Genomic DNA, 55,341 nt, shown 5'->3' with positions numbered 1-55,341 from the left:
TGCTGGAAAGAGACCTCATGCTAGCTCCTCCGACATGCACGTTGCGCCACCTGTAGTTATCTGGCGCCTTGATGCATCGTGTCTGGTTCGTCCCTGTCGTGCTGCCTGGAGCAACAGATGCAAGCAGGGTGCACGATTTGCGGCGTTGTCGCCAATCCATCAACGACAATCGGTGACCTTTTCACGACAACCGGTGAACAGACCTTGCTGCTGGGGCTGGTGTGCAGAACCAGATGTGCAGTCACTGGTGTGAAGAACCATGGCGGGGCAGCGCCTCGAGACCGTCGAAGGATTGGCGTGCCGAAAGGCAGGGAGCTGTTGAAGGAAGAGGGAAGAGGGAAAAAACGAAGAAGGGGATCAGTCTGTCGACTGATCCCCTTCTGGATTCGAGGTGGCGGAGGGACAGGGATTCGAACCCTGGAAGGGCGTTAACCCTTGCCGGTTTTCAAGACCGGTGCATTCAACCGCTCTGCCATCCCTCCGGCTCACGGCGGTGTACTTTACCAGCTTTTCTCCCCACGTCAACACTTGTGTGCGATCAATGTCTTACGCGATAGAGCGACACCCCTCCCTGATGCCTTCAAGGGAGCTGTTGCAATAGGGTGACTGCGCAAAAATTGTGCAGCTAAGCAATTTTTTGTCGCCGATAGGAAACAGTGTTCGCGCCGCCCATGGCGGGCCCATGGGCCAGTCTGATCGCTTGAATGGCGTTGAAACCCCGTCGCCAGGCGGCTTGCGTCGGGAACTTGCTGGGGGCATGCTGTGTCGAATGCATGTCAACCAACAGGGAGCTCTGGATACATGGCTTATCAAGAGTCACAGGTGAATCGTCAGACCCAGACGCAGGTCGCTGCGACGAACAAGGTTCTGCGCAACACCTACGGCTTGCTGGCGATGACACTACTGTTCTCTGCCATCACCGCAGGGGCCGCCGTGGCCCTCGGTGTACAGCAGATGAACATTCTGGTGTTCTTCATCGGCGCCTACGGCCTGATGTTCCTGGTCCACAAGACCGCCAACTCGGCCCTCGGCCTGCTGGCGACCTTTGCCTTCACTGGCTTCATGGGCTTCACCCTCGGCCCGATCCTGAGCGCCTATCTGACGCTGTCCAACGGTCCCGAGCTGATCATGACCGCACTGGGCATGACCGGCCTGACCTTCTTTGGTCTGTCAGCGGTGGCGTTGATCACTCGCAAGGACTTCAGCTTCCTGGCGAACTTCATGATGGCTGGCGCCATCGTGCTGATCCTGGCCATGGTGGCGGCGTTGATCTTCAACATTCCGTCGCTGTCGCTGATGGTATCGGCTGGCTTCGTGCTGTTCTCCTCCGCGGCGATCCTGTACCAGACCAGCGAGATCGTGCACCGTGCCGGCGAGACCAACTACATCCTCGCCACCATCACTCTCTATGTGTCGATCTACAACCTGTTCATCAGCCTGCTGTCGCTGCTGGGCGTGGTAAGCCAGGACTGATCGTCGCAAGACGTTCTGGCACAACTGTCGTACACTGTCGGGCCCGCCTTGGGGGGGCCGACGTGTTTTTGATGACCCGCTTTGTTCAACTCCCGACGTTGGCGGGAGCCAAGGGAATACCATGCGTTATGCCATCCTGCTGCTGGGTGCCCCCTACAGCCATCAGGCCGCACACAGCGCGCTGCGCTTCGCCCGTGCGGTGATCGCCCGCGGTCACCACCTGGAGGCCGTCTTCTTCTATCGCGATGGCGTTCACAACGCCGCGCGCCTGGCATCGCCGCCCCAGGACGAGCCTCATCTGGTCGACGGCTGGACCACGCTGAACCAGGAGCATGGCGTGCGTCTCGAGGTGTGCATCGCCGCCGCACTGCGCCGAGGCATCGTCGACGCCGACGAGGCGGCCAGGCACGGCAAGCAAGGCCACAGCGTCCAGGCGCCGTTCGAGCTGACCGGCCTCGGCCAGCTGGTGGACCTGGGCCTCGAGTGTGACAGGCTGGTAACCTTTGGTGCCTGAACAACACCGAGCTGCTGCCGACTGCCGCCAGGCAATGGGTCCCGAGCAGGGCAACGCTGAACCGAGAAGAGTGAAAGGTCGATGATTGAGGAACCCAACGACGATTCGGGGGATCTGCTGGTGATTCTTCGTCATGGCCCCCATGGCACCAGCTACCTGAAAGAAGGTCTCGACACGGCGCTGGTGGCCGCCGCCTTCGGACGCCGGGTATCCCTGTTGTTCCTGGCCAGTGGCGTGGCGGCACTGGTGCCGGGGCAGGGCGCCGGCCCGCTGGGGCAGAAGGGCACCCAGCCGACGCTGGCCATGCTCGAGATGTACGACATCGACCGGCTGTTCGTGGATGGGGCAGGACTTGCCGAGTTGGGCGTGGCGCCCGAGACGCTGACGCCGGATGCCATTGTCATCGAGGGTGACGCCATTGCCGCCCTGATGGCGGAGCACGCATTGGTGCTGACCTTCTGAATCGGCGTCACAGACGACTCCAGACCGCGTCTCTGTCGGGGCTCGCTCCCGCCAGGTTTTACCCATCGACGTCAGCCACTGGACTCACCCACGACCACTACCAGGAATCGGGATGATACTGCACACCCTCAATCGTTCACCGCTGGAGTCGACGGTCTATCGGCAGGCGCTACGGGCGTTGGCAGAAGACGACAAGCTGTTATTGATCGAAGACGCCGTGCTTGGCGCTCTGCCGGCCCAGCAGGCGCTGTGGTCGTCTCTGCCCGGTCGTCTACTGGCGCTGGCCGAAGATCTCGAGGCGCGCGGCTTGAGCGAACACTGTGCCACCGGCATCGAAGTCGTCGACGTGGACGGTTTTGTCAGGCTCACCGAAGAGGCCGATAAAGTGGTCAGCTGGTACTGAGGTAACACGATGGCAAGCACTGAAACTGCACGAACCCTGGAACTCGGCCAGGCCTCCGTCCCCCTGGACCCGGAAGGCTATCTGATCAATCTCGATGACTGGAGTCCCGCCGTCGCCGAGGCGCTGGCGGCGGAAGAGGGCATCACCCTCGGCGACGAACACTGGCAGGTGATCGACGTCCTGCGAGACTTCTATGCGCGCTTCGAGCAGGCTCCGGCCATGCGCCCGCTGGTCAAGGCGGTGGGCCAGGCGCTGGGCAAGGACAAGGGGAGCTCGCTGTACCTGATGAAGCTGTTCCCCGGCAGCCCCCCCAAGCTGGGCGCCCGTTTGGCGGGCCTGCCCAAACCAACCAACTGCCTGTAGACGTGCGGCGTTGAACTTTCTCGCCCACGCCTGGCTCGCCCGTGCCGGTGACGACGACTTTCTGCTCGGCAACCTGATCGCCGACGGCGTCAAGGGGCGCGATCTCGGCCAGTGGCCCGAAGGCGTCGCAGCAGGCATACAGCATCACCGGCGGGTGGACGCCTTCGTCGATCGTCATCCCTCGGTACTTGCCGCTCGACGTCGGGCACCTGCGGCGAGTCGTCGTGTGGCCGGTATCGCCCTGGATCTGATGTGGGACCACTTTCTCGCTCGGGATCTGGCTACCAGCGACCCACACGAGCGCGAGGTCGTGATCGAGCGATGCTATCGACTGTTCGAGTACCACGGCGCACCGCAGCGGCTGGCCACCATGGTGCCGGTACTGGTGCGTGAGGACTGGCTGCGTCGCTACGCCAGCCTCGCCTTCACCTGCCGTGCCATCGCCGGCATTGGCTCACGCCTGTCCGGGCCCAACCGACTGGCCGAACTGGTGCCGCATCTGCGCGATGACTATCGTCAACTGGACGACGACTTCGCGACCCTGTGGCGCGATACCCGCGCGGAACTCGAGACCTCGGGTTCCTAGGGCTCTAACCTTCGCTCGTCGACTTTTCGGACCGCGCCTAGCGACTACCGCGCTGCTTCAGCGGACCGCTACCAGGTCCGCAGCCACAGGCATTCCACCTTGTCGCCCGGCGCTATCTCGCAATGGGGCGGGATCACCGCCAGGGCGTCGGCATCAATGCAGGATGACAGTACCCCGGAATTCTGGTCGGAAAACGCCAGGGCGCTGACGCCCTGTGGGCCGAAGGCGAGGCGCACCCGCATGTAGTGCTGGCGCGGACCGGTGGAGGTGGCAAAGTCGCTGCGGGCCCATAGCCGCGGTAGCTCCGCCATGGATTCACAGCCCTGCAGGGCACCCAGCAGCGGGCGCAAGAATAGCCAGGCACCGACATAGCTGGACACCGGATTGCCGGGCAAGCCGACAAACCGCACCGGCGTGCCGCCAGGTCCTTCCATCTGACCCAGGGCCAGCGGCTTGCCGGGACGAATGGCCAGGCGCCACAGGTTCAGCGTGCCCAGTGTCTCCAGCGCCGCCTTGACGTGATCTTCCTCACCGACGCTGACGCCGCCGGTGGAGACCACCAGGTCCGCTACCTCGGCGGCCTCCTTCAGACAGGCGCGGGTACCCTCCGGGCTATCCGGTACGCTGCGCGTGAGCACTATTTCGGCGCCGAAGCGCTCCAGCAGGCTCTTGAGCATGGGGCGGTTGGAGTTGTAGATCTGGCCAGCTGCCAGGGGCTTGCCCGGATCGATGATCTCGTCGCCGGTGGACAGCAAGGCCACCCTGGGTCGGCGGTGGACGTCCACTTCGACGATACCCTGGCCTGCCAGGTGGCCAAGTGCGGCGGCGTCGAGCCGAGTGCCGGCGTCCAGCAGCGGGGCGCCTGCGCGTACGTCGCGGCCCCGCCGGCGCACGTTGTCGCCCGCCGGGATGTCGGCGGGAATGACGGCCTCATCACCCTCGCGCTGGACCTTCTCCTGCATCACCACACAGTCGGCGCCTTCGGGCAGCTGGCCACCGGTAAAGATGCGGGCACAGCGGCCGCGCTCCAGTCGCTCGCCCGGGGCCCCGGCGGCCACTCGCAGGGCCACCGGCAGGCGTTGTCCGGCGTCTTCATGGTGCAGGGCGTAACCGTCCATGGCGCTATTGTCGAACGGCGGTACATCCAGGGCCGCCACGACCGGGGCTGCCAGCACACGGCCTTCGGCCTGTTCGCAGGGCTGGCGCTCCACCGGCAGCGGCGCGACGCCATCGAGCAGGGTGGCCAGGGCGTCCTCCATGGGCGCCAGTGACGCTGCGTGGCTAGACGTCATGCTGCCCCCGCTCCGGTATCACCAGATTGGCGAAGTTGCAGGGCCGGTGACGGCTGTCGAGCTGCTCGGCAAGGATGCCGTCCCAGGCGGTGCGGCAAGCGCCGGTGGAGCCCGGCAGGCAGAACACCACGGTGTGATTGGCCATGCCTCCCAGGCAGCGGCTTTGCACGGTGGAGCTGCCGATTTCCTGATAGGACAGCTGGCGGAACAGCTCGCCGAAGCCCTCGATGCGCTTGTCGAGCAGGGCCGATACCGCCTCCGGGGTGGAATCCCGTCCGGTGAAGCCGGTACCGCCGGTGGTCAGGATCACCTGCACTTCGGGGTCGGCGATCCAGCCTGACACCACCGCACGGATACGATAGATGTCATCGATCACGATCTGCTTGTCGGCGAGCTGGTGGCCGGCGGCCTCGAGCCGCTGCACCAGCGCCTGACCGCTGCGATCGGTGTCTTCGGTGCGGGTGTCGGAGACGGTCAGTACCGCCACCTTCAACCCGATCATGGTGTCCTGACTCACTGGCGTCACTCCTTGTCACCGGTACGCTGCTGCTTGGCCTGCTGGCGAGCCTCGAAGGCCGCCATCTGTTCGGGGGTGGCCTTGGCCTGATACCTGTCCTTCCATTCGCTGTAGGGCATGCCGTAGACGTGTTCACGGGCGCTTTCGTAGTCGAGCGTCTCACCGCGCTCTTCGGCGGCGGCGACCAGCCACTTGGACAGGCAGTTGCGGCAGAAGTCCGCCAGAATCATCAAATCGATGTTCTGCACATCCTTGTTGTCGTCAAGGTGGCGAAGCAGGCGGCGGAAGGCGGCCGCCTCGAGTTCGGTGCGAGTGGCCTCATCGAGGTGCTGCATGGGGGACTCCAGTAACAGAAAACGATCAGTCGGGCGACTGTCCCACGATGGTAACGCAAGACCGTCACAAGAACAGCGGCAAAAGAATGCCGCCCCGAGTGAGCCCGGGGCGGCGAGAGGGATAGCGGTCACCGTGGGTGGGGCTGCGCTCAGGAGGGGCTGGGTGATTCCGGTTTGGTATCGTCGGTGGCCTCCACGTCAGCCGGCGCCTCGGCCTGATCCTTGACCTCTTCGTACCACAGGTTGTGGTGCTGCTTGGCCCAGCTTTCGTCGACGTAGCCGGTGGTCATGCCCTCGAGCGCACCCTCGGTCCCCAGGGTGCCGATATAGATGTGACCGAAGGAGACGGCGGTAAGCGCGAGGGCACCCACCGCATGGATGATGTTGGCCCACTGCATGGTGTCCCGGCTCTGGTCGAAGTTCGGGAAATCCAGTACCAGGCCACTGACGAAGACAACCATGCCGGCCGTGGCCAACAGCCAGAACCAGGCCTTCTCGCCTCCGTTGGCAAAGCCGGCGTCTGGATGCTTGTCGCCGACCATGCCGCCGCCTTGCTTGAACCACTCGATATCGTGGGCCTTGATCCAGTTGTGCTTGAGAAAGCGCAACAGCACGAAGATCAGCAGCAGACCGAAGAACGGACCGATGTAGTTGTGCAGGAACTTTGTGCCGCTGATCATCGCAGCCCAGAAGGCGTCGCCAAACACTGGCTTGAACACGAACTTGCCGTAGAGAATGTTGAGGCCCGTCAGCGCCAGGATGATGAACAGCGTCGCCAGGGTCCAGTGCAGCGCCCGGCTGAGTACCGACCAGCGCAACAGCTTACGCCCGGTGCGTGGCTCCTCGAGGCGGCTGCGACCGACGATCAGATAGAAGATGGTGATCATCGCCAGCATGCCGCCCACGGCGATCAGCCCGAAGGGCGAGACCCACTTGTTGCGCCATTGGCGCCAGCTCTCGCCGCTCTGGTTGATCAGGCTGTAGGTCGAATCGTGGCGGGTATCGATAAAGGACTCGCCATCCTTCACCTGGCGCCAGGTATCGGCGTCGGCGCTGGGTACGGCGGTGGCGATCTCGGCATTGGGGTCGGCACCCATGGCGGGAGCGGCGCAGGCCAGCAACAACAGCAGCAGTGCTGGCAGCACCAGCCCCAGGGCTCCACCCGGTCGAGGCAAGGCATCACGAAGGTTCATGGGGCCTCCTCACTGGTTACGTGTGGCGTCGTAGGCCATGGCGTCGATCGCCGAGGGCGAGCCATTGCCGATATCCGACCAGGCGCCATCCTTGTGACCACGGCGCACCACCCGCTCGCGGAAGATGTCGGCAACGGTCTGGGCATCGCCTGCCAGCAGCGCCTTGGTCGAGCACATTTCGGCGCACAGCGGCAGCTTGCCCTCGGCGATGCGGTTGGCGCCGTATTTCTCGTACTCTTCTTCGGGGCTGTCGGCGGGGCCGCCGGCGCAGAAGGTGCACTTGTCCATCTTGCCGCGCTCGCCGAAGGCGTCCTGCTGGGGAAACTGCGGCGCGCCGAAGGGGCAGGCGTACAGGCAGTAACCGCAGCCGATGCACAGATCCTTGTCGTGCAGCACGATGCCGTCGTCTGTCTTGTAGAAGCAGTCGGTGGGGCAGACCGCCATGCAGGGTGCGTCATCGCAGTGCATGCAGGCCACCGAGATGGACACCTCGGACGGCTCGCCGTCGTTCAGGGTGACCACCCGGCGGCGCTGGATGCCCCACTCGACCTCGTTGGCGTTCTTGCAGGCGGTGACGCAACCATTGCACTCGATGCAGCGCTCGGCGTCACACATGAATTTCATCTGGGCCATGTCGAAACTCCTGTTGGTTCGGTGACGTCGGTGTCTAGCTGGCGAGTTCGATGCGACACAGGGTGCACTTGGTTTCCTGCATCTGGGTCACCGAGTCGTAGCCGTAGGTGGTGGCGGTGTTGACCGCCTCACCGATCACGTAGGGCGTGGTGCCATCCGGATAGCGGTCGGCCAGGCTTTCGCCCTGGAACATGCCGCCGAAGTGGAAGGGCATGAACACCACTTCCCGCGCTACCCGAGGCGTCACCATGGCCTTGACCTTGATACGGCCGCCTTCGGCGCCTTCCACCCACACCATGTTGCCGTCCTTGACCCCCAGGTCGTTGGCCAGGGCAGGGTTGATCTCGACGAACATCTCCTGCTGCAGCTCGGCCAGCCATGACATGGAGCGCGTTTCCTCGCCGCCGCCTTCGTACTCGACTAGGCGGCCAGAAGTCATGATGATCGGGTACTTCTTGCTGGCATCATTCTGCTGAATGCTCTGGTACAGCGTCGGCAGGCGGTAGTGCGAGGCGACGTCATCCCAGGTGGGGTAGTCCTCGACCAGATCCCGGCGTGAGGTATAGAGCGGCTCGCGGTGCTTGGGAATCGGGTCGGGGAAGGTCCAGACGTTGCAGCGCGCCTTGGCGTTGCCGAAAGGTGAGCACTCATGGGCGATGGCAACGCGCTGGATGCCGCCGGACAGGTCGGTCTTCCAGTTCTTGCCTTCCGCCGCGGCCTTTTCTTCGTCGGTCAGTTCATCCCACCAGCCCAGGTCCTTGAGCATCTGGGCGCTGAACTCGGGGTAGCCGTCCTCGAGATCGGAACCGGCGCTGAACGAGTTGTCGGCGAGAATCGGGGTGCCTTCGTGCTCGATGCCAAAACGCGCACGGAAGGTCAGGCCGCCCTGGGATACCGGTTTGCTGGTGTCGTACAGAATGGGGGTGCCGGGGTGATTGAGCTCCGCGGTACCCCAGCAGGGCCATGGCAGGCCGTAGTAATCGCCGTCGGCCGGGCCGCCTTCGGCACGCAGATCGCGGAAGCTGAAGGTATGCCAGTTCTGCTGGTGGGTCTTGAGCCGCTCGGGGCTCTGCCCGGTGTAACCCACGGTCCACATGCCGCGGTTGAACTCCCGGGTGATGTCCTCGATCAGCGGCTCCTCGCCGTTGATCTGAATGTTCTTGAACAGCTCGTCGGCAAATCCGAGGCGCTGGCTCAGCAGGTACATGATGCTGTGGTCGGGCTTGGCCTCGAAGGCCGGCTCCACCACCCGGTCACGCCACTGCAGAGAGCGATTGGTGGCGGTGACGCTGCCGTAGGTCTCGAACTGGGTGGCCGCCGGCAGAAGATAGACGCCATCGCTGCGATCGTGCATGACCCCGGCGACGGTGGGATAGGGGTCGACGATGACCATCATCTCGAGCTTCTGCATCGCTTTCTGCATTTCGGTGCCGCGGGTCTGGGAGTTGACCGCATGGCCCCAGTAGAACATCGCCTTCAGGCTGGTGCGCTGGGAGATGTCCTGGTCTTCCTCGAGGACGCCATCGATCCAGCGCGATACCGTGATGCCGCTGGAGTGCATGGGGTAGCCGTCGGCGTACTCGGTCTGATCGAAGCGGCTCTTGAGCCATTCGTAATCGAGGTCCCAGATCTGCGCCCAGTGCTTCCAGGCGGCTTCCGACAGACCGTAATAGCCGGGTAGCGAATGCGACATCAGGCCGAGATCGGTCGCCCCCTGGACATTGTCGTGCCCCCGGAAGATGTTGGCGCCGCCGCCTGACTTGCCGATATTGCCCAGCGCCAGTTCGAGGATGCAGTAGGCCCGGGTGTTGTTGTTGCCGGTGGTGTGCTGGGTGCCGCCCATGCACCAGACGATGCAGCCGGGACGGTTTTCCGCCAGCCGCCTGGCGGTGTCGTACATGGCGGCTTCCGGCACCCCGGTGATGCGCTCCACTTCACTCGGCGGGAAGTTGGCGACCTCGTTGCGGACCTCGTCCATGGCGTAGACGCGCTGGTCGATGTACTGCTGGTCTTCCCAGCCGTTCTCGAAGATGTGCCAGAGCAGGCCCCAGATGAAGGCCACGTCGGAACCCGGCCGGATCCGCACGTAGTGGTCGGCCTTGGCCGCCGTGCGGGTGAAGCGCGGATCGACGACGATGATTTCGGCCTGGCTGCGCTCCTTGGCCAGCAGGATGTGCTGCATGGCCACCGGGTGCGCTTCGCTGGGGTTGGAGCCGATGAACATGATCGAGCGGCTGTTCTGGAGGTCGTTGAGCGAGTTGGTCATCGCTCCGTAGCCCCAGGTATTGGCGACGCCCGCCACGGTGGTGGAGTGGCAGATGCGCGCCTGGTGGTCGGTATTGTTGGTACCGGCCAGCGCCGCGAACTTGCGCATCAGGTAGGCCTGTTCGTTGCTGAACTTGGCCGAGCCGAGCCAGTAGACACTGTCCGGGCCATGCTGCTCGGTCAGTTCCAGCACCTTGGCACCGATTTCGTCGATGGCCTGGTCCCAGGACAGACGTTGCCACTCGCCCCCGACCAGCTTCATCGGGTACTTGAGGCGGCGGGTGGAGTGACCGTGCTGGCGTAGTGAAGCGCCCTTGGCGCAGTGGGCACCGCGATTGATCGGGTGATCGAAGGCCGGTTCCTGGTGAGTCCAGACCCCTTCCTGGACCTCGGCGTAGACGCCACAGCCCACCGAACAGTGGGAGCAGATGGTGCGGCGGGTTTCCACCGGAGCATCGCTGTAGGGCGTCTTCTCGACCGCCTCGGCGCGTTGCATCATCGGTGAGCCGAACAGTCCAAGACCGGCGACACCGCTGGTCGCCGCGCCACTGCGCTTGAGGAACTGGCGCCGGGAAATGCCGAGACCGGAGACCTTGGGTGTGGTGGAGGTACGTGTCAGTCGCATGGCAGGCTCTCCTTGTTGTCAGTCGCGCAGGGATGCGTAGAAGGCACGTACGTGTTCTGTCTCGCGGTAACCGGCGCTGTCATCGGGTTTCTCGGTGGCGGTCGTGGCGCTGTCATCGCGCGCCACAGCAACCGAGGCCTGGCCGACCACCACCGCGGCACCGGCGGCCACGGTGCCGCCCCCCAGGGCCTTGAGAAGACGACGGCGTTGAGTGTTGGGCGTTGTGCTCATGCTCATTCTCATTCTCCTGCTCCAAGGGCCTGGCCTCGGTCCTCGTGGACGCTGGTGCCGGGCACAGGGGTTCCAAGGGTAGTGTTGTCGATCAGGATGGCGCTCTCGCGCTGGAAAAACAGCGTCGCCAGTTCACCCAGCGCCGCATAGAAGGGGGTGTCGACCCGGGCAAGATCGTGCATGCAGCGGTTGGCCCAGGGTGCCAGGTGGCGATGGAAGAAGCTGCCGGCTCGCTGATCGTTCTGGCCGATCAGCATCGCCATGACCTCGCACATTGCCGCCAGATGATCTTCCGGCTCCGAGACGTCGGCAGAGCGCTGGATGCCCAGCGTCTTGAGATCCCGGCGCAGTGCGACCAGTGATGCTTCCATCAGGCCGCCTTCGCGGTAGTAGGAGGCGTAGGGCAGCACGTCGCCCTGGATGACCCCGATCAGATGACGAAAGTGGGCACGCTCCAGGCGTTCGACGTCGCTGTCGGCAGCAGCGGTGGCCAGCCGACTCCAGGCCTGGCTCAAACGAATGTCGTCCGGCTCTCCCTCGAGGCCGGCAAGCCACTGGCGAAGGGCTTCGCTGGGGGGCTCGCGCAGCAGTGCCGCCAGCAGGGCGTAGATGTCGGCCCTCAGATCGGCTTCTTCGGTGCGGGAGTCAGGAATGTCGTGCGTGGTCATAGCTTGAGCTGGGCCTCCGGATTGGTCGCCATCTCGTGCCATACGTCCTTGACCCGGCAGTCCTGACACATTTCCAGCCGACGTGCCTGGTCACCACTGAAGTACGCATGGTTGGCCAGTTTCTGCTGGATGGCGGCGATGGTGCGGGCGTTGGCGAAGGCGCTGCCACAGACGATGCAGTGAAAGGGTGCGTCTTCGTGGCACACTCGCCACTGGCTGCGTTCCGCGCTGGCGAGGAAGCCGGGAGACAGGCGGATGGCGGATTCTGGACAGCTCTTGCTGCACAGGCCGCACTGGACGCAGTCTGCTTCGCGAAAGTCGAGGCGCGGGGTGTCACCTCCGGCGCCGAGCGCGCCGGTCGGGCAGCTGGCAACACAGCCCATGCACAGAGTGCAGGCATCGGCATTGACCTCGATGCCCCCGAATGGGCTGCCCGGAGGCATCGGGTGCCGCTCGCCGTCCACATGGCCAGTGGTGGCCAGATGGTCCAGTACCAGGGTGAGACGCTCGCGCTTGCCGGGCGCTTCTGCGCCATCTGTTGCCCCTGTATTGCCGGTTCGCCCGCCGGCCATTTGTACCGTGGCCGACGGGGTGTCCTTGTCGCTCCCGAACGCTTGAGCCTGTTCCAGGGAGCGCAGCTGGGGCGTCAGACCCGCATGGCGAGGCAGGGCGAGCGAGCTTTCCTGCTCCTCGTCGCTGAACCACTGCAGTCGGCCGGGATCATGCCCCAGCGCCTCGAGGATCGCTCTGCCCTGGGCCAGCTGATCCTCCAGGTGAGCGACCAGCCTGTCCGGCATGTCGGAGTAGGCCTGGATGCGCACTTCGCAGGCGCCGGCGGCAATGGCCGACAGCCAATGGTCGACGCCGGCAGAACCCAGATCTTCCAGCGCCACATCGATGACGTGGCCGGCCGCGTCGGGTTGCAGGTGCTGGGCGTGATCGGCCTGAACGAAGCGCAGCACCGCCGACTGGCCGCCGGCGGCGTGGTAGTGGTCGAGCCAGGCGAGCAGGGTGTCCTGCTGACGCAGGCTATGCGGTTGGCGGAATTCGATGGCCCCGGTGGGGCAGGCGCTGGTACAGCTACCGACCCCCTGACACAGGTAGGGATCGATCTCGATGCGGGCATCGATGCGTCCGGGGACGCTCTTGATGGCGTCGGCGGGACACACTTCCAGACAGCGGGTACAGCCACCGAAGCCACGAGTGGAGTGGGCGCAGCGATCGGCGTGGACCTCGAAGTAGCGGGGCTTTTCGAATTCACCGATATAGTCGCCGAGGCCGTCGATCAGTGTCGTGCGCGCTTCACCGGCGACCGGGGCATGAAAATAGCCGGGAGGTGGCAGTTCCAGGGGCAGGCGCGGTGTCGGTGTCAGATCCAGCACCAGGTCATGGTGTTCTCGGCCCAGCAGTGCCCGGGCAAGCTCGATGGGGCCCTCATGGCCGTCGAGCCAGGCGCTGAAGTGGCCAAGGTAGCCTTCCAGGTGCAGCCGTCCGAGTTGGGAGGCGAGTAGCGGCTGGAGCTGCACATCGGCAGCCTCGGCACGCTGCAACAGAGCATCATCCGGCACATCGGTCACCACCAGCGTGATACTGGCAAGCCCTTGTTCAAGCCCTCGTGCACGCTCCAGCACTTCCAGCAGGGACGCGCTGTCGCCAATCGCCAGTAGATGGCCATGGCTTTGGTAACCCACCGTTGCTGCGACGAGATTGAGCGGCCAGGAGACGGCGCCAAGGGCTCGCTCACGGGCCTGCCGGTTGACCTCGGTGTCCACCGGCACGGTTGCGATTTTCTGGTTCATGCTGACTCACGGTCGAAAACTTTGTGTTCGTTATGATTTTTTTCTTATGTGTCATCCCCAAGTGTGAGCGCTGTACATCAAATGCGCCAACACTCCTTGGTCGAAGGCGGTAAGCACCGCTATGACGAGGTGGGACCAGGCCCCTCGGGATCTTCCTCGCTGGCAGCCAGCGCCCGGCCAGCGGCTGGCGCTGTACGGCCTGCCTTGGCGGATGCGGAGGTGTGGCTGACACCTCGTTCGCCAGCTTGTGTCATGGCCTCCGACGTTGTGGCGTTGGTTTGCGACTGTGACTGTGACGGTGATGGCGTCGTGGTGGTATCGGCGACGTCCTCGTCGCTAGCGCCGTCTCCCTGATCGCTGTGCCCTGGCGGGGTGTCTGGCAGGGCGTCTGGCGGGGTGTCTGAAAGAGCGTCTGGCGTTTCGCCCGCAGAGTCGGCGACGCTATCTTCCGCGGCCTCCTCGTCATCGACGTTATCCCACCACCGGCGCAGGCGCTGGGCGGTCTCGCTGGGCAAGGGGGTCAGCTTGGCGCGAAAGTCATCATCATAGTCATCCAGCCCGTCGCGCAGGTTGTAGCGTTCACCGCGAAACAGCTGGCGCAGGGCGCGTTTCTTGAGCGCCCGGTCCACGCCCGAGGCGAGGTATGCCCGAATATCGCTGCCTGGGGCCAGCGACTCGGGAGGCGGTAGCTCGACGTCCGCATCAGAGGTCGCGTCCACAATTGATGCGCCGTCGTGCGCATCGTGCTCGGGCGCGGCAGCGGCATCGGAGTGGGACGGTTCGGCATCGCTGCCGGAAATTGGGGCGGCGGGGGCTCGCTGCGTGTCGAGAGCAGCATCACTGGCGGCGGTTGCGTCAGGGGGGGCGCCGTCGACAACCGACGGGTCCTTGAGCTTTCTGCGGGACCACTGTGACAGGCGACTCATGGGGTGTTCTCCCGCGCACGTCCGGCACCCTTGCGCTTTTTCTTGCGTCCCTCGATCGGCGCCTCGCCATGGGCCACCAGATAGGCCTCTATCCAGGCCTGGATCGCCAGTGGCATCTCTGTGGCGAGCACGCGGTGTTCTCCGTCCATCCAATTGGCCGCGACGTCCTGGCTGGCGGTGATGGCATCGATATGGGGCTCTCCGTCGCTGTGTCCGGCGCGGATAAACAGACGTGGGGCAGCGGCCTGAAGGTTGAACCGATAAGCCGCCCGCTCGGTCAGGCTGAGCACCAGCGTCACGACGCTGGGCCCCTGATCGCCAGGCTCCAGACGCTCGACTGCCCAGCTGCGCTGGCGAAAGCCCTTGATTACCTTGTCCTGTGGCGTGATCGTCACACTGAGTGGCCGGCGATTGGCTAGCCTCGTCATGGCGTAATGTCCTTGGCAATGGCAGGATGCGGTCAGTCATGCCGTCGAACCTGATCCGTGGTTCCGACTGCTTTTATCGGCCGACTCGTGTCAGCAAGCAGTATTAGCAAAGCAGTTTCCGCATCACGCCGTCAATTCGACGTTATCCGGCCACCTCAGCGCTTATTGTCCGATGGGAAGGTCGATCGGAAAGGCCTATCGGAAATGTTTATCGGGGATCGAGATGTCGACCATACAACGTAGTCACGCCCTGTTGCCGCCCACCATCGAGATCGACGTCGTCGATGAGTTCGGCGAATCGCACCGTCAGGCTATCGCCGCGGAGCGCTCGCTGACGGTCTACCTCAACCGGCGGGAGATCGTCACCCTGATGTCGCTGGGAGCGGACCCGGAGGCATTGGTGGTGGGCTATTTGCGCAATCAGGGGTTGATTACGCAGCGCGAAGACCTCGAGGCGGTGATGGTCGACTGGGAAGTCGAGGCTGCGGCGGTGGTCACTCGCCATTCGCCGGAGGATCTGGAGCAACGGCTAGGCCAGCGCACCGTTACCACCGGCTGCGGTCAGGGCACGGTATTCGGCCGCCTGCTCGATGCGGTGCCACAGACCCGGCTGTCCCAGGCCAGGGTGAGTCAGTCGGTGATCTATCGGCTGCTCGACAACCTGGGAGACTACAACGAGACCTACCGCAGCGCGGGGGCGGTCCATGGCTGTGCGTTATGTCGCCAGACCGAGGTGCTCGACTTTGTCGAAGACGTGGGCCGGCATAATGCGGTGGACACCCTGGCTGGCCGAGAGTGGCTCGACGACCTGCCGCTCGGCCAGGCGGACATCTTCTATACCACCGGACGGCTGACGTCTGAGATGGTGCTCAAGGTGGCCCAGATGGGTATCTCGGTGCTGGTGTCGCGCTCAGGCGTTACCCAGAAGGGCGTGGAGCTGGCCCGGCGCTTCGGCGTGCTGCTGATCGCTCGGGCCAAGGGGCGCAGGCTCCAGATTGTCCATGGGCGCGAGCGCTTCGACTTCGACGCACAGCCGGCCCGGCGTCCCGGAGATATCAAGCGCCGGCAGACGAAAGACTAGGCGTGATCGGAGGCGTTCCAGACGTTGTCGCTCAGGTGTTCTCGCGACGGGTACAGACCGACAGTACGGTGGCGTCCTCTTCACTCACCGAAACCAGCGCGTGACCCATGTCGCTGTCGAAGTAGATGCTGTCGCCTGCAACCAGGCGCAGCGGCTCGTAGAATTCCGAGTACAGCAGAATCTCGCCGTCCAGCACCATCAGGAATTCCTCGCCATCATGGCGCACCCACTCGGAAAATTCCTCGAAGTGTCTGGCGCGCACGATGGTCTTGAACGGGATCATGCGCTTTTGCGCCAGCTCACAGCTGAGCAGCTCGTGTTCGTAGGTTGGGGTAGGGTGGCGCTGGCCTTCGCCGCGGCGCGTCATGTCTCGCCTGCCCATGGTGCGGGTCTGCTGCCTGGGCGGTGACAGCAGTTGGGGCAGGTCGATGTCGAGGCCGCCGATCAGCTTCTGCACGGCGGTAAAGGTCGGCGAGATCTGATCGTTCTCGATCTTCGATAGGGTCGAGCGCGCGAGACCGGTCTTCTGGCTGACGTCCTCCAGGGTCCACTGGTTGGCCAGACGAATCTCCTTGAGTCGCTCCCCCAGACGAAGGGGTTCGACGAAGGCCTTGCGGCCGGAGGCGATCTTGAGTGCCGCCTCCTGATCGGTGTGTTGCGCCATGTCGTGTTCACAATAGGAAACCAGGTTTCCTCTAGGCTACCACAGCGTCGCCACTCCCTGCCTGTGTCTCAGCGGGCCTTCGACCCGGGTTTTCTATCTGAGCTATCTGCCCCGGCCTGCTATTGGAGGCCTGGCAGCCGAGTCCATCATGAGGCAGTTCGGCGCGTCGATATCTCCCGGACATGTTTCCCGGCATCGGGAAACACAGGCCGACGGAAGGGGCTGGGGCAGGGCAAAGCAAGGGCAAGGGCAAGGGGTAAGCCAAGCCACCAGGTGGAAGGCGATTCGCCATGACGGCTCCAGTCGCCGTCGTCAGGGCTGGTAGGCCAACCCCAGCAGGGCCCGCAGATGGGCTTCCACCGAACGTCCCAGCGCCGCCAGGTCATAGCCCCCTTCCAGCACAGAGACGACGCGGCCCTCGGCATGTCGCCGGGCAATATCGAGGATACCCTGGGTGATCCAGTGGTAGTCCTCGTCGGCGAGACACAACTCTGCCATGGGGTCGTCGCGATGGGCGTCGAAGCCCGCCGAGATCAGTATCAGCTCCGGGCGGAAGTCTTCAAGAGCGGGCCACCAGTCACGCTCGATGGCCGCGCGAAAACCAGCGCTTTCGGTGCCGGCGGGCAGCGGCGTGTGGGCCACGTTGGGGTAAGGGGTATCCAGATAGCGCCAGGGGTAGAAGGGATACTGGAAGCTGGTGCAGACCATCACCTCGGGGTCATTCTTGAAGATGTCGATGGTGCCGTTGCACTGGTGGACATCGAAGTCGAGGATGGCGATGCGCCGCGCTCCGTGGACGGCGCGGGCGTGGGCCGCGCCGACGGCAACATTGTTGTAGAAGCAGAAGCCCATGGCCTCCTGGGCCTCGGCGTGGTGACCGGGAGGCCTGACCGCACAGAAGACATTGTCGGCCTGACCGCGGAACACCTGATCGACCCCCTTGACCACAGCGCCGGCGGCCAGACGTGCGGCCTGCAGGCTGTCGCTGTTCATCAGGGTATCGGCGTCGATCGAGGCGTGCCCCTCCTGGGGCGAAGCCTGCTCCAGCCGAGTGAGGTGCGCCTCGGGATGCACGCGCTGCAACTGCTCTTCAGTGGCCTCCCGAGCGTCTGCCTGCATCGCGTGTTGCAGCACGCCAGAGCGCATCAGTTGCGCCCTGATGGCATCGAGTCTCAAGGGACTCTCGGGATGATCCGGCCCCATGTCATGACGCTGGCAGTACGGGTGACTGAGAAAGGCTGTGATCATCGATATCTCCGACTGGTCTGGCGCCACCTTAGGAGTAATACGAACCCCGAGACAGTGGCAAATGGTCGAAGCGTGATGCCAAGGATGCCTTGTTCCTGGTCAAGCTAGCGCTGGACGTGGTTGTGGGGTAGCGCCACACTCCGGCACTATTTCCATAACGTTCAAGTGCGCAAGTGCGCACAATTCGCCGCCAGGGTGTCGGCTACCCGTCGCCTGAGGAGATCACCTGTGAGCACCCAGTTTCTTCGTCGCTTTTTCGATCCCGCCTCGATCGCCGTGGTGGGTGCCTCCGAGAAGCCAGAGTCCACGGGTGGGCAGGTCATTCGCAATCTGCTTGACGGCGGCTACGGCGGCAAGCTGTGGGCGGTCAACCCCAAGGGGTACGCCAGCGTCCACGGGGTCGAGTGCGTCGCTCGAACCTCTCAACTTCCCGAGGTGGTGGACCTGGCGATCCTGTGTTCGCCGGTCTCGACCCTGCCGAAACTGTTGAGCCGGCTGGGTGAACGCGGGGTGCGCGCGGCCCTGGTACTGTCCGGTGGCAGTCAGCTCGAACAGGACGAAGGCGGCAAGTCGTCGATCCGCCAGCGCATGCTCGATGCGGCCCGGTCCTCCGGCATTCGAATACTGGGGCCGGAGTGCATGGGCTTGATCGTGCCGGGACGACGGCTCAATGCGTCCTACTCCAGTCATACGGTGCCCAGGGGCAAGGTGGCGTATCTGGGGCAGTCGGGCATGCTGGCCAACGCCATGATCGACTGGGCGGCCGGGCGCGGGATCGGCTTTTCTCACCTGCTGACGCTGGGGGAAAGCGTCGATGTCATGCTTCCCGACCTGATCGACTACATCAATCAGAACTCGCCCACCCAGGCGATCCTGTTGCACCTTGAGCGAGTGCACGACGCCCAGCACTTCATGACCGCCGTGCGTGATGCGTCGCGCAATCGGCTGGTACTGGCAATCAAGAGTGGCAGGACCAGCCAAGCCGACCTCAGCGGCCTGCCACCGACACCGGGCGTCACCCACCGTGATCGGGTCTTCGATGCCGCCTTCGCGCGTGCGGGCGTGGTAAGGGTCAACGATTCTGATGAGCTGTATGACGCACTGGAGACACTGTCACGGATGCGCCCACTCAAGGGCGACCGTCTGGCGATCGTATCCAACGGGCTAGGACCGGCCATGCTGGCCATCGACAAGTTGATCAACGCCGGAGGTCGTCTGGCCGAATTCGAGGAGGCTACCCAGGCGTCGCTGCGCGAGCGAGACCTCGATATCAGCAAGCCCGGCGAAAACCCGGTGGATCTCGGGGGCTACGCCACCCCGGAACGCTTCGTCGCAGCGTTGGAGATCGTCGCCGCCGACCCCAATGTGGACGCCGTGCTGGTGGTCCATGCTCCGACACGTCTGGCGCCTTCCAAGGCGACCGCCGAGGCGCTGATCCGTGAACGCAAGCGCTTTCGGCGTAACTTGTTGACCAGCTGGATGGGCTTCGAACAGGCGATCGGCGCTCGTCACCTGTGTCACGAAGCGGGTGTACCCACCTATCTGTCGCCGGAGAAGGCGGTGAAGGCCTTCATGCACATGGTCGACTATCAGCGGGTCCAGTCGTTATTGCAGCAGACGCCCCCGAGCCTGCCGTTTTCAACCTCGGCCGAGGTGCGAGAGCGCTGCCACCGGCTGATCGACGAGGTCCTCGCCGATGGTCGCGAGAGCCTGACCCATAGCGAGACCGCCCAGGTGCTCAAGGCTTACGGCCTGCCGGTGGCGGAGAGTCGCTATCCCGACGGTGCCCAGGCCGCCGAGGAGGCCGCCCGGGAGCTGACGGGCCCCTTCGCGATCAAGATCGTGCACGACGGCAACAGTCGGCCATTTCGTTACCGGCGACATCCTCACAAGCTGTCGGCGGGGCTGGTCCAGGATCTGGCCAGACCCGGCGACGTGGCCGAGGCGGTGGATCGCCTCAGCGAGAAGGTCTCCGAGAAATTTCCCGGCTTTCGCGTGCGAGAGTTCTGCCTCCAGCCCATGCAACGCGGCAAGCATTCGATGCAGCTGTGCGCGGGCATCACCCGGGACCCGGTCTTCGGACCACTGATTCTATTCGGCATCGGCGGCTACAAGGTCAATATTCTGGCGGATCGACAGGTCTCTCTGCCGCCCTTGAACATGACGCTGGCCGCGGACATGGTGTCTCGTACCCACGCCGCGCGGCTGATTCGTGAGCACTCGAGTGATCCACAGCGCGATGAACAAAGGCTGTGCCAACTACTGGTCACCCTGTCGCAGATGGCCACCGACCTGCCTCGGCTGCGTGGTCTCGAGATCAACCCGCTGCTGCTCAATCGCGACGGCATGGTGGCGGTGGACTTCGCCATGGACCTCGGTTCTCCTGCACGCTTCGCGATCATGCCCTATCCCGAAGAACTGAGGGAGTGGGTCAAGCTCAGAAACGGCTGGGACGTCGAGTTCAGGCCCATTCGGGCTGAAGATGCCCCTCTGATTACCGACTTCCACGGGCAGTTGTCCGAGGAGAGCATCCGCTTTCGCTACTTCCACAACAAGACCGATTTAAGCCAGGGCGATCTGTCGCGCCTGGCCCATATCAACTACGACCGACAGATGGCGTTTATCGCCGAGCGCCTTTGCGAAGACGGCAGCAAGGAGATGCTGGGGGTGGTTCGGGTCTGGAACGATCCCGACAATATCCGAACCGAGTTTTCGATCATCATCCGCGATGACCTTCAGGGGCTCGGTATCGGCAGTCGTCTGATGGAAAAGATGATCCGCTACTGCAAGGGGGTCGGCACCCTGGAGATGGTCGGCAAGATCATGATCGACAACCACCCCATGCGCGCACTGATGAAGCACCTCGGGTTCCGACAAAGCTTCAACATGGAGGAGCAGGTGGTGGACGCAGTGCTGCGCCTCAACGAGCCGGGTAACGATTGGCAGCGCCACCGCCTGGAACGGCCGATGGAGTAGCAGGTCGGCGTTCGATTCCAGGACCGCCGGCCTGGCCTCCCGCCTGTGCTTGCAAGGCGGGAGCCGGTCGGATGATTCGTTCAGGGTGCCAGCCGCACCACTTCCCAGTGGCCATCGCGGCGGCCGTAGCGAACCCGGTCATGCAGGCGACTGGGCTGTCCTTGCCAGAACTCGATCATTTCGGGGACGACGCGGTAGCCGCCCCAGTGCACCGGTCGCGGGATATCCTGGCCTTCGTAGGCCTTCTCGAAGCGCCGCTGGCGCTGCTCGATCCAGTCGCGATCGGGGATGACCACGCTCTGGGTGGCGATCCAGGCCCCGAGCTGACTGCCGCGGGGACGGCTTGCAAAATACTCGTCCGACTCCTGCTCGGCGACCTGCTCGGTGCGTCCCTCGATGCGCACCTGGCGCGCCAGCTTGGGCCACCAGAAGGTCAGGGCCGCATGGGGGACGTTGGCCAGTTCGCTACCCTTGTGGCTGTGATAGTTGGTGTAGAAGACCATCCCGTTTTGATCGAACCCCTTGAGCAGCACCACCCGCGCGTGGGGCAGGCCCTGGCTGTCCACGGTCGACAGGGTCATGGCATTGGCATCCTGGGGGTCGGTATCCAGGGCTAGGGCGAACCACTCATCGAACATGGTGAAGGGATCCTTGGGTACCTGGCCTTCGTCCAGGCTGCCGCCTTCATAGTCACGTCGAATGTCCGCAATATCACGGGTCATCGGTATCTCCGGTGGAATCAGACAAAAAAAGGACGGCCACTAGGGGTACCGTCGTCCAATTGATAAATCATCGCACCTTGTGTCCGAGATGTCGCCCCGCGTCGCCGGGAACACCACCGTCATCGTCGCGAGTCATGATGAATGTCAGCTGCTACAGCTTTAGCAAGTACCGCTTTGGCAAGGCGCCACCACAGGGAGTGGCTATCTTGAGTATATCGTCACTGGCGCCAGGCGTGGTGCCTTTATCAGCGAGGGGGAGCGACCATGCCATCTGTCGAGTCAACGTCAGCCGCCGAGCACCGGCCGTCAGGGCGTAGCCGGCGTGTCTGGAGCCTGGCCATCCGGCTATTCCACTGGGGACTGGTGGCCTGCGTTGTACTCTCATTTCTGACCATGAAGGTGGAGACCGACCTGTTCGACTTTCCGCAGAACGTGCACGCCAGGGCTGGGCTGATAGCGCTTGGGCTTTTGCTGTTTCGCTGGGGGTGGGCACTGGTCGGCGATTACCACGCGCGCATCGGCTCCTGGCTGCGATCTCCCTCGGTAACGCTGTCCTATGCCAGAGACCTGATGAAGCGACGTGCCGATATCTTTGCCGGTCACAATCCGCTGGGGGGCTGGGCGGTGCTGGCGATGCTGACGAGCCTGACGATTCAGGCGCTGACGGGGCTCTTTGTCACCGATGACATCTTCTTCGAGGCGCCGCTGCATACCCTGGTGCCAGCAGCAGTCAGCGACACGGCTCTGTGGATTCATCACCTCAACGCGAATGTGCTGCTGGCGCTGATCGTGCTTCACCTGGGGGCTCTGCTAGCCCATCGCTGCCTCGGCGAGCGACTGGTAGGCGTCATGTTCAGCGGCCGAAAGACGCTGCCGCGGGGTGCGCACTGGGCCGAGACGGACACAGAGACCCACCAACAACCAGAGCAACAGTCAGATCAAGAGCTAGATCGGGCGTCAGATCAGCAGCAGGGGCGACGTGGAAGCAGCGGCAAAGGGGTAGAGCCTGGCCGCTCGGCCCTGATGGTACGAGCGGCGCTGCTGGCCCTGTTCAGTACGGGGTGTGTGATGTGGCTGTGGGGGCGCTTGTGAAGCGGCGAAGGGTCACTCGGCGCGGAAGTTGTCGTGACACCCCTTGCAGGTATTGCCGACGGTGGCTACCTGCTTGAACAGCGCATCCTGGTCACCACCATCGGCCATCTCGGCGAGTTTTGCGGTTTCCTCGATCAGGGTGTGGTAGCGCTGGTCGAAGTCTTCGTAGTCATCGGCGATGTCCGCCAGGGCATCGGTCTCGACGCCATGGTCGTCTCCCTGCAGTGAGCCCTTGACGAAACCTTCCCAGGGTAGCGGCGCCACGGCGGCGAGGCGACGCGCCTTCTCGAGAAACAGTTCGGCGTCGAAGTCGCGCTTGCCCTGGGCCATCGCGCCCAGCGGGCCGATCTGCCAGGCCATCACGCCCAGCGCGTCCTGACGGTATTCGATGGCGTCTTCGATCTCGACGCTGGCATCGGGGAGTTCCTCGGCGAGTGCACAAGCGCTGGCCAACGTTAGTCCAAGTCCGGTCACGAGGGCATGCAACGGGGTCACGGTCATTGTCCTTACTCCTTGCCTGGCGACATGGGCCGGGCGTTGTCGAGGATGGCGTCGCGAATGCAACGACATCCTCAAGATAGCAAGGAGAGCGGCTGCCGCCAGAAGGGCATGACGGTCGGCCTGAACAAGAGCTATGAATTGCCCTGGTGCTGTCGCATCTGACGAGAGCGAAAGCGTGCGTAGCCCATGCAGCCGGTAAACAGCACCAGCGCCACCAGTGCCTCAGCGACGCCACGCAGACCTAGTCCCGGCAGGGTGGCGATCATCACCCCCTGGGCGAAGTAGAGCAGACTGACGAAGGCCAGCCAGGCATGGCCCCGTGGACGGCGGGTCAGGATGGATGGCAGAAACAGCACAAGAGGCAGCACGAAGGCGATCATCGGACCGAAACGATTGCCGTCGGCTTCCACCGCGATACCGCGGTACACCATCATTGCCAGCAGCAGGCCAAAGCCGACCAGCACCAGCTGGCGCGACTGTCGGGTCAGGCGGTCAAGCCCGCGCCGCTGTTCTACCCCCTCAAGCCAGGCTCTCATGAGGCCCCCTTGCGGGCGTCAGCCAGAGCGAGCGTCAGCCGCGCCAGGCGCGCGCCCTGGGCGAAGGCCAGCTCACGCTCGTGTTCGTCCAGCGGGCGATCGCTGCGAACGCCAGCCAGGTGGCTGACGCCGTAGGGGGTGCCTCCGCCCTGGGTGCGGGTCAGGGCCGTCTCGCTGTAGGGCAGCCCGGCGTAGACCATGCCATGGTGGAGCAGCGGCATCAGCATCGTTACCAGCGTCGTCTCCTGGCCGCCGTGCAGGCTCGAGGTGGAGGTGAAGGCGGTGGCGGGCTTGTCGATCAGCGCTCCTGACAGCCACAGCTCGCTGGTGCCGTCGAGAAAGTGCTTGAGAGGAGCCGCCATGTTGCCGAAGCGTGTGGGGCTGCCGAGCGCCAGGCCACTGGCGTTGCGAAGATCGTCGAGGTCAGCGTAGATAGCGCCTTCGGCGGGAATTTCCGGGTCCACCGCTTCACAGGTCGGTGACACCGGAGCCACGGTACGCAGGCGAGCATCGACGCCGGCGACAGACTCGACACCGGCGGCGATGCGCTCGGCCAGCGCCCGGGTGGCGCCCTGGCGGGAGTAGTAGAGGACCAGAACGTAGGGCAGATCCGACATGCACTTTCCTTATGGCAAGAGCCTATGGGTTGACGAAAGCCCGAGGCAACGGGCGAAGAGGCTGGCTGGCCTCAACTCTCCAGCAGTGACGTGATGGCCTCGGGCGGGCGGCCGATTACCGCTCGCTCGCCGTTGTCGAGAATCGGGCGCTGGAGGATTCGAGGATGGGCCAGGATGGCAGCCACCACCTGGGATTCATCCTCACGGTCGGCGCCCAGACTCTTCCATTCGGTCTCGTTGGCGCGCACCAGGTCGCTGAGCTTGCCGTCCAGCCGGGCGATCAGGCCACGCAATTCCTCACCGTCCAGGGGATCGTCGAGGTAGCGGCGGACCTGGACCTCGGCGCCGGCCTGCTCCAGCAGGGCAAGGGCTTCGCGGGACTTCGAACAGCGAGGATTATGCAATAGCGTGAGTGCGGCCATGACAGCTCCGGTCGAGTGGGAATCGGCAGCTATTGTAGATCGCCGGCGCGACCGGCCACAACGACGCGCCGCCAAGGCAGGTCATTGCTCGAGAAGGCGATAGGCCCAGACCTCATCGCCGCGAGCGAGGGTTAGCCTGACGCGTTCATAGCGCACGCCCAGACGCTCGTAGCGGTCCAGTTCGGCCAGGGTCTCGCTATCCACCGCCAGTAGCTGTCCGGCCACCTGGTCATCACGATCGACCTCCAGGTCGAGCCCCTCTCGGCGATACCCCGGGAGCAGTGCGGGCGTCGACTCGAGTCTTTCTCCGGTCACCAGCCAGCGCACCCAGGGGGAGCGCAGGGTGCCGTAGACAAAGACTCGGTGGGGGCCGTCAGCGGACTGCTCCATGGCGGCCGGAGACGTATAGCCATAAGGGCTCTGGTAGGTGTACCAGAACCAGCCGTAAAGGCCGATGATCAGTGCGCCAACAAGACAGAGCAGGCGGGCAAGCCAGAGCGTCAGGGTGTTCATGGGGGACCAATGACAAATGAGCGGTGTGTGCAGGAAATCGAAAGGCGGCGTGTCTCGCTTGACTAGCCTCTCACCAGGCGGCCGGCTTGTCGAACCGAGGTTCCCCTCTATCGGCGGCGGTCCCGGCCTTGCTAGGATAAAGATTCCCGCCAAGACGAGGAGGTGCCCCATGAGCGAATTTCTCCGCGCCGAGTCTTTTGATGGTGCCCATGATGATGTGGACTTCAAGGCCATGATGGGGGACGTCCAACCACTGCGTCAGGCCAACAATCGTGCCGATGCCGGCCGTCGCCGAGGCGCGCCAACCGAATCACAGCTGGCCAGGCGTCGTCATGCCCTGAGTGGAGACGACGGGCTTGATGGTCTCAGTGACGACTTCGTCGACCTGGTGCCTCCCTTCGATCCGCTGGAATACCGCCGCGATGGCATTCAGACCGGGGTGGTCGAGCGCCTGCGGCAGGGCGGCTATCCGGTGCAGGCCAGTCTTCACCTGCTGCGGCGCCCGTTGCATGAATGCCGGGGGAGTCTGCCCCAGTTCATCCGCGACGCCTACGCGGCCGATCTGCGCTCGGTATTGATCGTCCATGGACGCAGCCGCGAGATCGATGGCGCCGCCAATGTGCTGCGCTCCTGTCTGGCCAAGTGGCTACCCGCCCTCGACGAGGTCCAGGCGTTCGTGTCTGCTCAGGAGGCTGACGGTGGACTCGGCGCCACCTGGGTGATGCTCAGAAAGAGCGAGCGTGCCCGCGCGGCGAACCGTGAACGCCAGCAGAAGCGTCGCGGATAGACCTGGCGAAGCCTGTTGCGGCTTCCCGGCGGCTTTCCTGCATCGATCCTCTTGTTACTTCCTTTCCACCCGGCGCCATCCTGCAGATGGCGCCGTATCGCTTGCGTGGCCTCGCCAAGGACGCCATCGAGACAATCGGCATCAAGTTGGAACAGTCTGCACTGGCTGCCGCGACTAGGGTTCCTATAGCGCGATAGTGGCAAGCAATGCGCTGGCAGGGTCACGGCAAGGTGGGGAGCGACTTGATGAGTCATCCACTGCCGGTGCAGTGGCCTTACGACGTCATTCAGTTGGCAGGGGGCTACATGATCATCGCGGAACTTCACGACCACTGGCAGTGGTTCAAGCATCACTCGATACCTACCTTGGGGCACCGCTACTGGCACTGTGATGAGCTGATGCCATTGCTGCGCCGGCTGGACCGGGCGACCCGGCGGGTTCAGGACTTCGGCCCGGTATTCACCGACCATGACCAGCAAAAGCTGGATCGTCTGCGTGATCGGGCCATGGCACTTGTCGAGCAGGCGAGTGAAACGGCGACAAGGTGTCAGCAGCGACTGGCGCTGGGCGACCAGGGGAGCTCTCGACCGCTTGACGAGCAGGAGCGGGCCTTGCTGCTGTCTTTCTACATGCTTCACGTCATCGAGCCTCTGGAGGATGCCCGGGCCCATCTGCTCGAAGAGCTTGGCTAGTCGACCTCTGGCATCGGGTGGGGGTGACGCCAGACACGGCCATTGATGTCGCCAGACATCAGAGCAGCAACTGACGCTCGCACCACTCTCGGTGCCAGTCCTGGGGGCTGGCACCGTATTGACGCTTGAAGGCACGGGTGAAGCTGGCCGCGTTAAGGTAGCCACAGTGGTACGAAAGCTGATCGATGCTGGGCGGATGGCGGGTCTTGAGTCTGGCCCTTGCCTGTTCCAGCCGGGTGCGCCTGAGCGTCTCGGCCACGCTCTCTGGGTGGTCGCTAAAGGCGCGGTAGAGCCCGGCACGGGAGCAGCCCAAGGCGTGAGCGATGCTGTCGACGTTCAACCGAGGCTCACCGGCGTGCAGTTCGATATAACGACAGGCGGCATTCATCAGGCTTTCGCGCTGGGTCGCCTCCCACTCGAGCGACAGCGGCCCTTTCAACTGCGCCAGCGCTACCAGGCTCATGTCGCGAGCGGTATCCAGTGCGCAGGCCAAGTCCTCGCCGGCGAGGGCCTCTTGCTCCTTGATGACGCCAAGCAGATGGGTCGTGAGCAACCGGGTCATGGCGTTGTCGGGAAGGCTGAAGGGGCTCGACTCGGCCCGCGTCAGCGCATCAGGCGCCCTGGCCTTGACCTGGGGTCGGGGAATCATCAGGTACAGCATCGAGTGCTGCATGGCGAGGCTGGACAGGGGCTGGAGGCTATCCAGCACCACCAGACCACTCTGGCTGGTGACACGATGTCGCTGGCCGTCGGCTTGCTGTAGGCGTGCTTCCCCCGCGAGCGTCAGGCTGACCAGCACAAAGTCGCCATTGTCCTGGGCGAAGTGGGCGCTGGTGTCATCGTTGGTGCACCAGCCAAGGACCGTGCCCTCGGTGCTTGAAGCGTTGATCAGGTTGGCACGATAGTCGCCGGCATGGCGGCCCTGGGGAAGGTCGAGCGCTATGGAGGGATGCAGACTGCGCCAGTAGTCAAAGCGTAACTCTGGTGCAACCACCATCGTCGAGTGACGCTGAAAGGCCGCCAGGGGGGATGGCGCTTCGCTGGACATAAGGAGCCTGAACAAGGTCTGGGGTGCGTGATCATCATCTGTTGCGCGTTCGAGCAGCGCTTGTTCAGCATAGATCACTACGCCAACTGGTTCGGCGGCCAGTGGCGAGCTACCTCCAATGCCTGAGAAAAAGATGAGATTGGCTCGTCTTTCAGGATCTATGGCTTACATATTGTGCATGGATGGGCATGGGCTGACATGAAACGCGGCGCATCGATATCCCATCTGCTGGTGCCCCTTCCACCAAACACGACAATGCCGCGATTCCTGCTGGCGCCAGCCTGTCACCACTGGGGCGACGGCGCCGGAGATCGCGGCATTGTTGATGGTGATGCTTCCTGCTTGCCTGGCAGGAGGTCGGTCGAACCAGGCAAGCTGTCCAACCCGGATAGGGTCAGGCGACGGCAGTTTCCCGCTGGCGTTCACGCGCCTCGCGCTGACGGCGCAGGAACATCGGCTCCGGGTTGTCGACGGACACCTGGTAGTGGCGCGAGAACACCGTGAGCGAAGCCAGGGCGTCTTCCACGACCTGGTCTTCGCGCAGTGAAAAGGCGTCGAAGCCACAGCGTGCCATATAGGACAACTGGTCGATCAGCACGTCGCCCACGGCACGGATCTCGCCCTTGAAACCGTGACGCTCCCTGAGTACCCGGGCCAGCGAATAGCCGCGGCCGTCGGTAAACTTGGGAAAGTCGATGGCGATCAGCGGCGCGTCTCTGAGTGCGGCGACGGTGTCCTCATCGAGCTGGGTGTCGCTGGGCAGCCAGGGCGCCAGGTCGTCGCGACGCTCGGCGGCCAGCCAGACGTCCAGGCGGACGATGGTCATGGGGTTAACGGGGGTTGCACCCTCGTCATCGACGTCAGACTGGAGCACCCAGGCGTCTTCCACCAGGCGGCGTTCCTTGATCAGCGGGCGTTGCGGCGTCTGCTCAGGCATAAACGTGCTCCTTGAAGGGTTTCAGACCGATGCGGCGATAGGTGTCGATGAAGGTTTCGTCGGCTTCGCGGGCGCCAACATACACCTGCAGCACCTTGTCGATGACCTCCGGCACATCTTCGCGGAAGAAGGAGGGGCCGAGGATCTTGCCCAGCGAGGATTCGTTGCCCTGACTGCCGCCGAGGGAGATCTGGTAATACTCCTCGCCTTTCTTGTCCACGCCGAGAATGCCGATGTGGCCGACGTGGTGATGACCGCAGGCGTTCATGCAGCCAGAAATATTGAGATCCAGCGGGCCAAGGTCGTAGAGGAAGTCGAGGCTGTCGAAGCGCTCCTGGATCGCCTGGGCCACCGGAATGGACTTGGCGTTGGCCAGGGCGCAGTAGTCGCCGCCAGGGCAGCAGATAAGGTCCGCCAGGGTGCCCACGGTGGGGTTGGCCAGGCGCAGCTCCTCGAGCTTGTGCCACAACTCCTCGATGCGGTCGACGGCCACGTCGGACAGCACCAGATTCTGCTCGTGGGTCACCCGCAGCTCGCCGAAGCTGTATTCATCGGCCAGGTCGGCGATCTGGGCCATCTGCTCGGAGGTGACGTCACCCGGCGAGTGACCACTGCGCTTGAGTGACAGGGTGACGGCCTTGTAGCCCGGCACCTTGTGGTCGGTGACGTTGTTGGTGACGAAGCGGGCGAAGGCCCGGTTGTCCCGACGCAACGCCTCGAAGGCCTCGATGGCGGCGTCATCCACCTTGCGACGGGGCGGATCGACGAAGTGCGCCGCCATGTCGTCGATGGCCTGCTGATTGAGGGTCTGGGCGCCGTCCTTGAGGTGGGCCCATTCTTCCTCGACGCGCCGACGCATCTCGTCGATGCCGAGTGCCTTGGTCAGGATCTTGATGCGCGCCTTGAACTTGTTGTCGCGGCGACCGAACTGGTTGTAGACCCGCAGCACTGCCTCGAGGTAGGTCAGCAGGTGCTGCCAGGGCAGGTCCTCGCAGATGGTCTCGCCGATCATCGGAGTACGGCCGAGACCGCCACCGACCAGCACCTTCACGCGGACGTCGCCGGCGTCGTTGCGCCACAGACGCAGACCGATGTCGTGGACCTGAATGGCGGCACGATCCTCGGCGGCGCCGGTCACGGCGATCTTGAACTTGCGCGGCAGGTAGTAGAACTCCGGGTGGAAGGTCGACCACTGACGAATCAGCTCACACCAGGGACGCGGATCCACTTCTTCATCGGCGGCGATGCCGGCGAACTGGTCGGTGGTGGTGTTGCGGATATCGTTGCCGCTGGTCTGGATCGAGTGCATCTGCACGCTGGCGAGCTGTGCGAGCATTTCGGGCACGTCCTCGAGCTTCGGCCAGTTCAACTGAAGATTGGTACGGGTGGTGAAGTGGCCGTAGCCGCGGTCATAGCGGGCGGCCAGCTCACCGAGCTTGCGCAGCTGGTAGGAGGCCAGCATGCCATAGGGGATGGCGATGCGAAGCATGGGCGCGTAACGCTGTACGTACAGACCGTTCTGCACCCGGATCGGGAGGAATTCTTCCTCGCTGATCTTGCCTTCGAGGTAGCGACGCATCTGGTCGCGGAAATGTGCGACGCGTTCGTCGACCAGGGTCTGATCATGGTTGTCGTAGCGATACATTCAGCGCGTTCCTGCAGCCAGGGAATGACGGGACGTTGCGGGTTACTCTACCTGCACGCCATTATGCTATAAAAGAATAAATAGTCATAGTTTGGGTGCAAAAGGTAATTAAAAGGTGTTGATAGGCGTCGTGCGGGGCGCTACACCTTCAGACTCTGCCAGCGGCGGCGTTGCCAGATCACCGCAAAGCACAGCGAGTTGAGCGCGCGGTAGCCTAGCTGACACCACCAGATGCCGGCCAGGCCGAAGCCTTCATGCACGCCGAACCACCAGGCCAGCGGCAGGAAGACCAGCCACTGACCGGTCAAGGTCAGCTGCATCACCGTACGGTTGGCGCCGGCGCCGAGCAATGTCTGGGTGAACACCAGGGCGGCGGCGTCGAGCACGATCATCAGCGCGGTCAGGCGCAGCGGATCGACGCCCAGGGCGATCAGTTCGGGGTTATGCAGAAACAGGCCCAGCACGGCTTCCGGCATCAACGCCATGGGCAGGGACAGGGCAGCGAGCAGCAACCAGGCCATGTGCACCACCTCCCAGCCCCAGCGGTGGGCCCTTTCCGGCGACTCGCGCCCCAGCGCCTCGCCGACCAGGCTCATCGCTGCCATGCCGAGGCCCACGCCGGGCAGAATCAGCAACAGCGATAAGTTAACCAGCACATGGCCCACCGCCACGCTGGCGGTGTCGACCTGGCCGAGGATCCAGAACAGCACGGCGTAGCCGGCGGCGAACCAAAGCTGCTGAAAGGAGTGCGGCGTGGCCAGCTTCAGGGTGGTGGCCATGGTGCTGCCGCCGAGTCGCCAAGGCGAATGACACGGCCTGTGACGAGTGCCGCGATGGCCAGGCGTATGGCTCAACCAGGCCCAGATGGCGACACCGGCAAACAGCGACAGGCTGCTGCCGAGCCCGGCACCGCTGACGCCCATGGCGGGCAGGCCCCAGTAGCCGAAGATCAGGCCGATGCTGGCCAGCAGGTTGACCAGATGCATTACCAGCATGATCCGCAGGTACAGGCCGGTCTGCTGGATGCCGTTCCAGTAGCCTCGGTAGCAGAAGATCATCGCCACCGGCAGCAGCGCGATCAGACGCCAGCGAAAGTAGTCCACCGCCATCGACGTCACCAGCGGATCGTCGTTGAGCCAGGCCATGATCGGACCGGCCTGCCACAGACACAGAACCATCAACGGCAGGCCGATCATGACGGCCAGGGTAAGTCCCGCCGCCAGCGGCTCCCCGCGTGGATCGTGGCGCAGCTCAACGCCAAGCTCGGCGGCCGCCGAGGCAACGGGCGTCTGATGGCGTTCGCCATGGCGCCGCGCTACCTGGGCCTGAACCCCCGACGACAGCCCGAACAGGCAGGCGGTGACCATGAACATGGCGTAGCCGCCGATGCCGGCGGCGGCCAGCTCGGTCTCGCCGAGCCGGCCCACCAGGGCGGCATCGACCAGGTTCATCAGGCTCTGGCTCAACATGCCGGCCATGATCGGCAGCGCCAGGCGCAGGATGAGACGCCAGCGCGTCAGGTCGGGCAGCAGGGCCTGTTGTTGCAGGGAACGCATCAGGCGTCGTAGGACAGTACCGGCGACAGCCAGCGTTCCATGACGTCCAGCTCCATGCCCTTGCGACTGGCCAGGGCCTCGACCTGATCCCGGGTGATCTTGCCGGTGGCAAAGTACTTCGACTGCGGGTGGGAGAAGTACCAGCCGGATACCGCCGCCGCCGGCCACATGGCAAAGCTCTCGGTCAGTTCGAGCCCGGTGCTGGCCTCGGCGTCGAGCATGCGGAACAGCGTCGCCTTCTCGGTGTGGTCGGGGCAGGCGGGGTAGCCGGGGGCAGGGCGGATGCCCTGATACTTCTCGGCAATCAACGCCTCATTGTCGAGCTGTTCCTCGGGTACGTAGGCCCAGAACTCCTTGCGCACCCGCTCATGGATCAGTTCGGCAAAGGCCTCGGCCAGGCGATCGGCCAGCGCCTGCACCATGATGGCGTTGTAGTCGTCGCCCTTGGCCTTGTAGGCCGCAGACAGCTCCTCGACGCCGTGACCGGCGGTGACCGCGAAGCCACCGATCCAGTCCGGCTTGCCGCTGTCCTTCGGGGCAATGAAGTCGGCCAGGCTGTAGCAGACTCCCTCTCGGTTCTTGGTGGTCTGCTGGCGAATATGGTGCAGACGCTCGATCACCTCGCCGCGGGTCTCGTCTGAATAGACTTCGATGACGTCATCATCGACGCTGTTGGCGGGCCACAGGCCGATGACCCCGCGCGCCTGGATCAGGCGTTCGTCGATCAACTTGCGCAGCATCACCTGGGCCTCGTCGAACAGTTGGCGTGCGGCTTCGCCGACCACCTTGTCGTCGAGGATCTTCGGATACTTGCCGACCAGCTCCCAGCTCATGAAGAAGGGCGTCCAGTCGATACGATCGACCAGTTCCTTGAGGTCGTAGTCCTCGAACACCTTGAGACCGGTAAAGGTCGGCGCCGGCGGGGTATACCCCTGCCAGTCCAGCGCCGGCTTGCGCGCCCGGGCATCGGCGTAGGACAGGTCGGCGGCCTTGGGGCGGCGCTTGGCGTTGCGCTCGCGGACCTTGACGTACTCTTCCCGGATCTCGTTGACGTAGGCCTCTTTCAGCCCCGGTGACAGCAGCTTGCCGGCCACGCCCACGGCACGTGAGGCGTCGGTCACATAGATCACCGGCTGCTCGTACTGGGGTTCGATCTTGACCGCGGTATGCGCCTTGGAGGTGGTGGCGCCGCCGATCAGCAGCGGCAGCTCGAAGCCCTGGCGCTGCATCTCCTTGGCCACGTGGACCATCTCGTCAAGCGAGGGGGTGATCAGTCCCGACAGGCCGATGATGTCGGCGTTCTCTTCCCGGGCGGTCTTGAGGATCTTGTCGGCGGGCACCATCACGCCGAGGTCGATCACCTCGTAGTTGTTGCACTGGAGCACCACGCCGACGATGTTCTTGCCGATGTCGTGGACGTCGCCCTTGACCGTGGCCATGACGATCTTGCCCTTGGCCTGGGTGTCTTCGCTCTTCTCCGCCTCGATGTAGGGGATCAGGTAGGCCACCGCCTGCTTCATCACCCGCGCCGACTTGACCACCTGGGGCAGGAACATCTTGCCGGCACCGAACAGATCGCCGACCACGTTCATGCCGTCCATCAGCGGCCCCTCGATCACCTCGATGGGGCGGGTCGCGCGCTGGCGGGCCAGTTCGGTGTCATCCTCGATGTAGGCGGTGATGCCCTTGACCAGAGCATGCTCGATGCGCTTCTCGACCTCCCAGCTACGCCACTCGAGGTCCTCCTTCTTCTCACCGCCGGAGCCGTCGCCCTTGTACTTGTCGGCGATATCGAGCAGCCGCTCGGTGCTGTCATCACGGCGATTGAGCACCACATCCTCGACGGCTTCGCGCAGCTCTTCCGGCAGGTCGTCATAGACCGCCAGCTGGCCGGCGTTGACGATGCCCATGGTGAGCCCTGCGCGAATCGCGTGGTAGAGAAATACCGAGTGGATCGCCTCGCGCACCGGATTGTTGCCGCGAAACGAGAAGGACACGTTGGAAACGCCGCCCGACACCATAGCGTGGGGCAGGTGTTCGCGAATCCAGCGGGTAGCCTCGATGAAGTCCACCGCGTAGTTGTTGTGTTCGTCGATGCCGGTGGCGATGGCAAAGATGTTGGGGTCGAAGATGATGTCTTCTGCGGGGAAGCCGATGTCGTCCACCAGCACCCGGTAGGCGCGCTGGCAGATTTCGGTCTTGCGCGCGAAGGTGTCCGCCTGGCCGGACTCGTCGAAGGCCATCACCACCACGGCGGCGCCATGACGGCGGCACTCGGTGGCCTGGTGGCGGAAGGCCTCTTCGCCTTCCTTGAGCGAGATCGAGTTGACCACCGCCTTGCCCTGGATGCACTTGAGGCCGGCCTCGATGATCTCCCACTTGGAGGAGTCGACCATGATCGGTACCCGAGCGATGTCCGGCTCACCGGCGATCAGATTGAGAAAGCGCACCATGGCTTCCTGGGACTCGAGCATCCCCTCGTCCATGTTGATGTCGATCACCTGGGCGCCGTTCTCGACCTGCTCGAGCGCCACCTCCAGGGCGGTGGTGTAGTCCTCTTCCTTGATCAGTCGCTTGAAGCGAGCCGAGCCTGTGACGTTGGTACGCTCACCGACGTTGACGAACAGCGAATCGTGCTCGATGTTGAACGGCTCAAGGCCAGACAGACGGCAGGCTCTGCTGCGGTCCGGAATCTGGCGCGGGGGCAGGTCCTTGATCGCGCGGTGAATGGCGGCGATATGCTCGGGGGTGGAACCACAGCAGCCACCGATGATGTTGACCAGGCCACTGCGCGCGAATTCGGCGACGATCTCGGCCATCTCTTCGGGGGTCTGGTCGTACTCGCCGAACTCGTTGGGCAGGCCCGCGTTGGGGTGAGCCGAGACGAAGGTGTCGGCCTTGGTTGACAGCTCCTCGACGTAGGGGCGCAGCTCCTCTGCGCCGAGGGCACAGTTGAGGCCCACGGTCAGCGGCTGGGCGTGGCGCACCGAATTCCAGAAGGCCTCGGTGGTCTGGCCCGACAGGGTGCGCCCGGAGGCGTCGGTAATGGTGCCCGAGATCATTACCGGCAGGCGCTCGCCGGTCTCGTCGAAGATCTCTTCGAGGGCGTAGATCGCCGCCTTGGCGTTCAGGGTGTCGAAGATGGTCTCGATCATGATCAGATCGGAGCCGCCTTCGATCAGTGCCAGGGCTGCCTCGCGGTAGTTGTCACGCAGGGCATCGAAGGTCACGTTGCGCTTGGCCGGGTCATTGACGTCCGGCGACAGCGAGGCGGTGCGCGAGGTAGGGCCAAGCACCCCGGCCACGTAGCGGGGCACCCCGGTCTCTTCGCCGACGTCGTCGCACACCTGGCGGGCCAGCCGAGCGGCTTCGCGATTGAGCTCCGGGACCAGCTCCTCCATGCCGTAGTCCGACTGGGACAGGCGGGTCGAGTTGAAGGTATTGGTCTCGAGGATGTCGGCACCGGCCAGCAGATAGTCGCGATGGATGCGCGCCACCAGGTCCGGGCAGGTCAGGGCCAGCAGATCGTTGTTGCCCTTGAGGTCCGACGGCCAGTCCTTGAAGCGCTCGCCGCGGAAGTCTTCCTCGCTCAAGGCCGCATTCTGCAACATCGTGCCCATGCCGCCATCCAGCATCAGAATGCGGTCTTTCAGGCTATCGATGAGGCGGGCTGTCTGAGGGGTCGGTGCTGCTACGGCCATGGGCGGGTGTGTCTCCAGCTAGACGCTTGTCAGGTCGACGAACGATAAAATTTTATGGGCCAGCGCTTGTGTCCACGCGGCAGGACCCCCATGTGCATGCCGGAATACACGGCGATGTCTCGGGAGTCGGTCGAAGGGGCCATATGGTACCAAAGCACCGGGCCTGGCGGCAGGGGCAGCGTACCTGCGCAGGCGGAAACCAAAATCCGAGTAAAATACTCGGGATTGAGTCTGACGCAGGTGTCGCTTACCATGGTCCTGACCAAACCCGCGGGGCCACAGCGCCCGCTGTCAGGCGGGGCGAACTAGCGAGAGACCCATGAGCGAGAATATCCAGATCACCGACAGCGCACAGGACTACCTGGCGGAGCTGCTCGAGAAGCAGAACGTCGAAGGTATTGCGGTGCGGATCTTCATCACCCAGCCGGGCACGCCCTACGCCGAGACCTGCCTGGCGTACTGCCGGCCGGGCGAGGAAGAGCCCAGCGACGAGCGCCTGGAGCTTTCCAAGATCGCCGTCTATCTCGACGCCAACAGCATTCCGTTCCTGGAAGAGGCGGTGGTCGACTTCAACGCCGACCGCATGGGCGGCCAGCTGACCATCAAGGCGCCCAACGCCAAGATGCCCAAGGTCAACGCCGACAGCCCGCTCGAGGATCGCATCAACTACATCCTCTACAGCGAGATCAACCCGGGCCTGGCGGCCCACGGTGGCGAGATCAAGCTGATGCAGCTGACCGACGACCAGGTGGCGGTGCTGGCCTTCGGCGGCGGCTGTCAGGGCTGCGCCGCGGTGGACCTGACCCTCAAGGAAGGCGTCGAGAAGACGCTGATGGAGCGCATCCCGGAACTCGCCGGCATCCGCGACGTCACCGACCACACCGACACCACCAACGCCTACTACCGTTGACGTTCAACCGGACGACTGGCGCACTGAGGTTCCGCCCTCAGGATCAAAGGTGAATCAACAACGCCGCTCAAGAGAGCGGCGTTGTTGTGTTTGGGCAAACCATTAGGGGTAGGGGGCGCGCGCGAGACTGGTTGGGGAGCGACAGGTGCGCCCGTCGAAGCCGGTGTCCGCGATCAGCCATCCACCGCCGTCATAGCGGAACTGCCAGCGGTCGCCGTTCTGGTTGGTCAGCGCCGAGAGCCGCAGCAGGCGGTCGCACTGGATAAATAATAAGAGCTGGACCATGGGGCCACGGCGCTCGATGGGCTGGTCCTTGCATGCGCGGCAGGGTGTCATCGCCCGCGGCGGGTGCATGGGTGTAGTGACAGGCCTCGATCAGCCAGTGTTCGGGGTCGTACTGCTAGTGCCAGGTCTCACCACTGGGGGCGATGCGTCGGGTCAGGTTGCTGCTGGCGTCATAGTGGTTGTGGGTGCCGGCGTAGCGCTTGAGCAGGTTACCCATGGCCGGCGACAGGCTAGCCGGTGCGCCAGGATGATATCGGGTGCGATGATAGCGGGTGCGTTGGCCGGTGGAGACATCATGATGTCACAGATGCTCTCTGTGATACAATTCACATCCAACTTCGCAGATCCCTAACTTTCTGGCAACTCGGATAGTAGGTCACAGAATTCCTGCTCGCTTAACTCAAACTCTTCGCCCATATCCATTGCCATCAATGTGAGAAGTATGTTCTCTGTTTTTGAGGATATATAAATATCACTTTGTTGGTGTATGATAAATGCAGCTCTAGATATAGCATGTGCATCGTATTTTCCAGGGCATACTTTTTTGAGCTCCTTCGCAATGTGGGAATCACTCATTTCTGCTCCAGTTCTTAAGTTCGTAGCCGGTCGGGGGGGGGGAGCTTTGGGAGTCTAACGTCTTCCCATTAATGCTCTTCGGGTGTACCCGAATTACTGATCCAGACTGATCAAGACCTTCCATCCATTGCCTCACCGAACCAGAATTTTGATTATACTCTGTTACAAAAAATGCCCCTTAGTCGGACCCTCTGTACGCGCAGGAACTTCTTGAGTGTAGTAGCGTACTCTTCCATCAGGGAGAGTGCGAGTTGTAGCGGCATTTTGCTGTGCTTTTTGTAGTCCTGATAGCTTAGCTCTTAAAGCTGCCTGAGCATTCACATTTGCACAATACCCACTCAACCCCAGCGGATCCACCCATCCTGTCGGATTCGGAGCGTACATGTAAAATCATAAATCTATGTACTCTAAGCTGGCCCATTTTATATTTGGCATGGGAAATGGCTTTCCCTTTGTTTGGTATAGAATCAAGCTGTCTCCAGCTTTCTTCCACCTCCCACCTAAAATTTTGGATATTTCTTGGGGTGTGTTTTTCGATATAATTGGACTGCCGATTTCTATCGAGAATTCATAATATTCTGGAATCTTCCAATACCTTTTTAGTCGACACAACTCTATTTCTTCATACGCCTCTAGTTTCTGGAGTAGAATATCACCTGCTGCACGCGCTTGCTCCACATCTGCAGCCTCAGTAAAAACATGAAGATTGACTATTCCTTTCAAAACTGGATCACCTGTGAGTAATTTTTCCATCAAGCGAAACATTAGCGTGTGTTCCGTCTCTTGTCGTCCATCCTATCTGCTCGCGACCAGTTCTTGATAACTGGACATCCCATTCAAAGGGCTCTCCGGCTGTTCGAGAAGGGCCTTTAGTCCACTCGTTCCCAAATCGATCAAGATAGCCTCGGTTGGGGCCCCTTGGAATTGGAGTTGAACCATCCCAACTCTCTGGAGGTACATATCGAATTCTTCCTGAGGTTGGCAACTGAGCATCTTTGATCCTAGCCGTTTTTGTCCTCGGTCTACTGCCGCGAGATTCCTCACAACACCGACTCAGCCCCAGCGGATCCACCCATCCTGTCGGATTGGGGGCGTACATGTACAGGTTTTCGCCGCCGGCCAGGCCTATCGGGTCCTGGGTGGTGAAGCGTCCCGTCTCTGGATCATAGTACCGATGGCGGTTGTAGTGCAGCCCGGTTTCTTCATCCAGGTACTGACCCTGGAAGCGCAGCGGATTGTCGGTGGTGCTGGGATTGCCGTGGCCGTCACTGGCCTGGATGAGCTTGCCCCAGGCGCGGTAGTGGCCGACCCAGGCGAGCTTGCCGTTGGACTTGCCGTCGCATTCTGCCAGCTCCATCGGGGTGCCGAGGTGGTCGGTGTGGATGCTGTAGAGGGTCGGCTCGGTTGGCTGGTGTTCGGTATAGAGCACCGCCCCGGTGCCGCTGCGGGTGTGGACGGCCTCGAAGCGGTTCTCGAGCTTGGCGGCGGGCACGAAGCTGTCGGGTTCGAACAGGTAGATCACCCGCCGTTCGGGGGTGAGGCCGGGGTACTCGAGCCGATGGCAACGTTGGGCGATGGGCAGCGAGTGAGGCCGCTCGGGATTCTCGCGGGCCAGTTCCAGGCGTTCGGGGTGAAACAGCGGCGGCAGGCCTCCGACAAAACGCTCTTCGCTTTGCAGCAGGTCACCGTCCCAGTTGAACACCGTCAGCTCACTGGGCTGGCCCTGGCGGTTCACCTCTTTCCACACCCGTCGGCCGAGGCCGTCGTAGGCGTAGCGGGCGCGCATGCGCGGCAGGGTGTCATCGCCCGCGGCGGGGGCATGGGGGTAGTGGCAGGCCTCGATCAGCCGGTGTTCGGGGTCGTACTGGTAGTGCCAGGCCTCACCGCCGGGGGCGATGCGTCGGGTCAGGTTGCCGCTGGCGTCGTAGTGGTAGTGGGTGCCGGCGTAGCGCTTGAGCAGGTTGCCCATGGCCGGCGACAGGCTGGCCGGTGCGCCTGGGTAATCGAGGCGAATGCGCTCCTCGGATCCGTGGTCGAGGTGATCGCGGGGGCGCTCGCGTCGCCAGTGGGTGGCGTCGGAGGGCGGGGTGTTGCTGCCGTTTTCGCTGGTTCGTTCTGGCGGCACGGGATCGACCAGATTGCCGGCCGGGTCGAAGGCGAACACTTCCTCGAGGCCGGGGGCGCTTGCCTGGCGCAGCCGGCCCAGTGGGTCGTAGCCGTAGCGGGTGGTGCCACGCAGGTTGTCGTCCACCTGGCTGAGCAGGCCGTTGGCGCTGTAGTGCCACTGGCGTCTGACGGTGGGGTGTCGGGGGCGGTCCTCGACGGATGCTTCGAGGGTGCGGATGTGCTGCTCGATCAGGCGTCCCAGCGGGTCGAAGCGTGATTCGACCTCGCGGCTGCCCTGGTGACGGCGTACCTCGCGATGCAGGTCGTCGCGCTCGAAGGCCATCAGCTCGCGCTGGTCCAGGGTCATGGCGTGGACATGGCCGGAGCCATAGCGCAGCCAGGCCAGGGTCTGACCGTCGGGTAGGGTGGTGGTCTCGCGGTTGCCCAGGGCGTCGTGGGTGTGGCGGGTGACGCTGGAGTAGTCACCGCCGTTGGGCAGCTGATGACGCTGCACCTCGGCGATCAGGTTGTCGGCGGTGTCGAAGTGAAAGCGCGTCTCGCTGTGGCGGCTGGCGGCGCGGGTCAGGCGTCCCAGCGGGTCGTAGCCGTAGCGGGTGGTCAGCGCGGGCTGGCCCGGTCGCTGGCTCTCGCGCTCCAGCACCCGGCCCATGGCGTCGCGGGTGAAGGTGGTGACCAGCTCACCTTCGCGACGCTCGATCAGGGCGCCGCCATCGTCGTAGCGGTAGTGGCGGGTGCGCCCGTCGAAGCCGGTGTCCTCGATCAGTCGGCCACCGCCGTCATAGCGGAACTGCCAGCGGTCGCCGTTCTGGTTGGTCAGCGCCGAGAGCCGCAGCAGGCGGTCGTAGTGGTAGGCGAAACGCTGGCCCATGGGGTCGCGGCGCTCGATCGGCTGGCCCTTGCCATTGTAGCGATAGCGGGTGCGCTGCCCGGTGGGATCGAGATACTGGGTAAGCCGGCCTTCGCCGTCGTGGGAGAAGTGCTCGATGGCGCCGTCGGGGTGTTCGACGCTCAACAGCAGGCCGGTGGCGTCGCGGGTGTAATGGGTGCGATGCCCGGCGGCGTCACGGCGCTCGATCAGCCAGCCGCGGTGGTCGTAGCGAAACTGGGTGGTCTTGCGTGAACAGTCGCTGGCACTGGTCAGCCGACCCTGGTCGTTCCAGCGATACTGGTAGGTGTTGCCGGCGGCGTCGGTCATCGCCGTGGGCAGGCCGCGCGCGTCGTGGCTGAAGGTGGTGACACGCCCGCTCGGGGCGATTTCTTGCAGCGGCAGGCCGCGTTCATCGAAGCGCAGCGAGCGTTCGCGTCCGTCAGGCTCGGTGACGCGCACCGGCAGGCCCTTGTCGTCGTAGTCGATGCGGGTGCTCAGGCCCTGGGGATCGACCGTCTCGATCAGCCGACCCTGGTCGTCATAGCGATAGTGGGTGGTGCGTCCTTCGCCGTCGATATGGCGGATCAGCCGGCCGTGCTCGTCCCAGCGCCAGTGCTCGCTGCCCAGCGCCGGGTGGAAGGGGTGAGTGATCGACTCGATCTGGTTGTGATAGTTGTAGCGGTAGAAGGTCACCACGCCGTCGGCGTCGGTGACGCGGGTGTACCACAGGCCGCGATGGTACTCGAAGCGGGTGTCTTCGCTGCCGTCTTCCAGGCGGTTGCGTACGCAGCGCGCATCGTGAGCGGCGGGCAGGGCGCCCTCGGCCTTGCCCGGCCAGTCCCACTCGAGCTCCACCGCCAGGCCACTGCGGTGGGTGTAGCGGGTGACCAGATGGTGCTGGTACTGGTACTCGCGGGTGTAGCCGCGCATATCACGACTTTCGATCAGATCACCGTCGGCGCTGTGCTGGTAGCGGACCAGCACCTCGGGCTCGTGCGCCTCGGCGGCTTCGTCATTGTGTTTGGTGACGTCCGCCCCGGGATAGTGGCGCACCACCTTGGCCAGCAGCCCCGCGCTGCTGTAGTGAAAGCGCAGCAGCAGGGCGGCGCCGTCGGTCAGCCGGTCCAGTCGGCCCTGGCGATAGCTCAGGTGCAGGGCGCGGCCGTCGCGCTCGCGCTGCTCGACCAGGCGGAAATGGACGCGCTCGCCCGGCCCGGACTTGCCGATGCGGCGGTAGAGCTCCTGACTGCCGTCGAGGTAGTGAAGCCGGTAGTGCTCGCTGTCGGGGTGTTCCAAGGTCACGCTTTCACGCGGCAGGAAGCGGCTGCCGCCCACCTCGAGGGGGGCGATGGGCAGGGCGCGGTTCAGGCTGTCGATAAAGGTCAACTGCTCGCCCAGGGCCTCGAAGCGGGTATGGAACGGGCTGCTCCAGCGGGCGCCAAGCTCGCTGTCATCGAGTTCGTCGATGCTGGAGCGGTAGTAGCGGGTCCATTCGACGTCGATCAACCCCGGTACGCTGAAGTCGGTGTGCCACAGGTTCTCGTCACCCATCACATAGTCCACAGGGTTGGGACTGGTGGGGGTGGGGCGATGCAGCGAGCACACGCAGCCGGCCGGAGTGGCGCTTGGCTCGGCTTCGTGGCGGGTGGTCTGGCGGTTTTCCGCCGACAGGTAGTGGACCGTACGTTGCCCGGTGACGGCGGTGCCCTGGTGATTGACGTCCCCACGTTGCGACGACCGGCGGCGAGTCGCCTGGGCCAGGTCGCGTATCATCGGCAACAGGCGCTCGAACCCGGCGTTGACCATGGACCTGGCCATCCCGCCGAGCTGGCCGAGGAAGGCGATGAGGCGCTGACGGTCGTCACCAAAGGCCTCGAGCAGGCGGTCAAAGGCAATGAATACGACACGCTTGCCTTTCTCGAGAAGGTTCCACCACTCGGGGTTCTCGTCGATCAGTTTGAGCTGTGTGGCGGCATCGACCGGGTTGTTGATGAACTCGGCGAGTTTGCCGACGATGGTGTCAATTTCGCGCAACAGCTTCGGTTTCTGTTCCTCGAGCTTGGATTCGAGTTCTGCCAGAAAATCCATCGCCGCACCGCTGGCCTGGTTGACCAGAATCTGAGCGACGATGTCGACGCCTTCACCGCGGGCAAACGCCTGTATGCCTTCGCGGATCCCCGCACGTGCAGGTCGGGAGGCGTTGCCAAAGGCGGGCACCAGACCGATGGCGTCGATCACCAGCACCGCCCAGAGCCAGACGTTCTGGTAGTTCGGCGTGCCGTCTGCGTCGTTGCCATCGAGGTCAACCACGTCGCGAGCGACGTCGCCGATGGCCATGACGTTACCGACCACCGGCAGCATGTAGGCGGCCTGGACGACCACGTCGAGTACCGTGACGGAATCTTCCTCCACGTCCATCATGATCACGGCTTCCGGGGTCTCGCCTTCGCTGTAGGGCTCGGCGGTGATCACCCGGCGATGGTTGAGTGCCTCTTTCAGAGGGTCCTGGTCCAAACCTGGAATGACGTGGTTGCCCCAGCTTGTTCTCGCGGCCATGCTAAGTTTCCTTCCTTATGTCCCCACAAGAGGGCGCCATCCCTGATGCATTCAGTGAGGTATTGACCGCTACCCACCGAGCCCCTTGGCGATATTGGCCTGTCGACTCAGGAGCGTTTCTTCGGTGATCCACCCGGCCAGCCTGGCGACGTCAGGTCGGTGTCCTGAGCGTGAGGGGTATCCTTGAGGTCGCCGAATGTCGGACTGGTGGGGACGTCACCTTTCCAACCGGGTGATGACAGCTCGGTATTGCCAAGCCCTGGGAGCTGCTCCTGAAGCTTCTCCTGCGCGATCTTTTCGAGTTGTGCCCGGGCTTGCTGCTCGACTCGCCCCGCAAGATCGCTCGGAATGTCACCTGGGATGGTTGGCAACGGATGCCCCTCGGGCCAACCTGGCGACGATAGACCCACGCCGGAAGTGTTTGGCCTTCCTCCAGGCGTACCACCTGTCCAGCCGGGAGACTGAAGGAGGCTGGGCGCTTGGAAGGGAGATCCCTGATCTCTGGAGCTGCCTGACACAGCAGTCTGGGTGTCGCTGGACGTGGTGGCGTACGTTGGCTTGATCGGCACCTTGACGGGCCATGCCTGGGGCCGTTTGTCGATTTCTCGCGGGTCCTGGAAGTACTCGACCTGGACTCCCCCCAGAGGCAGCCCAGACAGCGTTGCCTTGCCGGCGGCGTCCAGCACCCCTTGGCGTACCGAGCCATCGGCGAGGAAAGCGCGATAGCGGGCGCCGGGCACCGGCCGACCGTTGCCATAGAGGTGTTCAAGATCCAGGTTGGAGGGTTCGGTTTCAGGAAGGTTGTCCAGCGGATAACTCAGACTCGTAGGCCCGCCAAACAGGTGCTGGCTGCCCTTGACGTCGATAGTGCCGGGGGCGTGAATTTCGATGTCGCCGCCCTTGAGTCGGATATAGCCGCCACCGCAGGTCAGCAGCACTTCCTCGGCAGCGGCAATGTGCACGGCGTCTTCGGTGGAGGTGATGCTGAGCTTTTTCTCTGCAGTCAGCGCCATCTCGTCGCTCTGGGCCTGCACCTCGACCTTGCCCTGGGCGGCGAACAGCTTGATCCCGGCGCGCTGGACGAACAGCGACAGCCGGTCGGCGATGCTGGCGACCAGGCGTTTGCCGGCGGCCAGGTTGATGTCCTCGCTTGCGGTGACGCTCAGTGACTTGCCCTGGGCCAGGTGGGTGGACTGGGGGGTGCTGATGGCGATGCCCGCCGGGGAGGCCAATTGCAGCCAGGGCTCCTTGAGTCGCGCGGCCTCGCCACGCCCACCTTTGCTTGCCGTTGTCGCACTGCTGCCGTCGAAGGCTGTGGCAGAGTCGGCACTACCGTGGCGCCCCTGGGCGTCGTCGCTGGCCTTGTGCAGGTCGGTGCGGCTGGCAAGCGCCTCGGCGTCGTGGTCGACAGCGCTGTCGCTGAGGCTGTCGGCAAGCTGCCAGGCGCTTTGTAGCTCGCGCCAGGCGGGGCGCATGTCGAGCTGCTCACCGTTGGCACCAAGCTGTCCCCAGCTGCTGACCAACAGGCCCTGGTTGGCGCGCACGGCGCCGTAGGCGTCGGTGCGCAGCTCGAAGCCGGTGCCGCGAAAGTCGCCGCGGGTATTGCCGTGCTGGTGGATCAGATAGCCGAGGTTCAACTGGCTCTTGGCGTGCTCGGAGTTGAGCCGCACCCGCTCCTGGTCGGTGGCGTCATCGAACACCAGCTCGTTGTACTTGCCACCGCGATAGGTCTTCGACTTGAAGCCCGACAGCAGGCCGTTGGAGTGCCATTCCGGACGTTCATCGCCGTTGTAGACTCGACCGGTGATCAAGGGGCGATCCGGGTCGCCCTCGAGGAAGTCAACGATCACCTCCTGGCCGATGCGCGGGACAAAGACCGCGCCCCAGCCGGCGCTGGCGTTGGGCTCGCTGACCCTCAGCCAGCAGCTCGAGCCAGCGTCGTGGTGACCCAGCCGGTCCCAGTGAAACTGCACCTTGACCCGGTTGAGCCCGTCGGTGTGGATTTCCTCGCCTTCCGGCCCCACCACGGTGGCGGTCTGGGGGCCACCCATCACCGGGCGCGGATGGTCGAGGCTCGAGCGATAGGGCAGGCACAGGCGCTGGGTCTCGATGTCGACCAGATAGTGGCCGGTGCCAGCGCGCTGGTAATCGTCACGGTGGAGGCTGGAGCCTTTATCCGAGAGACCCAGCCCGTGGGCGCGACGCGCCTGATCGAGCTGTTCCTGCAAGCTGCCGGGCAGGGTCGACAGATGCGCCGATACCGGCAGGGCATTCTCGGCATGCACGCTGAGGCCCAGCACCAGGAACTCGCGCTCGCTGTCGTCGCCGCGCTCATGTTGGCCATGCTGGGTCAGGGTGAAGTGGCCGCCTACCTGAAGCTGGCGGGCGCCACCGGCGCCATGGAAGCACTTGGCGCGGGACTCCAGGGCTTCCAGGCGATTGACCGCCAGTCGTTCACCGCGACGGTGGTCCGGGTAGTAGTACTCGCCGGGATAATCGTAGACCTCGGTGTCCGGCAGGTGGCCCTGGTCGCGGATGGTGTCCTGGGAGATGTCGCTGGGGTGGCGAGGCTGCTTGTAGTTGAAGGTGGCGAGGCTTACGCGGGTGGGCTGCTGCTGACGGCGCCCACCCCACTGGGTCAGTGCGTCCTCGGCCTCAGTGGCGGCCTGGCGATGGAAGCGGATGGCCTGTGGGGTGACCGCTGGGCAGGTATCTACGCTGTCGGTGATCACCAGGCAGTGATCGCCTCCGCCATGGCTGAAATAGAAAAACAGTCCTTCTTGTTCCATCAGCCGGTTGACGAAGTGGAAGTCGCTCTCTCGGTACTGCACGCAGTAGCTGCGCGCGGGGTAGTCGCGACGAAGATCAAAGAGGTAGCGCCCCTTGGCGATCTCGTGGCCCTGGAACACCGCCTCGATCACCTCGGTGACGTTCTTGTCCTGGAAGATGCGGCTATCGCGACCGAGGCTCAGCAGCGACAGCCAGGGCACCAGCACCAGTTGATAGTAGTAGACGCCACCGTCTTCGCCGAGCAGGGCTGCGGTATCGACCAGGCCGGAAAGCGGCCGGTAGCCGCCGTCGGCCTGGCGGACCTCGATCAGCGCTGGCTGGGCGATCAGCGACTTGAGTTCGATGTCGCCACGCTGGGAGATCACGTCCAGGGTGTAGCAGAAGGGGCGCGAAATGGCCTCTTCACCGACCAGGCGATGGGGGATCAGCGATTGCCCGGCCAGATGAAACTTGAGCAGGCGCTGATCCTGACTCAGTGTGACGTCAAAGGCACCGAGCAGGTCGCTTGGGCGATACGAGGACCAGGAGGGGTCGTCCATGCTCAGCATCCTCCTGCCAAACGTGCCCACTCGGTGGGCGCCGATGGAAGACGCAGCGATGAGCGCAGATGATGGGGAGCAGATGGCATGGCGGTTCCTCCCTGAACGATTCCGTCAGTCCGAATCTGGAGGATCTTACCGGCGGGACGGGGCCCGGGCAGCAGGGGAAAGGCGTTTTCAGAAAGGGCTTACGCAGGAAAACGACATGTCGAGCAAGCTGTGCCTTGGCAACACCGCAAACCGGGCATTGAAGGAGGCGGTGCACGCCGCTTGGGCCCTGAATGGCGGCTTGTGATTTGCAGTGCCGCTGCGCTGGATCCCGGGCGTGCCGTGTGAATGCCACCCTATGCAATCACACGGCAAGGCCGCTGCCTGAATCCTGGAGGCGCAGCCCTAGGGTGAAGAGGTCTGTTGTTTGGCGTTTCCGCTGGATGTGCCTTCGTTGTCATCGGGGCGTTCGCGCTGTTGCCTGGCCAGCGCCCAGATCTTCTCGTCAAGCTTGGCCTCGAGCGCCTTGAGTCGCTCTGACTGATTCGCCAGCAGCCGCCTCTGCTCTTCGATACGCTCGTTGAGCAGGTCTACCTCGTGGCCTCGAGCGCGCAGGTTCTCCTCGGCTCGCGAGCGCTCCATCTGCGTCTCGCGGTGGCGCTTTTCCTCTTCTGACAGTTCGCCCCGCAGTGCCTGAAGCTGCTGCTGCAACACCTCCTGGCGCTGATCGGCCTGCTTGAGGCGCTGGGCATGGGCCTTTTCCGCACTTTGTCGTTCCTGGCGTGCCTCATCCAGCATGGCCATCAGCCGCGCCTCGGCGGCCTCGTGGCGTTGTTCTTCCTGGGCCAGGCGTTCGCGATGCTGCTTCTGCTGGTCATCCAGCGCCTGCTGGTACTCCCTGCCTTCACGCTCCTTGTCCTGCTGCAGACGATCAAGCTGAGCTTCGAGCTGGGTGGCGCGCTCGCCTTCCTTGATGAGCTGCTGCTCCAGCGCTTGATTGGCGCTCGCCAGTCGTGCCGATTCCGAGGCCGCCTCCTGCAGGCGCTGCTCCATGGATGACAGATGGGCCGACAGGGCGCTTTCGCGCTGTTCGGCGTCCTCGGCGCGACGATCGGCGGCGGCCACCTTTTCAAGCGCGCCTTCCACGTTGCGATCGGCCTCCTGGCGATAGTGGGCCAGGTTTTCCGCCGCTGCCTCCTGGGCCTTGCTCCAGAGCTCTTCGGCCAATCCCTGAAGCTCAACGGGCATCCCCTGGGGGGGCGGAACGTCTCGTCGCTCTTCCCGGCGTGAACGCCATTCGCGCAGATGTTCGCTGATGGTGGTGAAGCTGCCGGTGCCGAGTATCTCTCGGACCTTCTGAACGCTGGGGGCTTCCTGCTGCTTGAGCAGGGTATCCACCGCTCGTTGAACGTCGTCGTAGGTGATCCCGGTACGGGCCATGAAGCTCTCCTTGTGCGGTGGTCGATTCCGCCAGCGGCTGATCATGCCTGAATGCCCCCTCGCTCGCCATGCTCCGGTTCGCTTTCTGTGACACCCGTTGGCACTGCCGTGCGGTGACGTCACGTGAGCGGTGCTCACATTCCTGCGAACCCCTGCCTGCTCCGTGAGGGGGCGGCTGATGCCGCCAGCCATCATTTCCATTAAGCAAAGGCGATACTACGTGTAATTACATAATGCGTAAATACGTAGGCATATTTATGATATGCGACAATAAATCAAGATTACGCGTCTTATCTTGAATTTATGGGCCTACAGGGGCAGACTAAAGCGATCAGCGCTCGTTGCGGATGCATGGGAGAAGTTGGCGTCGTATAGCGCGGGAAGGGCTGCTGCGAGTTGGTTGCAGCGGTAGAAGCGGCGTGAATTCTCGTTGACGGCGAAGAACGGCGCGTAGAGAGCGTCTATGGGAGAAGTTCTTCTTCGGATAATAGCTAGTTTAAAATCAATGCGTTACATGGTTTCTTGCTCGCCCGGCAGGGCGGCCTTGGGTTAGGCTAGAGCAGGGAAAAACGAGACCAGGAGAGAGCGCGGGCATGGCAGCGCCAGACCGGGGAAAGCGAGAGCGGAGAATGGCTAGAGAAGAGAAGAGAAGAGAAGAGAAGAGCTAGAGCCGAGAAGGGCCAGGCCGGGGAAAAGCGAGAGCTGAGAATGGCTAGATCAGAGAAGGGCCAGAATAGAGAGCGGCAAAAGTAGAGAAGCACGAGGGCGGGAGAGGGCGGCTGGCAGGTGAGTAGCGGTCAAGCCACCCTGACATCAAGGGTTATGCCCACGCCACTTGGCATAAGCTGCCGTTCCAAGCGCCAGAATGATCAGCGGCGAAGCCACGAACAGGAACGTCTTCAGGGATTCGAGAATATCCGGTGTCATACGTCCTCCTCAGAGGAAAACCTCGATTCCGAGAGCTGCACAGCCAATCCCCAGCAGCACCCCCGCGAGCGAAAGGAGTGGGGGGTATCTGAGACGTGAACAGGCCGCCAATGACACTGAGTGCCACGATGGTGGCACCAACCCGGTCAACGAAGTCCCCGAAGCCACGGGCAACGAAATGCTGGTTGTGACTCATGATCGATCTCGACGGCTCCCTGTCGTTCATACGTCAGCATACCCGAGACACCCAGATACCGGCGCAACCAGGCTGCGCGCTATCGCGTTCTCGCACATTGGCCGCGCACAACCGGATGTGGCCATTGGTGTCTTGAGCGGCCAGCTGGTCAGCAGGACTTTTTATCTATTCAGCCGCGCCAAGCGACGACACGCAATGGCGCAAGCCAATGGGCAGGTCATATGAGCAAGATACCTCCGATACAGGCACAGGACGGCAGGGCGATCGTCGGCAGCACGCCGGGGGGCACCCTGGTCGACGGCGAATTACCGTCTTCGTCGTCCCCGAAGGCCTTGATCGAGGCGGAAGATGACTGGCAGGCGGTGGCCCACTGGCTTGCCGAATACGCCAGCAGTGCGCAGACCCAGCGCGCCTACCGCCGCGAGGCCGAGCGGCTGCTGCTGTGGCTTGAAGAGCGCCGCCTTTCGTTGACCCAGATGACCCGGGGTCACCTTGATGAGTTCGAGGCCTTTCTCGCCGACCCGCGCCCCCGTGAGCAGTGGGTAGGCCCGGTCAGGCCGCGTCAGGATCCTCGTTGGCGACCGTTTCGTGGCCCACTGTCGCCGGCAAGTCGACGCCAGAGCCTGGTGATCCTGCAAGGCATGATGGCCTGGCTGGTGGAGGCGGGCTGGCTGTCGCGCAACCCGTTTCGATTGATGCGCGACAAGCGCAGGCGACTCAACAATGGCCGGCGGCGTGTCGAGCGCTATCTGGAGCGTCCGCTGTGGGACTGGCTGTGGGCCTGGCTCAATGAGCCGCTGGAGCCAGGTGCCGACCGACGAGCCAGATTTCTCTGGACCAGGCGGCGACTGGTGTTCGGCTTTGCCTACCTGCTGGCCCCGCGGATCAACGAGATGAGCCAGGCGCGCATGGAGGATCTGGTGAGGCGGGAAGGGCGCTGGTGGTGGCAGGTGGTCGGCAAGGGCGGCAAGTTTGCCGAAATCCCGGTGCCGCCCGACATGATCGAGCTGGTCCGGGAGGCGCGGACGCTCTACGGCGAGCCGGCCGATCCCGCCGGGGATCCAGCGCCACTGTTGAGGCGCTTGGATGGAAAGACCGCGCTGGGTGACAACCAGTTGTACCGACTGATACGCACGACCTTCAGCCAGGCCGCGGACTGCCTGGAAGAGCAGGGCGGAGATCCCCAGGCGGTGGCACGGCTACGACAGGCTACGCCGCACTGGCTCAGGCATACCGCTCTGACCCATCAGGCCCAGGCCGGCGTGGAGCTTCGTTATCTGGCGCAGTCGGCACGTCACTCACGCCTGGAGACGACGTCACGCTACCTTCATACCGAAGACGAGGAGTGGCATCGCCAGCAGTCGCTGCACGGCCTTGGCCAGGCAGAAGGACCAAGATGGGGTCAAGGGAAGGGGGAGAACAAGGAATGAAGAAACAGCCCCCCCCTTTACAGGTTTCTGGCTGGGAGGGGCTAGTAGAGCCCGCCAATGGAGCCACCAGGCAAGCCTAGTGCTCGAGGGGGCCGCGCTTTCGGGCGATATAACGATTGGCGTGCTCGGTGAGCGCCTTGACGTCGGACTTGTAGCCACGGTCGAGTCGGTAGGCGGCCACCGCCAGCGCCAAGGTGGCGCCCAGCATGATCAGCATGGCGATATGGAATGTCATCACTTGTCCCTCCAGGTGAGCAGGGCCTTGGCATAGGATGCCACGAGTGCCAGACCAAAGCCAACGAAGGCGCCCCAAAGCGGCTTGGCCGTGCTGGCCACCACCAGCGTCGCCCCCGAGCTATCCTTGTCGGCGAAGAACAGCGCAATCAGCGAAAGCGCGCCGACGGTGGTGCCCGCGCGATCGGCCAGATCCAGCAAATTGGTAAGGATGGCCGCTCGCTTGGCCCGCCGCTGGGCGGCCAGGTGAGCGATGATCTCTTCCAGCTGCTGCTGCGTCAGGCCTCGCTCGGAGGCCGGCGTGCCGGTCTTGTCGGCCCGTGACGAGCCCAGATACTGGTCGAGCTCCTTTTCCAGTGCATCGAGTCGTCTATCACGTGAGCGATGCGGGCCCTGTCCTTGGGGGTCTGGCGCTTGCATGTCGATCTCTTTATGTAGCTTAGGCGGCGAGCGACAGCGAGTGCTCCGTTGTCACCCGCTCAGGGCGAATTCTAGCATGACGCCTGGCCGGGTTCTCCGAACCGGGGCTGACCGGGGGAGGACGACGGCGGGGCCTGGCAGGTATAATCCTGGCAGCATTCTAGGGAGTCACCATGACCACGACGAGTACCGCAGAACAGGCCCAGCAGGAACTGCTGGAAGAGTTTGAACTGTTCGACAACTGGATGGACCGCTATCAGTACATCATCGACATGGGCAAGGCACTGCCGGCCTTCCCCGATGAGCACAAGCGTGACGAGCTGAAGATTCAGGGCTGTCAGTCCAATGTGTGGATGCACCACGAGCGCCAGGGCGACACCCTGCACTTTGCCGCCATCTCGGACGCCGCCATCGTGTCAGGGCTGATCGCCGTGCTGATGCGCATCTACAACGATCGAAAGCCCAGCGACATCCTCGCCACCAGTCCGCATTTTCTCAAGGACCTGGGTCTCGACAAGCACCTTTCGCCGACCCGCAGTAATGGCCTCAACGCCATGCTCGAGCGCATCTATCGCGTCGCGGAGCAGGAAGCTGCCTGACGCTTGAGCCCTGGGCGTCGACGAGGCGCACGCGTCAGTCCGCTGATCTCGAGTCGCTGTCGCCGCGCACCTCAAACCGCTCGTCGAGCTCCGGATCCTGGCGGCACAGCCTCTCGCTGGGCCCGCCAGGCACAGGATCGATGCCGCCCTTGGCGCCAGGATGGCAACGCAGAATACGCTTGAGCGCTAGCCAACCGCCCCGTATCGGACCGTGAACCGTTATGGCTTCGTGACTGTAGTGCGAGCAGCTTGGCCAGTAGCGACAGCGTGGGCCCAGCAATGGGCTGATGACACCCTGGTAGAGGCGAATCAGCGCCAGTAACGGCCATGCCAGCCAGCGCTTCGGTCCGCGCGCCAGGGGTGATGGCTCCTGCGCGGGGGGCGATCGATCATCGCGACCACGGCTGCTGTCAGCCCCGGACGTCGCCGATGACTCAGGATCCCTTGGTGTAGAGCTCATCGGGATCGATCAGCGCAGCGCTGTTGATACGAGCGCTGTCAGCTTCCAGGGTCAGATAGAAACAGCTGCGACGGCCGGTATGGCAGGCCGGACCGGTCTGCTCGACCTGCAGCAACAGGGTATCGCCGTCACAGTCCAGCGACGCACTCCTGAGATGCTGCTGCTGGCCGGAAGACTCGCCCTTGCGCCACAGCTTGGCGCGAGAGCGGGAGTAGTAGCATACCCGGCCAGTGCGCAGCGTTTCCTCCAGCGCCTCCCGGTTCATCCATGCCATCATCAGCACTTCGCCGCTATCGTGCTGCTGGGCGATGGCCGGCAGCAGGCCATCGCCGTTGAATCGCACATTGGCCAGCACCTCTTCGAGAGAATGACGGCTATCGCAGGGTTCGCGCTCGAGGCGTTTGAGCAGGTCGGTCATGGGGCTCAGGTGGCGTCCTTGGGGGTGGAAGAGGCTGTATTGACTGGATCAGCGGTGGCGTCGGCACGCTCCTCCGCACCATCGTTGCTGCTGCCTTGGCAGGCCTGGCACAGGCCAAGCAGTTCGATGGTCTGGCGCTGCACCTGAAAGCCCAGCGTCCTGGCACGGCTTGCCAGTTGCTCGTTGATCTCGTCGAGGTGCAATTCCTCGACGCGCCCGCAGTCCCGGCAGATCAGCAACTGGAAGCGATGTGCATGCTCGGGGCAGGGGCAGGCGACGTAGGCATTGAGCGACTCGATGCGATGTACCAGCCCCTGTTCGATCAGGAACTCCAGCGCACGGTACACCGTCGGGGGGCGCGCGGCGGCGTGATCCTTGGCTAGCCGATCCAGCAGATCGTAAGCCTTGAGGCCACCGCTGGCCTCACCGATCAGTTCCAGTACACGTCGCCGGATGGGGGTGAAACGCACGCCACGATGTGCGCAGTGAGCTTCAGCCTGTTGTAGCAGGGCGGTTTCGGTCATGGGGTCCAATATTCACGAAGCGGCAACCTAGTCTACGCGCTGGCCCGCCGGCGGGCCAGACACGCGAAACTGTCAAATGGCTTCTGCCGGGGCTTCCTGCAGCTCGCCCTGGCGGGCGAAGTGGTGCTGGGCGAAGGCCACCCGCTCGGCAGCGCTGCGCTCCTCGGTCTGCGCCTCGATCAGATCGAGGCGTCGCCGCAAGCCTTCGCCATTGGCCATCTGGATCGCCAGGCCAGGGCGGGCGTTCAGCTCGAGCAACATGGGGCCGCGGTCACGATCGAGCACCATGTCGGTGCCGAGATAGCCAAGCCCGGTCATCTCGTAGCAGCCGGAGGCGAGTTCAAGAAGGGTGGTCCAGCCAGTGATCTGCAGGCTGGCCAGTTCGTGGCCAGTATCGGGATGATCGGTGCGCGAACGATCGAACTGGACGCCTCGTACGGCGCGCCCGCTGGCGATATCGATACCGACGCCCACCGCGCCCTGGTGCAGGTTGGCCTTGCCGTCGGAGGCGGCGGTGGACAGCCGCATCATCGCCATCACCGGGTAGCCCTTGAACACGATGACACGGATATCCGGCACCCCTTCGTAGGTATAGGCAGCGAAGGTGGTATCGAAGTTGATCAGCCCCTCGACCAGGGCAACGTCCGGGGAGCCCCCAAGCGAATAGAGCCCCGAAAGGATATTGGAGACGTGGCGTTCGACATCCTCGATATCCAGCTCCGCGCCGCTGGGCTTGATGAAGTGCTTGCCTTCGACGCGCTCGATGACCAGGATGCCCTTGCCGCCGCTGCCCTTGGCCGGCTTGATCACAAAACCGTTGTGGCCCGCCAGCATCTCGCTGATGTGCTTGACACTAAACTGGGTTGACACCGTACCGATATGCTCCGGCGTGGTGATACCGTATTCCTGTGCCAGCAGCTTGGTCTTGAGCTTGTCATCCACCAGCGGATACAGCTTGCGACTGTTGTAGCGACCGATGTAACGGATGTTACGCCGGTTCATGCCGATGATGCCCTTGGCCTTGAGCTTGCCGGGACTGGTCCAGTTGAGCATGGCTCAGTCCTCCGTGACCGGCTTGAAACGACGCAGTTCTAGCAGCCGGTAACCGGTGTAGTTGCCCAGCAGCAGGATCAGCGCCATCAGGATGAGCTGCAGGCCGAGGAAGTTGAAGGTGATGTGGCGAATCCACGGATTGTTCATCGCCAGATACGCCAGTACCGCGGTCAGCAGGCTGCCGCCGCCCTGGATCAGCACTTCCTTGGGGCCTTCTTCTTCCCACAGGATCGACATCCGTTCGATGGTCCAGGACAGGATGATCATCGGGAAGAAGGTGATCGTCAGGCCCGCATTGAGGCCAAAGCGATAGGACAGCACGGTGAAGATCGAGATGATCGCTATCACCGTTATTATCACCGCCGTCACCCTGGCCACCAGCAATAGATTCAAGTGTGACAGATAGCTGCGGATGACCAGGCCGACGGCCACCACCAGCAGAAACCCGACCAGGCCGGTGAGCAGGGTGGTCTGGATAAAGGCCAGGGCAATCAGTACCGGCATGAAGGTACCGGACGTCTTGATGCCGATCAGCACCCGCAGCAGCACCACCACCAGCGCACCGATCGGGATCAGCAGGATCGTCTGGAACAGCGCCTGCTCCTCGAGCGGCAAGCTGTGAATCGAGAAGTTGAGCAGGGTATCGCTGTCCTCGGCGAGCTGGCTGCGCACTGCCGCCGCGGCGGGCTGGTTGCGTACCAGCATGGAGAAGGAAATACGTGAATCGCGACCGCCTTCCACCTCGAGCACGGCATTGCCAGCGCTTTCCCACATCAACAGGTTGTCGGGCTTGCCCTGTTCGCCGGTGGCCGGATTGAACAGTGCGCGCTTGTCGCCGTCATAGACCTGTATCCACGAGGTCAGGCTCTGGCGCCGACGGCCGCTGTCGAGCATCAGGCCACTGACCTCACGGGCGGCAACGCCGGCCTGGTTCAACAGGCGCACGGCCAGCGGCACACGATCGAACTGGGTCAGCAGTAGCCTGGCATTTTCCCCCTGGCGGTCATCGGCGAATTCGCTCAGCAATTCACGGGCGAAGGTAAAGGCGTCGGACGAGCGTGCCCAGGCGCGGTCGATCACCTGCTGGGCGGCGGTGTCGTAGGGACGCTCCCAGGCGACATCGGTCACCGGCGGCGGCGGGGGCGGAGCGGTTGCCTTGCGGGCACCTTCGGTCACCAGCACCTGAGCGGTGTAGTAGAGGCGCTGATCGCCCACCGCCTCGCGGGTGGACCACTCGGCGCGACGTGCGCCGTTTTCCTGCAGGAACGCCAGGCCATAACCCGGCGAGGCGGTGTGCTCGGTCAGCACCCGAAAACCGGCCTGAGAGGAGGGCAGGGCCATGTCCACCTTGGCCGGCTCGCCCTGGCCATCGAAGGTGACCTGAGCCTCGATTTCCCAGACCTGGCGCTGTTCACCCGGCGTCCAGGGGACCTCGAATTCCACGTGGCGGTGAATGCTCATCGCGATGCCAACCACCATCAGCAGGGCGACGATCAGATAAAAGGGCAGTCTGGACATGGGTCTTCCTTAATCGGGAGCGAAAGGCCGAC

53 protein-coding genes and 1 tRNA gene (1 of these 54 only partly in view) are annotated in these 55,341 nt (G+C 63.6%); 15 read left to right on the top strand and 39 right to left on the bottom strand.

The annotated features are described in order from the left end of the window. Both RBB39_RS02830 and RBB39_RS02825 read right to left on the bottom strand, forming a co-directional pair. On the bottom strand, positions 1–19 hold the beginning of the coding sequence (locus RBB39_RS02830) for an MFS transporter (protein WP_306168757.1). Its footprint begins 1,307 nt before the window's first position; only the first 19 of its 1,326 coding nucleotides appear in the window; its start codon is at positions 17–19; its stop codon lies beyond the left edge, outside the window. Positions 20–392: 373 nt separating this feature from the next. Continuing rightward, a tRNA-Ser gene (locus RBB39_RS02825) sits at positions 393–482 on the bottom strand. Between the two features lie 319 nt (positions 483–801). Here RBB39_RS02825 and RBB39_RS02820 point away from each other — a divergent pair. The 6 genes from RBB39_RS02820 (at position 802) to RBB39_RS02795 (ending at position 3,801) form a co-directional block, all read left to right on the top strand. Next, the gene (locus tag RBB39_RS02820) at positions 802–1,473 is read left to right on the top strand and encodes a Bax inhibitor-1/YccA family protein (protein ID WP_045991749.1); all 672 of its coding nucleotides are present in this window, start codon (positions 802–804) and stop codon (positions 1,471–1,473) included. Between the two features lie 121 nt (positions 1,474–1,594). Further along, entirely contained in the window at positions 1,595–1,987 is a 393-nt protein-coding gene (gene tusD, locus RBB39_RS02815) for a sulfurtransferase complex subunit TusD (RefSeq protein WP_045991750.1), read from the top strand. A gap of 81 nt (positions 1,988–2,068) precedes the next feature. Beyond that, entirely contained in the window at positions 2,069–2,449 is a 381-nt protein-coding gene (locus tag RBB39_RS02810) for a DsrE family protein (RefSeq protein ID WP_108449308.1), read from the top strand. 112 nt (positions 2,450–2,561) lie between these two features. Further along, positions 2,562–2,852, top strand: coding sequence for a sulfurtransferase complex subunit TusB (gene tusB / locus RBB39_RS02805; protein WP_108449307.1), 291 nt, complete (start codon positions 2,562–2,564; stop codon positions 2,850–2,852). A 9-nt stretch (positions 2,853–2,861) separates the two neighbouring features. Then, positions 2,862–3,215 (top strand): TusE/DsrC/DsvC family sulfur relay protein, encoded by a 354-nt coding sequence (locus RBB39_RS02800; RefSeq protein WP_108449306.1) that lies wholly within the window; start codon positions 2,862–2,864, stop codon positions 3,213–3,215. A gap of 10 nt (positions 3,216–3,225) precedes the next feature. Continuing rightward, complete coding sequence (locus RBB39_RS02795) at positions 3,226–3,801, top strand: ACP phosphodiesterase (protein ID WP_108449305.1); 576 nt, start codon at positions 3,226–3,228, stop codon at positions 3,799–3,801. Between the two features lie 68 nt (positions 3,802–3,869). Here the strand turns inward: RBB39_RS02795 and glp are convergent, their stop codons facing one another. The 11 genes from glp to RBB39_RS02740 all read right to left on the bottom strand — a co-directional run bounded on the left by glp (position 3,870) and on the right by RBB39_RS02740 (position 14,713). Continuing rightward, the gene (glp, locus tag RBB39_RS02790; protein WP_108449304.1) at positions 3,870–5,093 is read right to left on the bottom strand and encodes a gephyrin-like molybdotransferase Glp; all 1,224 of its coding nucleotides are present in this window, start codon (positions 5,091–5,093) and stop codon (positions 3,870–3,872) included. Further along, positions 5,083–5,595, bottom strand: a complete 513-nt coding sequence (gene moaB, locus RBB39_RS02785; protein ID WP_108133422.1) for a molybdenum cofactor biosynthesis protein B — start codon at positions 5,593–5,595, stop codon at positions 5,083–5,085. The genes glp and moaB overlap by 11 nt, the downstream gene beginning before the upstream one ends. 20 nt (positions 5,596–5,615) lie before the next feature. Next, the gene (locus RBB39_RS02780) at positions 5,616–5,945 is read right to left on the bottom strand and encodes a DUF1244 domain-containing protein (RefSeq protein WP_045992216.1); all 330 of its coding nucleotides are present in this window, start codon (positions 5,943–5,945) and stop codon (positions 5,616–5,618) included. Between the two features lie 149 nt (positions 5,946–6,094). Then, positions 6,095–7,138 (bottom strand): formate dehydrogenase subunit gamma, encoded by a 1,044-nt coding sequence (locus RBB39_RS02775; RefSeq protein ID WP_222516785.1) that lies wholly within the window; start codon positions 7,136–7,138, stop codon positions 6,095–6,097. 9 nt (positions 7,139–7,147) lie between these two features. Continuing rightward, the gene (fdh3B, locus tag RBB39_RS02770) at positions 7,148–7,771 is read right to left on the bottom strand and encodes a formate dehydrogenase FDH3 subunit beta (protein WP_045992214.1); all 624 of its coding nucleotides are present in this window, start codon (positions 7,769–7,771) and stop codon (positions 7,148–7,150) included. A 34-nt stretch (positions 7,772–7,805) separates the two neighbouring features. Beyond that, entirely contained in the window at positions 7,806–10,661 is a 2,856-nt protein-coding gene (locus tag RBB39_RS02765; RefSeq protein WP_108449302.1) for a formate dehydrogenase subunit alpha, read from the bottom strand. Positions 10,662–10,679: 18 nt separating this feature from the next. Then, positions 10,680–10,898, bottom strand: a complete 219-nt coding sequence (locus RBB39_RS02760; RefSeq protein ID WP_240184258.1) for a twin-arginine translocation pathway signal — start codon at positions 10,896–10,898, stop codon at positions 10,680–10,682. A 2-nt stretch (positions 10,899–10,900) separates the two neighbouring features. Further along, on the bottom strand, positions 10,901–11,560 hold the full coding sequence (locus RBB39_RS02755; protein WP_108449301.1) for a molecular chaperone: 660 nt from the start codon (positions 11,558–11,560) through the stop codon (positions 10,901–10,903). Continuing rightward, the gene (locus RBB39_RS02750) at positions 11,557–13,359 is read right to left on the bottom strand and encodes a 4Fe-4S binding protein (protein WP_108449300.1); all 1,803 of its coding nucleotides are present in this window, start codon (positions 13,357–13,359) and stop codon (positions 11,557–11,559) included. The genes RBB39_RS02755 and RBB39_RS02750 overlap by 4 nt, the downstream gene beginning before the upstream one ends. Positions 13,360–13,478: 119 nt before the next feature. After that, positions 13,479–14,285 carry a DUF3306 domain-containing protein gene (locus RBB39_RS02745; RefSeq protein WP_306168756.1) on the bottom strand — a complete coding sequence of 269 codons (807 nt, stop codon included), beginning with the start codon at positions 14,283–14,285 and terminating at the stop codon, positions 13,479–13,481. Beyond that, complete coding sequence (locus tag RBB39_RS02740) at positions 14,282–14,713, bottom strand: DUF3305 domain-containing protein (RefSeq protein WP_045992209.1); 432 nt, start codon at positions 14,711–14,713, stop codon at positions 14,282–14,284. Before RBB39_RS02740 ends, RBB39_RS02745 begins: the two co-directional genes overlap by 4 nt. A gap of 223 nt (positions 14,714–14,936) precedes the next feature. Here RBB39_RS02740 and RBB39_RS02735 point away from each other — a divergent pair, with 223 nt between their 5' ends. Beyond that, the gene (locus RBB39_RS02735; protein ID WP_045992208.1) at positions 14,937–15,794 is read left to right on the top strand and encodes a formate dehydrogenase accessory sulfurtransferase FdhD; all 858 of its coding nucleotides are present in this window, start codon (positions 14,937–14,939) and stop codon (positions 15,792–15,794) included. Positions 15,795–15,825: 31 nt separating this feature from the next. Here RBB39_RS02735 and RBB39_RS02730 read toward each other — a convergent pair whose 3' ends face one another. Then, on the bottom strand, positions 15,826–16,458 hold the full coding sequence (locus tag RBB39_RS02730; protein WP_045992207.1) for a helix-turn-helix domain-containing protein: 633 nt from the start codon (positions 16,456–16,458) through the stop codon (positions 15,826–15,828). Between the two features lie 312 nt (positions 16,459–16,770). Next, entirely contained in the window at positions 16,771–17,706 is a 936-nt protein-coding gene (locus RBB39_RS02725; protein WP_108449298.1) for a histone deacetylase family protein, read from the bottom strand. A gap of 228 nt (positions 17,707–17,934) precedes the next feature. On the opposite strand from RBB39_RS02725, the gene RBB39_RS02720 reads away from it, so the two are divergent. Continuing rightward, positions 17,935–20,682 (top strand): bifunctional acetate--CoA ligase family protein/GNAT family N-acetyltransferase, encoded by a 2,748-nt coding sequence (locus tag RBB39_RS02720; protein WP_108449297.1) that lies wholly within the window; start codon positions 17,935–17,937, stop codon positions 20,680–20,682. An 80-nt stretch (positions 20,683–20,762) separates the two neighbouring features. On the opposite strand, the gene pdxH is transcribed toward RBB39_RS02720, so the two are convergent. Continuing rightward, on the bottom strand, positions 20,763–21,404 hold the full coding sequence (gene pdxH / locus RBB39_RS02715) for a pyridoxamine 5'-phosphate oxidase (RefSeq protein ID WP_108133409.1): 642 nt from the start codon (positions 21,402–21,404) through the stop codon (positions 20,763–20,765). 264 nt (positions 21,405–21,668) lie between these two features. Between pdxH and RBB39_RS02710 the strand changes: the two genes are divergently transcribed. Beyond that, positions 21,669–22,496, top strand: a complete 828-nt coding sequence (locus RBB39_RS02710; protein WP_108449296.1) for a cytochrome b/b6 domain-containing protein — start codon at positions 21,669–21,671, stop codon at positions 22,494–22,496. A gap of 12 nt (positions 22,497–22,508) precedes the next feature. On the opposite strand, the gene RBB39_RS02705 is transcribed toward RBB39_RS02710, so the two are convergent. The 5 genes from RBB39_RS02705 to RBB39_RS02685 form a co-directional block, all read right to left on the bottom strand. Then, the gene (locus RBB39_RS02705) at positions 22,509–22,997 is read right to left on the bottom strand and encodes a cytochrome c (RefSeq protein ID WP_045992202.1); all 489 of its coding nucleotides are present in this window, start codon (positions 22,995–22,997) and stop codon (positions 22,509–22,511) included. Positions 22,998–23,128: 131 nt separating this feature from the next. After that, positions 23,129–23,533, bottom strand: coding sequence for a DUF2069 domain-containing protein (locus RBB39_RS02700; protein WP_045992201.1), 405 nt, complete (start codon positions 23,531–23,533; stop codon positions 23,129–23,131). Continuing rightward, a complete protein-coding gene (wrbA, locus tag RBB39_RS02695; protein WP_045992200.1) occupies positions 23,530–24,150 on the bottom strand; it encodes an NAD(P)H:quinone oxidoreductase in 621 nt (206 codons plus the stop codon). The genes RBB39_RS02700 and wrbA overlap by 4 nt, the downstream gene beginning before the upstream one ends. Before the next feature lie 71 nt (positions 24,151–24,221). Continuing rightward, positions 24,222–24,572 (bottom strand): arsenate reductase family protein, encoded by a 351-nt coding sequence (locus tag RBB39_RS02690; RefSeq protein WP_108133412.1) that lies wholly within the window; start codon positions 24,570–24,572, stop codon positions 24,222–24,224. An 81-nt stretch (positions 24,573–24,653) separates the two neighbouring features. Further along, entirely contained in the window at positions 24,654–25,085 is a 432-nt protein-coding gene (locus tag RBB39_RS02685; protein WP_045992198.1) for a gamma-glutamylcyclotransferase family protein, read from the bottom strand. Positions 25,086–25,254: 169 nt separating this feature from the next. On the opposite strand from RBB39_RS02685, the gene smrA reads away from it, so the two are divergent. Together smrA and RBB39_RS02675 are read left to right on the top strand one after the other, a co-directional pair. Beyond that, positions 25,255–25,872, top strand: coding sequence for a DNA endonuclease SmrA (gene smrA, locus RBB39_RS02680; RefSeq protein WP_108133414.1), 618 nt, complete (start codon positions 25,255–25,257; stop codon positions 25,870–25,872). 245 nt (positions 25,873–26,117) lie between these two features. Beyond that, positions 26,118–26,564 carry a hypothetical protein gene (locus RBB39_RS02675; RefSeq protein ID WP_306168755.1) on the top strand — a complete coding sequence of 149 codons (447 nt, stop codon included), beginning with the start codon at positions 26,118–26,120 and terminating at the stop codon, positions 26,562–26,564. A gap of 58 nt (positions 26,565–26,622) precedes the next feature. On the opposite strand, the gene RBB39_RS02670 is transcribed toward RBB39_RS02675, so the two are convergent. From RBB39_RS02670 to metH, 5 genes are all read right to left on the bottom strand, one after another. Next, positions 26,623–27,612, bottom strand: a complete 990-nt coding sequence (locus RBB39_RS02670) for an AraC family transcriptional regulator (protein ID WP_306168754.1) — start codon at positions 27,610–27,612, stop codon at positions 26,623–26,625. A gap of 394 nt (positions 27,613–28,006) precedes the next feature. Next, positions 28,007–28,549 (bottom strand): DUF934 domain-containing protein, encoded by a 543-nt coding sequence (locus RBB39_RS02665; protein ID WP_213227867.1) that lies wholly within the window; start codon positions 28,547–28,549, stop codon positions 28,007–28,009. Then, positions 28,542–30,194: a nitrite/sulfite reductase gene (locus RBB39_RS02660; protein WP_124804745.1), complete on the bottom strand. Its 1,653-nt coding sequence runs from the start codon at positions 30,192–30,194 to the stop codon at positions 28,542–28,544. The genes RBB39_RS02665 and RBB39_RS02660 overlap by 8 nt, the downstream gene beginning before the upstream one ends. A 140-nt stretch (positions 30,195–30,334) precedes the next feature. Further along, positions 30,335–31,750 (bottom strand): MATE family efflux transporter, encoded by a 1,416-nt coding sequence (locus RBB39_RS02655; RefSeq protein ID WP_185696458.1) that lies wholly within the window; start codon positions 31,748–31,750, stop codon positions 30,335–30,337. Further along, entirely contained in the window at positions 31,750–35,451 is a 3,702-nt protein-coding gene (metH, locus tag RBB39_RS02650; protein ID WP_306168753.1) for a methionine synthase, read from the bottom strand. The genes RBB39_RS02655 and metH overlap by 1 nt, the downstream gene beginning before the upstream one ends. Positions 35,452–35,770: 319 nt before the next feature. Between metH and nfuA the strand changes: the two genes are divergently transcribed. Next, positions 35,771–36,361, top strand: a complete 591-nt coding sequence (gene nfuA / locus RBB39_RS02645) for a Fe-S biogenesis protein NfuA (RefSeq protein WP_045992189.1) — start codon at positions 35,771–35,773, stop codon at positions 36,359–36,361. A 102-nt stretch (positions 36,362–36,463) separates the two neighbouring features. On the opposite strand, the gene RBB39_RS02640 is transcribed toward nfuA, so the two are convergent. The 5 genes from RBB39_RS02640 to RBB39_RS02620 form a co-directional block, all read right to left on the bottom strand. Then, positions 36,464–36,697, bottom strand: coding sequence for a hypothetical protein (locus tag RBB39_RS02640; RefSeq protein WP_306168752.1), 234 nt, complete (start codon positions 36,695–36,697; stop codon positions 36,464–36,466). 297 nt (positions 36,698–36,994) lie between these two features. Then, complete coding sequence (locus RBB39_RS02635) at positions 36,995–37,222, bottom strand: hypothetical protein (RefSeq protein WP_124804743.1); 228 nt, start codon at positions 37,220–37,222, stop codon at positions 36,995–36,997. A gap of 390 nt (positions 37,223–37,612) precedes the next feature. Next, on the bottom strand, positions 37,613–37,987 hold the full coding sequence (locus tag RBB39_RS02630) for a hypothetical protein (protein WP_306168751.1): 375 nt from the start codon (positions 37,985–37,987) through the stop codon (positions 37,613–37,615). Then, a complete protein-coding gene (locus RBB39_RS02625) occupies positions 37,953–42,773 on the bottom strand; it encodes a polymorphic toxin type 17 domain-containing protein (protein ID WP_306168750.1) in 4,821 nt (1,606 codons plus the stop codon). The genes RBB39_RS02630 and RBB39_RS02625 overlap by 35 nt, the downstream gene beginning before the upstream one ends. 107 nt (positions 42,774–42,880) lie before the next feature. Further along, positions 42,881–46,102, bottom strand: coding sequence for a type VI secretion system Vgr family protein (locus RBB39_RS02620; protein WP_306168749.1), 3,222 nt, complete (start codon positions 46,100–46,102; stop codon positions 42,881–42,883). On the opposite strand from RBB39_RS02620, the gene RBB39_RS02615 reads away from it, so the two are divergent. Beyond that, positions 46,101–46,397 (top strand): hypothetical protein, encoded by a 297-nt coding sequence (locus RBB39_RS02615; protein ID WP_306168748.1) that lies wholly within the window; start codon positions 46,101–46,103, stop codon positions 46,395–46,397. The two genes, RBB39_RS02620 and RBB39_RS02615, sit on opposite strands and share 2 nt — an antisense overlap. Positions 46,398–46,495: 98 nt before the next feature. Here the strand turns inward: RBB39_RS02615 and RBB39_RS02610 are convergent, their stop codons facing one another. Beyond that, on the bottom strand, positions 46,496–47,530 hold the full coding sequence (locus tag RBB39_RS02610) for a DNA-binding protein (RefSeq protein WP_181248715.1): 1,035 nt from the start codon (positions 47,528–47,530) through the stop codon (positions 46,496–46,498). A gap of 1,344 nt (positions 47,531–48,874) precedes the next feature. Between RBB39_RS02610 and RBB39_RS02605 the strand changes: the two genes are divergently transcribed. Further along, on the top strand, positions 48,875–50,083 hold the full coding sequence (locus RBB39_RS02605; RefSeq protein WP_306168747.1) for a site-specific integrase: 1,209 nt from the start codon (positions 48,875–48,877) through the stop codon (positions 50,081–50,083). A 76-nt stretch (positions 50,084–50,159) separates the two neighbouring features. Here the strand turns inward: RBB39_RS02605 and RBB39_RS02600 are convergent, their stop codons facing one another. Next, positions 50,160–50,318, bottom strand: coding sequence for a hypothetical protein (locus tag RBB39_RS02600; RefSeq protein WP_156088610.1), 159 nt, complete (start codon positions 50,316–50,318; stop codon positions 50,160–50,162). Then, positions 50,318–50,737 carry a hypothetical protein gene (locus RBB39_RS02595; RefSeq protein ID WP_045992081.1) on the bottom strand — a complete coding sequence of 140 codons (420 nt, stop codon included), beginning with the start codon at positions 50,735–50,737 and terminating at the stop codon, positions 50,318–50,320. Before RBB39_RS02595 ends, RBB39_RS02600 begins: the two co-directional genes overlap by 1 nt. A gap of 173 nt (positions 50,738–50,910) precedes the next feature. On the opposite strand from RBB39_RS02595, the gene RBB39_RS02590 reads away from it, so the two are divergent. Then, positions 50,911–51,336, top strand: coding sequence for a SufE family protein (locus RBB39_RS02590; protein WP_045992080.1), 426 nt, complete (start codon positions 50,911–50,913; stop codon positions 51,334–51,336). A gap of 34 nt (positions 51,337–51,370) precedes the next feature. Here the strand turns inward: RBB39_RS02590 and yidD are convergent, their stop codons facing one another. The 5 genes from yidD to RBB39_RS02565 form a co-directional block, all read right to left on the bottom strand. Next, the gene (gene yidD, locus RBB39_RS02585; protein WP_371931855.1) at positions 51,371–51,694 is read right to left on the bottom strand and encodes a membrane protein insertion efficiency factor YidD; all 324 of its coding nucleotides are present in this window, start codon (positions 51,692–51,694) and stop codon (positions 51,371–51,373) included. A 76-nt stretch (positions 51,695–51,770) separates the two neighbouring features. Beyond that, a complete protein-coding gene (gene hisI, locus RBB39_RS02580; protein WP_306168746.1) occupies positions 51,771–52,214 on the bottom strand; it encodes a phosphoribosyl-AMP cyclohydrolase in 444 nt (147 codons plus the stop codon). A 5-nt stretch (positions 52,215–52,219) separates the two neighbouring features. Continuing rightward, entirely contained in the window at positions 52,220–52,738 is a 519-nt protein-coding gene (locus RBB39_RS02575) for a Fur family transcriptional regulator (protein WP_306168745.1), read from the bottom strand. A 72-nt stretch (positions 52,739–52,810) separates the two neighbouring features. After that, positions 52,811–53,791 carry an alpha-L-glutamate ligase-like protein gene (locus tag RBB39_RS02570; RefSeq protein WP_045992077.1) on the bottom strand — a complete coding sequence of 327 codons (981 nt, stop codon included), beginning with the start codon at positions 53,789–53,791 and terminating at the stop codon, positions 52,811–52,813. 3 nt (positions 53,792–53,794) lie between these two features. Further along, positions 53,795–55,309, bottom strand: a complete 1,515-nt coding sequence (locus RBB39_RS02565; RefSeq protein WP_108447945.1) for an inactive transglutaminase family protein — start codon at positions 55,307–55,309, stop codon at positions 53,795–53,797. Positions 55,310–55,341: the final 32 nt, after the last annotated feature.

It is taken from the genome of Halomonas sp. MMSF_3323, from assembly GCF_030733595.1.
Lineage (GTDB): Bacteria > Pseudomonadota > Gammaproteobacteria > Pseudomonadales > Halomonadaceae > Halomonas > Halomonas litopenaei.
Note: the sequence above shows the minus strand (reverse complement) of the source record. Positions and strands in the feature narration are given on the sequence as shown.

What these genes read in the sequence shown, in the direction of transcription:
- RBB39_RS02820 (WP_045991749.1), top strand. Translation starts at nt 802, where the DNA reads ATGGCTTATCAAGAGTCACAGGTGAATCGTCAGACCCAGACGCAGGTC.
- tusD (WP_045991750.1), top strand. Translation starts at nt 1,595, where the DNA reads ATGCGTTATGCCATCCTGCTGCTGGGTGCCCCCTACAGCCATCAGGCC.
- RBB39_RS02810 (WP_108449308.1), top strand. Translation starts at nt 2,069, where the DNA reads ATGATTGAGGAACCCAACGACGATTCGGGGGATCTGCTGGTGATTCTT.
- tusB (WP_108449307.1), top strand. Translation starts at nt 2,562, where the DNA reads ATGATACTGCACACCCTCAATCGTTCACCGCTGGAGTCGACGGTCTAT.
- RBB39_RS02800 (WP_108449306.1), top strand. Translation starts at nt 2,862, where the DNA reads ATGGCAAGCACTGAAACTGCACGAACCCTGGAACTCGGCCAGGCCTCC.
- glp (WP_108449304.1), bottom strand. Translation starts at nt 5,093, where the DNA reads ATGACGTCTAGCCACGCAGCGTCACTGGCGCCCATGGAGGACGCCCTG.
- moaB (WP_108133422.1), bottom strand. Translation starts at nt 5,595, where the DNA reads ATGATCGGGTTGAAGGTGGCGGTACTGACCGTCTCCGACACCCGCACC.
- RBB39_RS02780 (WP_045992216.1), bottom strand. Translation starts at nt 5,945, where the DNA reads ATGCAGCACCTCGATGAGGCCACTCGCACCGAACTCGAGGCGGCCGCC.
- RBB39_RS02775 (WP_222516785.1), bottom strand. Translation starts at nt 7,138, where the DNA reads ATGAACCTTCGTGATGCCTTGCCTCGACCGGGTGGAGCCCTGGGGCTG.
- fdh3B (WP_045992214.1), bottom strand. Translation starts at nt 7,771, where the DNA reads ATGGCCCAGATGAAATTCATGTGTGACGCCGAGCGCTGCATCGAGTGC.
- RBB39_RS02765 (WP_108449302.1), bottom strand. Translation starts at nt 10,661, where the DNA reads ATGCGACTGACACGTACCTCCACCACACCCAAGGTCTCCGGTCTCGGC.
- RBB39_RS02760 (WP_240184258.1), bottom strand. Translation starts at nt 10,898, where the DNA reads ATGAGCATGAGCACAACGCCCAACACTCAACGCCGTCGTCTTCTCAAG.
- RBB39_RS02755 (WP_108449301.1), bottom strand. Translation starts at nt 11,560, where the DNA reads ATGACCACGCACGACATTCCTGACTCCCGCACCGAAGAAGCCGATCTG.
- RBB39_RS02750 (WP_108449300.1), bottom strand. Translation starts at nt 13,359, where the DNA reads ATGAACCAGAAAATCGCAACCGTGCCGGTGGACACCGAGGTCAACCGG.
- RBB39_RS02745 (WP_306168756.1), bottom strand. Translation starts at nt 14,285, where the DNA reads ATGAGTCGCCTGTCACAGTGGTCCCGCAGAAAGCTCAAGGACCCGTCG.
- RBB39_RS02740 (WP_045992209.1), bottom strand. Translation starts at nt 14,713, where the DNA reads ATGACGAGGCTAGCCAATCGCCGGCCACTCAGTGTGACGATCACGCCA.
- RBB39_RS02735 (WP_045992208.1), top strand. Translation starts at nt 14,937, where the DNA reads ATGTCGACCATACAACGTAGTCACGCCCTGTTGCCGCCCACCATCGAG.
- RBB39_RS02730 (WP_045992207.1), bottom strand. Translation starts at nt 16,458, where the DNA reads ATGGCGCAACACACCGATCAGGAGGCGGCACTCAAGATCGCCTCCGGC.
- RBB39_RS02725 (WP_108449298.1), bottom strand. Translation starts at nt 17,706, where the DNA reads ATGATCACAGCCTTTCTCAGTCACCCGTACTGCCAGCGTCATGACATG.
- pdxH (WP_108133409.1), bottom strand. Translation starts at nt 21,404, where the DNA reads ATGACCCGTGATATTGCGGACATTCGACGTGACTATGAAGGCGGCAGC.
- RBB39_RS02710 (WP_108449296.1), top strand. Translation starts at nt 21,669, where the DNA reads ATGCCATCTGTCGAGTCAACGTCAGCCGCCGAGCACCGGCCGTCAGGG.
- RBB39_RS02705 (WP_045992202.1), bottom strand. Translation starts at nt 22,997, where the DNA reads ATGACCGTGACCCCGTTGCATGCCCTCGTGACCGGACTTGGACTAACG.
- RBB39_RS02700 (WP_045992201.1), bottom strand. Translation starts at nt 23,533, where the DNA reads ATGAGAGCCTGGCTTGAGGGGGTAGAACAGCGGCGCGGGCTTGACCGC.
- wrbA (WP_045992200.1), bottom strand. Translation starts at nt 24,150, where the DNA reads ATGTCGGATCTGCCCTACGTTCTGGTCCTCTACTACTCCCGCCAGGGC.
- RBB39_RS02690 (WP_108133412.1), bottom strand. Translation starts at nt 24,572, where the DNA reads ATGGCCGCACTCACGCTATTGCATAATCCTCGCTGTTCGAAGTCCCGC.
- RBB39_RS02685 (WP_045992198.1), bottom strand. Translation starts at nt 25,085, where the DNA reads ATGAACACCCTGACGCTCTGGCTTGCCCGCCTGCTCTGTCTTGTTGGC.
- smrA (WP_108133414.1), top strand. Translation starts at nt 25,255, where the DNA reads ATGAGCGAATTTCTCCGCGCCGAGTCTTTTGATGGTGCCCATGATGAT.
- RBB39_RS02675 (WP_306168755.1), top strand. Translation starts at nt 26,118, where the DNA reads ATGAGTCATCCACTGCCGGTGCAGTGGCCTTACGACGTCATTCAGTTG.
- RBB39_RS02670 (WP_306168754.1), bottom strand. Translation starts at nt 27,612, where the DNA reads ATGTCCAGCGAAGCGCCATCCCCCCTGGCGGCCTTTCAGCGTCACTCG.
- RBB39_RS02665 (WP_213227867.1), bottom strand. Translation starts at nt 28,549, where the DNA reads ATGCCTGAGCAGACGCCGCAACGCCCGCTGATCAAGGAACGCCGCCTG.
- RBB39_RS02660 (WP_124804745.1), bottom strand. Translation starts at nt 30,194, where the DNA reads ATGTATCGCTACGACAACCATGATCAGACCCTGGTCGACGAACGCGTC.
- RBB39_RS02655 (WP_185696458.1), bottom strand. Translation starts at nt 31,750, where the DNA reads ATGCGTTCCCTGCAACAACAGGCCCTGCTGCCCGACCTGACGCGCTGG.
- metH (WP_306168753.1), bottom strand. Translation starts at nt 35,451, where the DNA reads ATGGCCGTAGCAGCACCGACCCCTCAGACAGCCCGCCTCATCGATAGC.
- nfuA (WP_045992189.1), top strand. Translation starts at nt 35,771, where the DNA reads ATGAGCGAGAATATCCAGATCACCGACAGCGCACAGGACTACCTGGCG.
- RBB39_RS02640 (WP_306168752.1), bottom strand. Translation starts at nt 36,697, where the DNA reads ATGACACCCTGCCGCGCATGCAAGGACCAGCCCATCGAGCGCCGTGGC.
- RBB39_RS02635 (WP_124804743.1), bottom strand. Translation starts at nt 37,222, where the DNA reads ATGAGTGATTCCCACATTGCGAAGGAGCTCAAAAAAGTATGCCCTGGA.
- RBB39_RS02630 (WP_306168751.1), bottom strand. Translation starts at nt 37,987, where the DNA reads ATGTTTCGCTTGATGGAAAAATTACTCACAGGTGATCCAGTTTTGAAA.
- RBB39_RS02625 (WP_306168750.1), bottom strand. Translation starts at nt 42,773, where the DNA reads ATGGCCGCGAGAACAAGCTGGGGCAACCACGTCATTCCAGGTTTGGAC.
- RBB39_RS02615 (WP_306168748.1), top strand. Translation starts at nt 46,101, where the DNA reads ATGCTCAGCATCCTCCTGCCAAACGTGCCCACTCGGTGGGCGCCGATG.
- RBB39_RS02620 (WP_306168749.1), bottom strand. Translation starts at nt 46,102, where the DNA reads ATGGACGACCCCTCCTGGTCCTCGTATCGCCCAAGCGACCTGCTCGGT.
- RBB39_RS02610 (WP_181248715.1), bottom strand. Translation starts at nt 47,530, where the DNA reads ATGGCCCGTACCGGGATCACCTACGACGACGTTCAACGAGCGGTGGAT.
- RBB39_RS02605 (WP_306168747.1), top strand. Translation starts at nt 48,875, where the DNA reads ATGAGCAAGATACCTCCGATACAGGCACAGGACGGCAGGGCGATCGTC.
- RBB39_RS02600 (WP_156088610.1), bottom strand. Translation starts at nt 50,318, where the DNA reads ATGACATTCCATATCGCCATGCTGATCATGCTGGGCGCCACCTTGGCG.
- RBB39_RS02595 (WP_045992081.1), bottom strand. Translation starts at nt 50,737, where the DNA reads ATGCAAGCGCCAGACCCCCAAGGACAGGGCCCGCATCGCTCACGTGAT.
- RBB39_RS02590 (WP_045992080.1), top strand. Translation starts at nt 50,911, where the DNA reads ATGACCACGACGAGTACCGCAGAACAGGCCCAGCAGGAACTGCTGGAA.
- hisI (WP_306168746.1), bottom strand. Translation starts at nt 52,214, where the DNA reads ATGACCGACCTGCTCAAACGCCTCGAGCGCGAACCCTGCGATAGCCGT.
- RBB39_RS02575 (WP_306168745.1), bottom strand. Translation starts at nt 52,738, where the DNA reads ATGACCGAAACCGCCCTGCTACAACAGGCTGAAGCTCACTGCGCACAT.
- RBB39_RS02570 (WP_045992077.1), bottom strand. Translation starts at nt 53,791, where the DNA reads ATGCTCAACTGGACCAGTCCCGGCAAGCTCAAGGCCAAGGGCATCATC.
- RBB39_RS02565 (WP_108447945.1), bottom strand. Translation starts at nt 55,309, where the DNA reads ATGTCCAGACTGCCCTTTTATCTGATCGTCGCCCTGCTGATGGTGGTT.